The 51,318-nt window shown below is 47.6% G+C and carries 73 protein-coding genes; 10 read left to right on the top strand and 63 right to left on the bottom strand.

Annotation, left to right across the window (positions count from 1 at the left end):
• The 17 genes from G6Q48_RS19800 to G6Q48_RS23010 all read right to left on the bottom strand — a co-directional run.
• A partial coding sequence (locus G6Q48_RS19800) for a transposase (RefSeq protein WP_166268111.1) occupies positions 1-199 on the bottom strand: 199 nt, incomplete at its 3' end.
• 42 nt (positions 200-241) lie between these two features.
• Positions 242-1,570 carry an NERD domain-containing protein kinase family protein gene (locus G6Q48_RS23030; RefSeq protein WP_204162592.1) on the bottom strand — a complete coding sequence of 443 codons (1,329 nt, stop codon included), beginning with the start codon at positions 1,568-1,570 and terminating at the stop codon, positions 242-244.
• A 605-nt stretch (positions 1,571-2,175) separates the two neighbouring features.
• Positions 2,176-2,565, bottom strand: a complete 390-nt coding sequence (locus G6Q48_RS19790) for a hypothetical protein (RefSeq protein ID WP_042847106.1) — start codon at positions 2,563-2,565, stop codon at positions 2,176-2,178.
• A gap of 40 nt (positions 2,566-2,605) precedes the next feature.
• The gene (locus G6Q48_RS19785; protein WP_042847108.1) at positions 2,606-2,887 is read right to left on the bottom strand and encodes a hypothetical protein; all 282 of its coding nucleotides are present in this window, start codon (positions 2,885-2,887) and stop codon (positions 2,606-2,608) included.
• 87 nt (positions 2,888-2,974) lie between these two features.
• Complete coding sequence (locus G6Q48_RS19780; protein WP_042847109.1) at positions 2,975-3,487, bottom strand: GNAT family N-acetyltransferase; 513 nt, start codon at positions 3,485-3,487, stop codon at positions 2,975-2,977.
• Positions 3,484-3,771, bottom strand: coding sequence for a type II toxin-antitoxin system TacA family antitoxin (locus tag G6Q48_RS19775; RefSeq protein WP_042847112.1), 288 nt, complete (start codon positions 3,769-3,771; stop codon positions 3,484-3,486). Before G6Q48_RS19775 ends, G6Q48_RS19780 begins: the two co-directional genes overlap by 4 nt.
• Positions 3,772-3,916: 145 nt before the next feature.
• On the bottom strand, positions 3,917-5,203 hold the full coding sequence (locus tag G6Q48_RS19770) for a sel1 repeat family protein (protein WP_042847114.1): 1,287 nt from the start codon (positions 5,201-5,203) through the stop codon (positions 3,917-3,919).
• Between the two features lie 95 nt (positions 5,204-5,298).
• Complete coding sequence (locus G6Q48_RS19765; protein ID WP_042847118.1) at positions 5,299-6,213, bottom strand: tetratricopeptide repeat protein; 915 nt, start codon at positions 6,211-6,213, stop codon at positions 5,299-5,301.
• A 279-nt stretch (positions 6,214-6,492) separates the two neighbouring features.
• Entirely contained in the window at positions 6,493-7,125 is a 633-nt protein-coding gene (locus G6Q48_RS19760) for a hypothetical protein (RefSeq protein ID WP_052219367.1), read from the bottom strand.
• Entirely contained in the window at positions 7,122-7,682 is a 561-nt protein-coding gene (locus G6Q48_RS23025) for a hypothetical protein (protein ID WP_052219368.1), read from the bottom strand. Before G6Q48_RS23025 ends, G6Q48_RS19760 begins: the two co-directional genes overlap by 4 nt.
• 59 nt (positions 7,683-7,741) lie before the next feature.
• Complete coding sequence (locus G6Q48_RS19750) at positions 7,742-7,918, bottom strand: hypothetical protein (protein ID WP_162762197.1); 177 nt, start codon at positions 7,916-7,918, stop codon at positions 7,742-7,744.
• A 106-nt stretch (positions 7,919-8,024) separates the two neighbouring features.
• Positions 8,025-8,513: a hypothetical protein gene (locus G6Q48_RS19745; protein ID WP_166268109.1), complete on the bottom strand. Its 489-nt coding sequence runs from the start codon at positions 8,511-8,513 to the stop codon at positions 8,025-8,027.
• Positions 8,514-8,848: 335 nt separating this feature from the next.
• The gene (locus G6Q48_RS19740) at positions 8,849-9,280 is read right to left on the bottom strand and encodes a hypothetical protein (RefSeq protein WP_042847127.1); all 432 of its coding nucleotides are present in this window, start codon (positions 9,278-9,280) and stop codon (positions 8,849-8,851) included.
• Between the two features lie 6 nt (positions 9,281-9,286).
• Positions 9,287-9,541: a hypothetical protein gene (locus tag G6Q48_RS23020; RefSeq protein WP_042847130.1), complete on the bottom strand. Its 255-nt coding sequence runs from the start codon at positions 9,539-9,541 to the stop codon at positions 9,287-9,289.
• Positions 9,538-10,095 carry a hypothetical protein gene (locus tag G6Q48_RS19730; protein ID WP_042847132.1) on the bottom strand — a complete coding sequence of 186 codons (558 nt, stop codon included), beginning with the start codon at positions 10,093-10,095 and terminating at the stop codon, positions 9,538-9,540. Before G6Q48_RS19730 ends, G6Q48_RS23020 begins: the two co-directional genes overlap by 4 nt.
• Positions 10,092-10,556, bottom strand: a complete 465-nt coding sequence (locus tag G6Q48_RS23015; protein ID WP_052219369.1) for an ASCH domain-containing protein — start codon at positions 10,554-10,556, stop codon at positions 10,092-10,094. The genes G6Q48_RS19730 and G6Q48_RS23015 overlap by 4 nt, the downstream gene beginning before the upstream one ends.
• Positions 10,553-10,855, bottom strand: coding sequence for a hypothetical protein (locus G6Q48_RS23010; protein ID WP_042847133.1), 303 nt, complete (start codon positions 10,853-10,855; stop codon positions 10,553-10,555). The genes G6Q48_RS23015 and G6Q48_RS23010 overlap by 4 nt, the downstream gene beginning before the upstream one ends.
• A gap of 326 nt (positions 10,856-11,181) precedes the next feature.
• On the opposite strand from G6Q48_RS23010, the gene G6Q48_RS19715 reads away from it, so the two are divergent.
• Together G6Q48_RS19715 and G6Q48_RS19710 are read left to right on the top strand one after the other, a co-directional pair.
• On the top strand, positions 11,182-12,231 hold the full coding sequence (locus G6Q48_RS19715; protein ID WP_052219370.1) for an HNH endonuclease: 1,050 nt from the start codon (positions 11,182-11,184) through the stop codon (positions 12,229-12,231).
• 151 nt (positions 12,232-12,382) lie between these two features.
• Positions 12,383-13,468, top strand: coding sequence for a hypothetical protein (locus tag G6Q48_RS19710; RefSeq protein ID WP_042847135.1), 1,086 nt, complete (start codon positions 12,383-12,385; stop codon positions 13,466-13,468).
• A gap of 17 nt (positions 13,469-13,485) precedes the next feature.
• Here G6Q48_RS19710 and G6Q48_RS23005 read toward each other — a convergent pair whose 3' ends face one another.
• The 39 genes from G6Q48_RS23005 to mobI form a co-directional block, all read right to left on the bottom strand.
• The gene (locus G6Q48_RS23005; protein ID WP_042847137.1) at positions 13,486-13,815 is read right to left on the bottom strand and encodes a hypothetical protein; all 330 of its coding nucleotides are present in this window, start codon (positions 13,813-13,815) and stop codon (positions 13,486-13,488) included.
• Positions 13,812-14,585, bottom strand: coding sequence for a hypothetical protein (locus G6Q48_RS19700; protein WP_166268107.1), 774 nt, complete (start codon positions 14,583-14,585; stop codon positions 13,812-13,814). Before G6Q48_RS19700 ends, G6Q48_RS23005 begins: the two co-directional genes overlap by 4 nt.
• Positions 14,572-15,150 (bottom strand): hypothetical protein, encoded by a 579-nt coding sequence (locus G6Q48_RS23000; protein WP_042847139.1) that lies wholly within the window; start codon positions 15,148-15,150, stop codon positions 14,572-14,574. Before G6Q48_RS23000 ends, G6Q48_RS19700 begins: the two co-directional genes overlap by 14 nt.
• Before the next feature lie 108 nt (positions 15,151-15,258).
• Positions 15,259-15,783, bottom strand: a complete 525-nt coding sequence (locus G6Q48_RS19690; protein WP_042847142.1) for a hypothetical protein — start codon at positions 15,781-15,783, stop codon at positions 15,259-15,261.
• On the bottom strand, positions 15,783-16,157 hold the full coding sequence (locus G6Q48_RS19685) for a hypothetical protein (RefSeq protein WP_042847144.1): 375 nt from the start codon (positions 16,155-16,157) through the stop codon (positions 15,783-15,785). Before G6Q48_RS19685 ends, G6Q48_RS19690 begins: the two co-directional genes overlap by 1 nt.
• Before the next feature lie 14 nt (positions 16,158-16,171).
• Entirely contained in the window at positions 16,172-17,077 is a 906-nt protein-coding gene (locus G6Q48_RS19680; RefSeq protein ID WP_080750912.1) for a DNA cytosine methyltransferase, read from the bottom strand.
• A 10-nt stretch (positions 17,078-17,087) separates the two neighbouring features.
• Complete coding sequence (locus G6Q48_RS22995; RefSeq protein ID WP_166268105.1) at positions 17,088-17,309, bottom strand: hypothetical protein; 222 nt, start codon at positions 17,307-17,309, stop codon at positions 17,088-17,090.
• A gap of 22 nt (positions 17,310-17,331) precedes the next feature.
• Positions 17,332-17,520: a hypothetical protein gene (locus tag G6Q48_RS19670; protein ID WP_042847147.1), complete on the bottom strand. Its 189-nt coding sequence runs from the start codon at positions 17,518-17,520 to the stop codon at positions 17,332-17,334.
• Between the two features lie 11 nt (positions 17,521-17,531).
• On the bottom strand, positions 17,532-17,936 hold the full coding sequence (locus G6Q48_RS19665; RefSeq protein WP_166268103.1) for a hypothetical protein: 405 nt from the start codon (positions 17,934-17,936) through the stop codon (positions 17,532-17,534).
• 13 nt (positions 17,937-17,949) lie between these two features.
• Positions 17,950-18,279 carry a glutaredoxin domain-containing protein gene (locus G6Q48_RS19660; RefSeq protein ID WP_052219372.1) on the bottom strand — a complete coding sequence of 110 codons (330 nt, stop codon included), beginning with the start codon at positions 18,277-18,279 and terminating at the stop codon, positions 17,950-17,952.
• A gap of 177 nt (positions 18,280-18,456) precedes the next feature.
• Positions 18,457-18,768: a hypothetical protein gene (locus G6Q48_RS19655; RefSeq protein WP_042847150.1), complete on the bottom strand. Its 312-nt coding sequence runs from the start codon at positions 18,766-18,768 to the stop codon at positions 18,457-18,459.
• 57 nt (positions 18,769-18,825) lie between these two features.
• Positions 18,826-19,200 carry a hypothetical protein gene (locus tag G6Q48_RS19650; protein WP_042847151.1) on the bottom strand — a complete coding sequence of 125 codons (375 nt, stop codon included), beginning with the start codon at positions 19,198-19,200 and terminating at the stop codon, positions 18,826-18,828.
• A 78-nt stretch (positions 19,201-19,278) separates the two neighbouring features.
• Complete coding sequence (locus G6Q48_RS19645) at positions 19,279-19,959, bottom strand: hypothetical protein (protein WP_052219373.1); 681 nt, start codon at positions 19,957-19,959, stop codon at positions 19,279-19,281.
• Between the two features lie 40 nt (positions 19,960-19,999).
• Positions 20,000-22,060: an ATP-dependent DNA helicase DinG gene (gene dinG / locus G6Q48_RS19640; RefSeq protein ID WP_072035186.1), complete on the bottom strand. Its 2,061-nt coding sequence runs from the start codon at positions 22,058-22,060 to the stop codon at positions 20,000-20,002.
• Positions 22,061-22,166: 106 nt separating this feature from the next.
• Entirely contained in the window at positions 22,167-22,475 is a 309-nt protein-coding gene (locus tag G6Q48_RS19635; protein ID WP_042847153.1) for a hypothetical protein, read from the bottom strand.
• Positions 22,476-22,492: 17 nt separating this feature from the next.
• On the bottom strand, positions 22,493-22,771 hold the full coding sequence (locus G6Q48_RS22990; RefSeq protein ID WP_166268101.1) for a hypothetical protein: 279 nt from the start codon (positions 22,769-22,771) through the stop codon (positions 22,493-22,495).
• A gap of 276 nt (positions 22,772-23,047) precedes the next feature.
• Positions 23,048-24,067 carry a ParB family protein gene (locus G6Q48_RS19625; RefSeq protein WP_042847158.1) on the bottom strand — a complete coding sequence of 340 codons (1,020 nt, stop codon included), beginning with the start codon at positions 24,065-24,067 and terminating at the stop codon, positions 23,048-23,050.
• A gap of 2 nt (positions 24,068-24,069) precedes the next feature.
• Positions 24,070-25,317 carry a ParA family protein gene (locus tag G6Q48_RS19620; protein WP_042847160.1) on the bottom strand — a complete coding sequence of 416 codons (1,248 nt, stop codon included), beginning with the start codon at positions 25,315-25,317 and terminating at the stop codon, positions 24,070-24,072.
• 215 nt (positions 25,318-25,532) lie between these two features.
• Positions 25,533-25,811 carry a hypothetical protein gene (locus tag G6Q48_RS19615; protein ID WP_042847162.1) on the bottom strand — a complete coding sequence of 93 codons (279 nt, stop codon included), beginning with the start codon at positions 25,809-25,811 and terminating at the stop codon, positions 25,533-25,535.
• A 56-nt stretch (positions 25,812-25,867) separates the two neighbouring features.
• Entirely contained in the window at positions 25,868-26,212 is a 345-nt protein-coding gene (locus tag G6Q48_RS19610; RefSeq protein WP_042847164.1) for a hypothetical protein, read from the bottom strand.
• Positions 26,213-26,317: 105 nt separating this feature from the next.
• The gene (locus G6Q48_RS19605; RefSeq protein ID WP_042847166.1) at positions 26,318-26,578 is read right to left on the bottom strand and encodes a hypothetical protein; all 261 of its coding nucleotides are present in this window, start codon (positions 26,576-26,578) and stop codon (positions 26,318-26,320) included.
• Positions 26,579-26,608: 30 nt separating this feature from the next.
• A complete protein-coding gene (locus G6Q48_RS22985) occupies positions 26,609-26,845 on the bottom strand; it encodes a hypothetical protein (RefSeq protein ID WP_042847168.1) in 237 nt (78 codons plus the stop codon).
• Positions 26,842-27,111: a hypothetical protein gene (locus G6Q48_RS22980; RefSeq protein ID WP_042847169.1), complete on the bottom strand. Its 270-nt coding sequence runs from the start codon at positions 27,109-27,111 to the stop codon at positions 26,842-26,844. Before G6Q48_RS22980 ends, G6Q48_RS22985 begins: the two co-directional genes overlap by 4 nt.
• Positions 27,112-27,161: 50 nt before the next feature.
• Complete coding sequence (locus tag G6Q48_RS19590) at positions 27,162-27,365, bottom strand: hypothetical protein (RefSeq protein ID WP_166268099.1); 204 nt, start codon at positions 27,363-27,365, stop codon at positions 27,162-27,164.
• A 63-nt stretch (positions 27,366-27,428) separates the two neighbouring features.
• On the bottom strand, positions 27,429-27,869 hold the full coding sequence (locus G6Q48_RS19585) for a hypothetical protein (RefSeq protein ID WP_042847174.1): 441 nt from the start codon (positions 27,867-27,869) through the stop codon (positions 27,429-27,431).
• 208 nt (positions 27,870-28,077) lie between these two features.
• Complete coding sequence (locus tag G6Q48_RS22975) at positions 28,078-28,260, bottom strand: hypothetical protein (RefSeq protein WP_162762199.1); 183 nt, start codon at positions 28,258-28,260, stop codon at positions 28,078-28,080.
• Between the two features lie 30 nt (positions 28,261-28,290).
• Complete coding sequence (locus G6Q48_RS19575; protein WP_162762190.1) at positions 28,291-28,596, bottom strand: hypothetical protein; 306 nt, start codon at positions 28,594-28,596, stop codon at positions 28,291-28,293.
• A 75-nt stretch (positions 28,597-28,671) separates the two neighbouring features.
• Positions 28,672-28,899, bottom strand: coding sequence for a hypothetical protein (locus G6Q48_RS22970; RefSeq protein WP_042847181.1), 228 nt, complete (start codon positions 28,897-28,899; stop codon positions 28,672-28,674).
• 24 nt (positions 28,900-28,923) lie between these two features.
• Complete coding sequence (locus G6Q48_RS22965; RefSeq protein WP_162762200.1) at positions 28,924-29,157, bottom strand: hypothetical protein; 234 nt, start codon at positions 29,155-29,157, stop codon at positions 28,924-28,926.
• A 164-nt stretch (positions 29,158-29,321) separates the two neighbouring features.
• Positions 29,322-29,840, bottom strand: coding sequence for a hypothetical protein (locus G6Q48_RS19560; RefSeq protein ID WP_042847185.1), 519 nt, complete (start codon positions 29,838-29,840; stop codon positions 29,322-29,324).
• Between the two features lie 170 nt (positions 29,841-30,010).
• Positions 30,011-30,310 (bottom strand): hypothetical protein, encoded by a 300-nt coding sequence (locus G6Q48_RS19555; protein WP_042847189.1) that lies wholly within the window; start codon positions 30,308-30,310, stop codon positions 30,011-30,013.
• A 75-nt stretch (positions 30,311-30,385) separates the two neighbouring features.
• Positions 30,386-30,943 carry a hypothetical protein gene (locus tag G6Q48_RS19550; RefSeq protein WP_052219409.1) on the bottom strand — a complete coding sequence of 186 codons (558 nt, stop codon included), beginning with the start codon at positions 30,941-30,943 and terminating at the stop codon, positions 30,386-30,388.
• Between the two features lie 177 nt (positions 30,944-31,120).
• Complete coding sequence (locus G6Q48_RS19545) at positions 31,121-31,498, bottom strand: hypothetical protein (protein WP_042847192.1); 378 nt, start codon at positions 31,496-31,498, stop codon at positions 31,121-31,123.
• A gap of 205 nt (positions 31,499-31,703) precedes the next feature.
• The gene (gene yfaE, locus G6Q48_RS19540) at positions 31,704-31,961 is read right to left on the bottom strand and encodes a class I ribonucleotide reductase maintenance protein YfaE (RefSeq protein ID WP_080750913.1); all 258 of its coding nucleotides are present in this window, start codon (positions 31,959-31,961) and stop codon (positions 31,704-31,706) included.
• A 181-nt stretch (positions 31,962-32,142) separates the two neighbouring features.
• Positions 32,143-32,439, bottom strand: coding sequence for a hypothetical protein (locus tag G6Q48_RS19535; RefSeq protein WP_042847195.1), 297 nt, complete (start codon positions 32,437-32,439; stop codon positions 32,143-32,145).
• 202 nt (positions 32,440-32,641) lie between these two features.
• Positions 32,642-33,061 carry a hypothetical protein gene (locus tag G6Q48_RS19530; protein ID WP_144139060.1) on the bottom strand — a complete coding sequence of 140 codons (420 nt, stop codon included), beginning with the start codon at positions 33,059-33,061 and terminating at the stop codon, positions 32,642-32,644.
• A 116-nt stretch (positions 33,062-33,177) separates the two neighbouring features.
• Positions 33,178-33,360: a hypothetical protein gene (locus tag G6Q48_RS22960; protein WP_162762201.1), complete on the bottom strand. Its 183-nt coding sequence runs from the start codon at positions 33,358-33,360 to the stop codon at positions 33,178-33,180.
• 883 nt (positions 33,361-34,243) lie between these two features.
• The gene (locus tag G6Q48_RS19520; protein ID WP_042847204.1) at positions 34,244-34,732 is read right to left on the bottom strand and encodes a hypothetical protein; all 489 of its coding nucleotides are present in this window, start codon (positions 34,730-34,732) and stop codon (positions 34,244-34,246) included.
• Between the two features lie 68 nt (positions 34,733-34,800).
• Positions 34,801-35,232, bottom strand: a complete 432-nt coding sequence (mobI, locus tag G6Q48_RS19515) for a conjugative transfer protein MobI(A/C) (protein ID WP_042847206.1) — start codon at positions 35,230-35,232, stop codon at positions 34,801-34,803.
• 1,013 nt (positions 35,233-36,245) lie between these two features.
• Here mobI and G6Q48_RS19510 point away from each other — a divergent pair.
• The 7 genes from G6Q48_RS19510 (at position 36,246) to G6Q48_RS19480 (ending at position 40,759) form a co-directional block, all read left to right on the top strand.
• Positions 36,246-37,271: a ParM/StbA family protein gene (locus G6Q48_RS19510; RefSeq protein WP_042847207.1), complete on the top strand. Its 1,026-nt coding sequence runs from the start codon at positions 36,246-36,248 to the stop codon at positions 37,269-37,271.
• A 16-nt stretch (positions 37,272-37,287) separates the two neighbouring features.
• Complete coding sequence (locus G6Q48_RS19505; RefSeq protein ID WP_042847210.1) at positions 37,288-37,818, top strand: hypothetical protein; 531 nt, start codon at positions 37,288-37,290, stop codon at positions 37,816-37,818.
• 29 nt (positions 37,819-37,847) lie between these two features.
• A complete protein-coding gene (locus G6Q48_RS19500) occupies positions 37,848-38,411 on the top strand; it encodes a transglycosylase SLT domain-containing protein (protein WP_042847212.1) in 564 nt (187 codons plus the stop codon).
• Complete coding sequence (locus G6Q48_RS19495; RefSeq protein ID WP_042847215.1) at positions 38,404-38,937, top strand: hypothetical protein; 534 nt, start codon at positions 38,404-38,406, stop codon at positions 38,935-38,937. Before G6Q48_RS19500 ends, G6Q48_RS19495 begins: the two co-directional genes overlap by 8 nt.
• Complete coding sequence (locus tag G6Q48_RS19490) at positions 38,934-39,449, top strand: FlhC family transcriptional regulator (protein WP_042847218.1); 516 nt, start codon at positions 38,934-38,936, stop codon at positions 39,447-39,449. Before G6Q48_RS19495 ends, G6Q48_RS19490 begins: the two co-directional genes overlap by 4 nt.
• Positions 39,449-39,868, top strand: coding sequence for a hypothetical protein (locus G6Q48_RS19485; RefSeq protein WP_042847219.1), 420 nt, complete (start codon positions 39,449-39,451; stop codon positions 39,866-39,868). Before G6Q48_RS19490 ends, G6Q48_RS19485 begins: the two co-directional genes overlap by 1 nt.
• A gap of 144 nt (positions 39,869-40,012) precedes the next feature.
• Entirely contained in the window at positions 40,013-40,759 is a 747-nt protein-coding gene (locus G6Q48_RS19480) for a hypothetical protein (RefSeq protein ID WP_042847220.1), read from the top strand.
• A gap of 52 nt (positions 40,760-40,811) precedes the next feature.
• Here the strand turns inward: G6Q48_RS19480 and traN are convergent, their stop codons facing one another.
• From traN to G6Q48_RS22955, 5 genes are all read right to left on the bottom strand, one after another.
• Complete coding sequence (gene traN / locus G6Q48_RS19475) at positions 40,812-43,526, bottom strand: conjugal transfer mating pair stabilization protein TraN (protein WP_166268097.1); 2,715 nt, start codon at positions 43,524-43,526, stop codon at positions 40,812-40,814.
• A 421-nt stretch (positions 43,527-43,947) separates the two neighbouring features.
• Positions 43,948-47,106, bottom strand: a complete 3,159-nt coding sequence (locus tag G6Q48_RS19470; protein ID WP_052219375.1) for a conjugal transfer protein TraG N-terminal domain-containing protein — start codon at positions 47,104-47,106, stop codon at positions 43,948-43,950.
• Between the two features lie 14 nt (positions 47,107-47,120).
• The gene (locus G6Q48_RS19465) at positions 47,121-48,557 is read right to left on the bottom strand and encodes a conjugal transfer protein TraH (protein WP_042847221.1); all 1,437 of its coding nucleotides are present in this window, start codon (positions 48,555-48,557) and stop codon (positions 47,121-47,123) included.
• Between the two features lie 21 nt (positions 48,558-48,578).
• Entirely contained in the window at positions 48,579-49,640 is a 1,062-nt protein-coding gene (gene traF / locus G6Q48_RS19460; protein WP_042847222.1) for a conjugal transfer protein TraF, read from the bottom strand.
• The gene (locus G6Q48_RS22955; protein WP_166268095.1) at positions 49,618-49,956 is read right to left on the bottom strand and encodes a hypothetical protein; all 339 of its coding nucleotides are present in this window, start codon (positions 49,954-49,956) and stop codon (positions 49,618-49,620) included. Before G6Q48_RS22955 ends, traF begins: the two co-directional genes overlap by 23 nt.
• Before the next feature lie 36 nt (positions 49,957-49,992).
• On the opposite strand from G6Q48_RS22955, the gene G6Q48_RS22950 reads away from it, so the two are divergent.
• Positions 49,993-50,394, top strand: coding sequence for a hypothetical protein (locus G6Q48_RS22950; RefSeq protein ID WP_042847223.1), 402 nt, complete (start codon positions 49,993-49,995; stop codon positions 50,392-50,394).
• Between the two features lie 51 nt (positions 50,395-50,445).
• Here the strand turns inward: G6Q48_RS22950 and G6Q48_RS19445 are convergent, their stop codons facing one another.
• A complete protein-coding gene (locus tag G6Q48_RS19445; protein ID WP_166268093.1) occupies positions 50,446-50,658 on the bottom strand; it encodes a hypothetical protein in 213 nt (70 codons plus the stop codon).
• Between the two features lie 42 nt (positions 50,659-50,700).
• Complete coding sequence (locus G6Q48_RS19440; RefSeq protein WP_042847225.1) at positions 50,701-51,210, bottom strand: hypothetical protein; 510 nt, start codon at positions 51,208-51,210, stop codon at positions 50,701-50,703.
• Between the last annotated feature and the right edge of the window lie 108 nt (positions 51,211-51,318).

The raw sequence follows: 51,318 nt of genomic DNA, 5'->3' as shown, positions 1-51,318 counted from the left end.
TCTCAATTTGTTCCGGCGTGATAGGGGATGCTTTCGGTGTTTTGCCTGCCCGTTCGTCCCGTAATTGCTTTACCCACCGCGTCAAGGTGGAAAGCCCGATATTCATGGCTTTCGCGGCATCTGCAACTGTATAGTTCTGATCCACAACCAGCTGGGCTGATTCACGTCTGAATTCTGCACTGAAATTTCGTTTTTTCATTAAGGCACCTGTGTTGTTCTGAGGTGAGCATATCACCTCTGTTCAGGTGGCCAAATTTATTAAACCACTACATAGGTAAATACCATCCATTTTTATAGGAGGCTTACCAAATGCTATATAGTGGCATGCAGCAGTAGCTAAATATACATCTCGAGTAAAATGTGTGCCGTCTGAATCTTCGTATAACTCTTCAGGTGTAGCAATCTGATTGTGCTGAAGAATTTTACGAATATTAGAGACTGTTTTATTTTGCGGATCTGGATACGTTGCGGTCAGGAAATTAGACAATACTACCTTACTAGGGAGGGACACCCAGATACTGTGATTACCAATATCACGGTGAGCCACATCTATATCATGAAGATTCGCAAGACGACTAACAAGAGCTTGAATTAAGTTAATTCTATTTTCTTCAGTAAGTTTTAAACTATTCTTTCTAATAAATGTATCAAGACGCTCTTTTTTGTTTGGCCACTCATACAATTCAACAAAGTCAGAAGATAACTCACTAGGTAAATATTCTAATCGCAAATATGTATCCCTAAGATCTTCATCCTGACTTGCTATATAACCGAGTACATCACTTTCTCTGTGGGCAATTAGCGACCTCTGTTCAGGTGTTCTGGCATGCTCAATGATACAAGGAGAAGTAAAGTCCCAGCGCCGCATTAGTGCTTTATAATTATGATTATCAGAACGTTGACTCAGGTACTCTGCATAAAGTCCATCACGATGCCGGAATTGAGGTTTACCTTGAAGAACATAATTATTGATAGAAAAGTCTTTGGCTTTAAAATCAGCACTATTATTAGAGAAAATCCTATCCCACTGTTTCAGGTTCTTATTAGGCGCATCTTCCTTACGCTTAATCATCCACGACTTATCTTTGAAGTATTGTTTATAAATCTTATCATCACCAATTTTTGAAAATTCTTCTAACGAGAAAACGTACTCTTGTTCGTCAGGAGGAAGATCATCTTTGGTTGCGGTTCCACATAGAACCACACAAAAATCAACCCAAGGTATAAACTTATTGCCCAACCTTTCTTTTAATTTGGTTGAGAGTATCTTTGCAGATCTACGAGACTGATTAACTCCATGTTTTCGATGTTCTTCATTACCATTAGGAAACTGAACTACCCATTGACCGTCCTTCGAAAAAACTCTTCCTGACCACTTTTTAAACTCAACATTTATTATTCTATCGTGAGTGATAATAATTAAGTCACCTTCAAATTCTCCACTTTGTCTACCTCGCATTTCCAAGGATGAATAACCTTTCCAGTTTTGAGGTAGACTAGCTTCAAGTTTTTCATTAGCTTCTCGTTCATAACTGTTAATTCCTAAAGGGTCCAAGCATTTTATTTTCATTATTTTTATTCCTAACTAACCTAAAACATATTGGTTATTGACGTACATAAATCCTGATTTATGATTTTAATTTCTTTGTAAATATGTTATTTCTATTTTCGACCTACGCGTTCTGACTTTCTACAGCCATTGCATTCTCTTTACAAATAATATCAAATAACTATATTGCTGTTTTAATGCTCGGTTGTGACCGATTTCCATCATTTCATCAGGTTTTTATCTTTAAAGTTGTTCCAACGCACATTGCTTTCATTTTATCTAAACATTGACTGGGCACTGGTTTGTCCCATAGTTCAGCGTGTTCAGTATTTTTTAGCTCATTTTAATGTCAGATGAGTAAAAAGTAAGAACTACAAAAATGGGATTGCAATACCACCTGTTCAAAATTTCCCTAAATTTCATCTAGTTGATTGAGTACTTCCCTGTTAACATGGAGTTTCCCATCAATATGATCAGCCAACTAATTTACTTATATTGGATTCATTTTACTGAATAAGCGCTACTTTAGCATTTTGTTTTCCTAGTTATAGGACCATTATCCCGGCTTTTGACTGCTGGCAAAGAAAAGCCCGGACATTGCCGGGCTCAGTTCGCACTCGCTGATCTTACTTCTTGAACAAACGTGAGATTAACTTAATCCCGAATTTATCCAGGCCGTCAAGTTGCTTATTGATGACTTGTGACAGCGTATGGATTGACAACAGACTCATGCCAATGAACACACAGATGAACAGCAATGTGATGCATCCCGCCCCACCAGCAACGAGGTATCCCCAAAACGTTGTTGGGGCATCAATGATGGTCAGACAACCGGGCTCAGGTTGCCATTGCCAAGAAAACCCTCGGAGCGCATAAGGGAAAGCATCAAGCCCGTTCATAACGGTGGTGATCAGCCATCCCGTCCCGAAGAGCAATGCCACTCCAGAAGAGAACAGCAAGAACATAAAGGTAATGCCCGCCCCTCTGGGCAATTCGCGGCTTTGTTTAAAAGTCATTACGGCCTCTCGATTTTGACAGCAACACTCTGCTATTGGTTTATGGCTTAGCCTTTGTGTTGACTGCTTCGGAGAATTGCAGCCCAGCTCTTCTCAGCCAGAAGGCCACCGCCTTTTCAACGGCATCTTTGGCTGCGGCCATATCAGGGAAATGTCCCAGATCGCCTTTGAGGCCTGGCAGGCTGCAACGGGTAGCATAAGCCTCCTGCCCACGCGTATGCGTCGCATCGTAGTAAGCTGAACCGATCTTAAATTGACCCAAATAAAGTTGCTCGCCTTGGTTCCAACGGCTTTCGCTCGGTTTCCAGTTAAGAGTTGTCATTGCGGTGTCTCGATCGTGAAAAAGGTGCTTTCATTATGCGAGCAGTAAGGCGGGTGACGAAAAAAAAGCCCTGCATTCCGGGCTTGATCAGTTTGGATGAATACCCATTGCGAGTTGCAGATCGGCGAGTGTTATCATTAGCATCATAGGGTCAAGTGGTGAAGGGACGAAACCAATGTGTTCATAGAAGCGTTTAGCATCATCAGTTAGAGCGTGGACCACTATTCCTCGTATGCCCACCAGCCCAGAGGCCTGAATAACACGATGACAGGCATCTTTGACCAATCCCCTTCCAACTCCAAGCCCTTTAGCTCTTGTATCCACTGCCAGTCTACCGAGAAGGATGACTGGTATGTCAGAAGGCATATTGCGGCGGAATCGGCCAACAGCTTGATTGGTGCTCACAATCCCGGAAGACAAGGCATAATACCCCATCACTTGGTTATCAGAAGTGGTTACAAATGTTCGTGAAGCTCCTGAGTTTTGATTACTCATGGCCCGATTTTTTAGCCAGAGATCTAAAGCCTCTTCACCAGATGAAAAGCCTTCCAGCAAATGGCCTGTTTTGAGGGGTTCGGGTGCTGTCAGCTTCAATGTCATTTCTCCCAAGGGGATTTAGACATCAATGTTTTTCGTAATGCCTCATTGTTCCTTGGTGCGGCATCAAGCTGATTAATAAACTCCTGGTATACCTCGGGGCTGACGTTAATAACCCGCAGGTCCGCCAGTGTCTCTTCAGCAGCTCGTCGAGCGGCTTCCAGAACGAACTCAGTTCGATTTTTGCCTACCGCATTTGCGGCGCGGTCGATCAGGATTTTGTCTTCCGGTTTAATTCTCAGGTTCAGAGATGAGCGTGTTACCGCTACATCATTTTGAGTTGCCATATATGCCTCCCAATTAATTGCTTATTCTGCTAAGTATATAAGAGTGTAATGTCGTTGTCATTACAATTATAAATAGGCTACTGCACAAGAAACCTAGCAAAAACTAACAATTTACAGCGCTAGGTATCTAAGAGAGATGGAAGAGTTAATCTAAGTGTTTGTTAAAGATATGATTGAATAGATTTTTAACTAGATTGCACCTTAACTTGATTATATCGCTAAAGTCCTCCGTTTTTCTAAGAGGTATGGTGACATGATCAAAAATGTCACTAAAAAGCGATGCGTTAGGGGTCAGCTCCTCCCCTCCATTTCGATAGAACTCACTGTTGGGTGATATTTCATGGACATATTGCTGCGCTAATTCATTACCTATAGATGCACAATCGAGCTCATATCTTATCCAGCTAACAATATCACCTTCGCTTAAGCTATTAATTAAGAAGAAATAAAAGAAGTATAAAACAGTTCCGTCATGTAAGTGACTTGCTTCATTTAATACCAGAGGGTAGTTGGATAGGTCGGCAGACAGTTCCTTAGCTTTTACCAGTTCTTTTATGTGCCTCAGAGCCCCTTGATGTCCTTCATCTTGTGATTTTATGAACAATTGCATGGAATCTTCATAGCTATAATCACATCCATTTCCATTTTTATACATTAGTGCCAAATTGAATGTAGCTGAAGTATGTCCATATTTAGATGCAATCTTAAAATTATTAAAGGCCATTTTAAAATCAGCTATTTTTAGATATTCAACACCTTGTTCATATATTTTATTTGCTGATTCGTTATCGCTTTTAATGCAACTTGAAGACACAGAGTATTCAGTATTGGTTTTAGGGTAACAGTACACCTGTGCTTCAGGTTCACTATGTGTAGTTTGTTTGGTATGCCAAAATTTTTCCTTCAGCAAATCCCCTTCCCCTTGCTCGAAAGTATCTTCACTAATTAAATAACCAAAGGTTTGGTTGGCGTTAATCAGAAAATTTGTACTGTTTTTATTATATAATTTATATGTGTACTCATACTGAACTGAATATCCTTCCCACGAAAACACACCATTAATACGATTGCTGGAAAAGAATCGCATCAAAGATTGCCCAACAAATTCAAATCTATCTTGTAAGTTAGCTTGTAGAGTGAACATTATATAGGCGTCATTTTCATCAAAGCCAATAAAGACTTGCACTTCATCCTTTGTTGTTTCACCTAAGTATTTGTAGTTCACTACGCGACCTTTGAAAAGGCGGTCACCACCACGATCGACCTCAAAGAGGTTTTCTATTTCATGGTTTACATACAAAACATCGCCATTCTTAATTATAAAGAGGATATCCACTTCGGCATCGTTTAATCGCGCTCCGTTACTCAAAATTTTCTTATCTACCAGAGGTTTACGGTTTGGTCTGGAAAATATCTTATTGAAGAATCCCATTTTAAATTCCCTATTACTAGTGAGATGTTATAAACCTAATTAAACCTGTTAAATCATGCGCTTAAATACTCTTTTTTAATGGGGTAACTATATTGTTATTCCTCTAATCTATCGCAGGCCTTGTTACTTCCAAGCGAACATGACTTCTTAAATAGTTTGTTAGCTTTTGATTTATCCTTTTCAACTCCGTTACCTGTTAAATACAGCAAGCCGAGAAAGTAATTTGCATCTGCATTTCCTTGCGCTGCTGATTTCTCAAACCAGTATTTTGATTTTTTATAATCTTCTTTGACATACCCATTTGAGTCACCATACATAAATCCCAATTGCAATTGAGCATAGGCATTCCCTTGCTTGGCCGATAATTCAAACCATTTAAAAGCTTCCTCATAATTATGGCTGTTATAATAGTGTGAGCCAAGGCCATATTGAGCTTGGTCATTTCCTTGTTCAGCCTCCCTTTTAAGTATTTTTAATGGTTTATCATCCATTATTCCAACTGTACTTTTACCATTTTCAGTTTGATTATTTAACCTTGCCAGTACATCAGCAGCCTCTTTAACTCCTCTGCTCGAGGCTGACTGAAGGTATTTAATACCTAAGACTTCATTTTGCTTCACCCCCTCACCGACCATGTACATAGAGCCCAAAACTACGTCAGCTTGGCCAGAACCGTTCTCAGACGCTCTCTTTAGCCAATACAAAGCTTTTGAGTAGTCTCGTTTCCCGTCATAGCCCATATAGTAAAAAAATCCAGCCTGAGCTTGAGCTTCAGGGTTATTTTGTTCTGCTGATTTCATATACCATTTAATCGCCTCTTCGGGGTTTCTTTCGACTAGCCGCCCCTCTAGGTATACATTGCCTAAAGCTTGTTGAGAAAGAGCATCGCCATTGTTTGCCAGGGTTGTTAGTTTAGATATCAAGGATTGCTCACTTTTGACAGGCAAATTATTAGCAGTAGCACTGAGGCTTAATATCAATGTTAGCGATATAAAAAAAATCCGTTTCATATGTAAACCCTTTAATTGCTTATAAATACTTGGTGATTTTTGATAATTATACGTATCAACCTAAGATTGGCTGATCAAGCTGAAAAGTCTAAGAAATAGTATTTTTAATACCTTTAATTAAAGACAATAAAATAACGTATTTTTTCAGTATACATAAGGGGAATTTTGATATCCTCACGTACAGGTCATCAGCTGTTAATGATTAAAAAAAGCCCGACATAATGGGGTCACTTCATAAGCAGGACTTTCTGGGGGAAGTAGGAAAAAGAAGGAGAGGTGTTATTTTTGTACTTTGACCGCTTCAGCCTTCATGGCTGCATCAATTTGTTCTCGCAGCTTAGTGGCGTGATGATCATCCTCTTCATCGGTTATGGTTTGGGCTGTGAACATAGCCTCACTTCCATAGCGAAGCGGTTTTCTAACCGCAACATGATGCGCCACCAGCCAATTCATGCGCCGGGCATCGTCTGCTAACGTGTAACAGCTACTTACAGGCTGAGCAAGCAATGCGGTGCGGTAGGCGTTCCAGCCTTTGCACTCAGCAATAGCTTCGATAACCTCTCTATCTTGGCTGGTAGTGTCGAGATCTGAATAATCGACAGCATCTGGCACTGCTGGCGCTGGTGGAACGGCGACATTGCATAGAGCAGCACGTAGACCGACCTTGATTTCTTCTAGTTCGTCGTTGCCGATACTGCCATCAGTCAGGGCGTGATGAAAGTCGAGCGCCATCCGTTCTGTTACTTGAACTGCCTGAGCCTCTCGGCTCGCCCGCCCTTTCCACCCTTCCCACATGGCCGCAGCCATCATAAACCAGACGTTGCCACAGCTGTCTTTTTTGTTGTCGAAGAACCAATTCACAAAGTCCATCGACATGGCGTTATCTTTGGCAAACTGCTCACGTTCGGTCATGCTATCGTTTCCTCTGACTGCCCGGCCAAAGCCAGGTGCTGTTGCAGTGCAGCCCGAACGATGTCAAACATGCTATTCAGGCGGATAAAGACTGGGTTCGGCACCGTCGGCCACGGCAGGTACCACGGTTCAGTGCTGAAGTATGGCACCTCACTGATCACTGAAGAATAGGCACAGACTGTGCTTTTGATATCGTCAGATCCGTCGATTTCCTCCCAGCACACACGGGCTTGGTCTTTGGATAACTCCCCTTCCCGGCGCAGGCGCAGCACTTCACTGAACATGAAACGCATATTCGCCTCATTGTCATTGTCGATTTCGCTGCTCACGTTACCGGCCATGCAATTGACCAGGTAATCATTGCCGCAGTCACAGAAAAACTGCTCAACGGAGCGGTCGCTCATTGCGAACCAGGAGCCTGTCCACGCCTTGCCCTCACACGTTATCGTGATTCGGCCACGCCCAGGCCCGTAGTTTTCAGTCACCACGCGGATCGGGTCAAAGTCCCGAAGCTCGCTGATCTCAAGGCTCATCACCTTGGTTTCAGTTACTTTCATCGTCATTACCTTTTGTATAAGTTGACTTTCATCAGCGCGCGGGTGGCTTAAGCCAACATCTACTGATCGGTTAGTTTTACCAGCAAATTCCACATCACAACTTCTTCATCAGTGGCCGGACAGCACCCACCGCCAGACTTCCATTGTTTGACCCAAATACCCGAACGGTCTTCAATGAAAAAATCCAGATCCTGGAGAATTGGATTTTCCGCTGGCTTCTCTTTTGCAATTGGCATGATTAACAACCCCAATAATTTTCAGAAAGATAGAACACGGTACTTTAACGCTTGAATTTTTGAGTCTAACACCGGGTTCACCTTCCGGGAATTACTGACATTGCTTTTAACTCTGCTTGATTTCAGTAGGCAGATCCGCCTCAGGTGAAGCACACATCGCCGCAGCATACTGACGGGTAGCGACATCAATGTCGTCTTCAGTCTTTTTCGCTGACTTCGGCCCGTTGTCTGGGTGGCGAAGGTGTTCACGGTAGATCGCAGGCCACTGCACTGCGAGCATCGCCCGCAGCTGTTCGTCGGTCGGTTTTTTCGGTACCAGCATAAACCCGACAGGAATATGCAGCGCTGGTGGAGCGGCAAACACCGGCACCGGGTTTGTAATGCGATCGGCACGGTCAACCGGATAAATGAAGCCTTTGCCGTTTTCGGCATAACCCAATGGAGGCGCTTCCTTCAGTTCGGCCAGCTCTTCCAAAGCATCAGCATTATCCCGCAGCCGTTTCGTTTGCTCGGAATAGCCCATGTCTTCCCAGCGCAACGCCTCCAGACGAAATGCCGCAGCGCGCGTTTTTAACTGCTCTACTGTCATTGCCATTACGATTTCCTGTTTTGCTACGTCAATTAGAGGGTATGTGGCTTTTCAAACAGCTCACGGAACTGGTATGAACCATCGGTATGAATAGCCCGCATACGTTGGTACAGCGATTCGTTAGGGATGGAGTGCCGGCGCTCCACATACTGCGATCGGAAGAACTATACCGGTATTGATACTCCGCCACCGGCATAGGCGCTGTTGCCCTGTATAGTTCCGCCTCCACAGAGGCCTTTTCACGGCGCGCAGTGTCCAGGTCTGTCTGAAGCTGAATAACCCAGCGCGCGAGCTCACCGGTTTCATTCCGGAGGCGGCTCAGGTCTTGAATCTGGTATTTGTCAATTTTGCCCATTAGCAGGGAATCCCTTTTCAGTGAAGAAAGCCAGCCCTTCGGAGTACATCTGCTTCAGTTCAGCAGAACCCGGCTCAGCAGCGCACTCCGGCGACCATTTCGCCATGTCGGCCAGACCGACAACCAGCTTTTTAACGATCACACGCTGAATGTATTCCCGTCGCTCTTCCAACAACCAGGCAGAAGCTTCAGTCATGTAGAAATGCAGGGTCTTGGCGAAGCCCACTCGCTCTGTCGTTTCAGCCCGGCCAGCCAGATAGTCGCAGCGTGCGATCGCAATGCTCAGACCATCTTCAGTGAGTGCATAAGCACTATCCCCCTCGGAGTGGGTTACACCGGACTTCATCACGCAGTAAGCATCTTTATCGCGCAACACCCAAAATTTTCCATTCTCGTGAACGATGTCTTTTTCCTGCATGGGGTATTACTCCTGCTTTACAGCCGAATCGAAGTCAGTTGCCCGGAACGAACGGCAGGTATTGAAGATTGCCCAGCAATTGGGACAGTTAACTTTTGCGCCACGAGGTGCGGGTTTGGTTTCCATCGCCGTGTCGCTCAGGCCACCATCAAGGCCGCACAGAGTCGTATAGCCGCCACCCGTGCCCAAATCCCCCACGGGCAAGTGAACATGCTCTTCCCCGCCGTCTTCCAGCAAAGTCACAACAACCAGGCGGCTCATCGGGCATCTTCCACGACTTTGAAGTCGATCACCCAAACCATCGGATTGGCCTCCCAGCAGTCAACGCCGTGGATAACCGACCACTTACGGGCGAACACATCGGCCAGGCAGTCACCGCTGCGGGTATCCCTGATAGAACAGCCTTCCCTCAGCGCATCGGCATCACTGATGTCGCGAAGGGGCTCAATACGAACCGCCGTAATCTCCAGCGTAATTCGCGACTCAAACTGCGTCATTTGCTGCGCCGGAAACCAGCGTTTAACTTTATTGGCTGAGCCATCTTCAAGGTCTGCACGATAGACCAGTCGCACACCGCAATCGCCATAGGTTTCACGGACCCACAACCGATCGCCTACATGCCCGAAACGACAGAAAAACGTCGGCCCAAACTTGGGGGGCAAAACCTTATCCACCAGCGCGCGCTGGCGTTTGGTCAGGGATTCCGGGAAGGTATCGAGGCAGATTTCTTTGATCAGTTGGCGGGTTTGCACCTTCTGGCCGCTGTGGATTGCCCGTACCTGTTCGTCGGTGAAATTGATAGGAAACAGTTTCATGCCCTTTCCCCCTGCAAACATGCTGCTTTGGTTTCGGTATCATCCGTATGCTCATTAGGTACGAGCAAGCTGAATACCGCATGTGGACGAAGGCCAGTCTCGAAAAAGCTCAGTCGGCCGCGAATAGACACTGGCTTCAGCGTCTTGGCATCCGCCAGCGTGAAGCCTTTCGGCCCGAAGAACCACGGAGATTCGCTCTCTTCGACACAGCCTGTGATTGTGGCTACGCCGACAATCGCGCCGTAAGATAAATACTTTCTTTCAGGCAGCATCAGGGAATCGCCATATTTGGCGCGCAGGATCTCCCGCGCCTTTTCCATGTCGGCTTTGGATGCCAGTTGCGCACTGGCGTGAATGAGCACCGGTCCGCGCTGGTGGGTGTTCCAGCTGCGGTTTTCGATGTCCTTGTGGCCGTGAGTGATAAGCCATGCCCACGGCTGTCGGATAGATAATGCTTTCATGCTTTGGCATCCTTCGCTTCGGAGCGCTTAGCTGCACTCAAAATGGCTTCCACCACGGATTGTGCGATAACGGAGCTACCCAGACCGCCGACATATTTCACGATCTGTTCACGGAACGCCACAGCACCCGGAGCGCTGATCGTTTGGCTTATTTCAGCGCGCTGCGCCGCATCAATCACTTCATTAGCCCAATCGCGGTCGAACCCTGGCATTGCAGGCAAACGTGACACAACATCAGACGGCAGCGCGTCGATGTAATCGCGCATTGCAATGACAACTTCCAGCAGTTCGTTTTTCATGTCAGATCCTTATCGCGCTGATGGCGCATAAATTATTTATGGATTGTGTGGCGGTGTTGCTTGCCGTGAAACCAGTATTACCCCACCCGTTCAGCTGACGAAGTTATTGAAGGCGCCTATTTTATTGCTTACCGATCTGATTTTTGGCATGAGGCATGAGTGATGTATAGAATGGATATTTTGTGTTGGAAGGTTTGGCACTCACAACCTTCCATACACTTTAATTTGATAGTTGTCATTCGCTACAGTTGCGTTAATGAATTATAGTGAACGTCGTAACGGAATCTGTTATTACTCAGCTCAATTCATTTTTGCTAGAGGGGCTTATGGAATTAAATAAAAATGGCTATCCAACTGGCTTGCTAGTGCGGGCGGTTTGGGACTGTTGTGATGATCTTTATGAAAAACTTGGCCGCGCTCCTAGCCGTCAGGAATTTAACAATGAAATACGAAAACGTGAGCCCCATCGAACTGGTATTAGCACTCATTCTCGGCAATGGGGAGAATGGATTCGTTTTCATAACTTTTCAACTTATGTAGCAGACATTCCGGGGATTATTCCTGAAGAAATGCTTCATCCTCAATATCTTCGTGTTTGGTATGCTGTCACTCAGCTTAGTTCTGCTTCAGCAGTGGATATTGTCAAATGGATTCTTAATAGCAATGCTCCGTTAAAGGAATCTGAAGTTCGTATTCAATTAGATGCATTAACAGTTAACAGCAAGGCCAGATATAGATATCTTGGTAGCCGCAAAAATGCACGTTCTGATCAGGGCAGCCCATATGACTTATTATTCCGTACAGGAAAATTGAGAAATACAAGATATGAGCTATATGTTCAGGAGCTTCATGGAGTTTGGGATATTAGTGATGATGGCAAAACGCCAAAGCGCATTATTTCCCCTAGGCAATGTGATCGCTTAGTTGTGGAAGCTAGGGATGAATTATTTGCTGATTTATCTGAAGAAGAAGTTGATTCCCGATTAAAAGCTTTACGTGAAGTTGTTATTCGACAAGGCCAGCCAGCGTTCAGAAGAAAGCTGATTGAAGCTTATGAGGGTAAGTGCGCTGTGACAGGGTGTTCTATCCAAGTGTTATTAGAGGCTGCTCATATAATTCCCTATGAAGGCCTCTGGCACACCCAAGTCCAGCATGGATTGTTACTTAAAACAGACATTCATACTCTTTTTGACCGAGGCTTGCTTTGGATTGATTCCAAAATGTTAATTAGGTTATCTGATTTGTTAGCTGGAACAGAATATGCAGAACTTGATGGGCAAAAACTAAGATTACCAAGTGATAAACGACATTGGCCATTAGAAATTCACTTGGAAGAACATCGTCAATATTGTAATGAAGAATTAAATGAAAATTAATATCTTTTTTATTCCTTATTTACTGGAACTCCAATCAACCCCCGATGTTCTGTTATGAGGAAAGCAGAGCTATCGTACTATCTTTGGCAGCCTTATCGTGCCAAGTATGGCATATTCAAGAGGGGGAAACCTCTGAAAGGAGATATAACCAATGTTTCGTGTTGATGTAGAAAATAAGTCATTAATCAAACTAAAACCAACAAGCTTTTCGGAGCTTGGGCTAAAGGAACGCTTTGATATTCAGGAGTGGATCGAAAAAAGTCCAACTATTTTAGGCCAGGAACTCCTTGTTATTGGAAAAGAGGTCACCCTTACTTCCAACAAGCGTCTTGATTTGCTTTGCGTGAATAAATCGGCAGCACTTGTTATTGTAGAACTAAAAAGGGATGATTCAGGCTCGTCCGTTGAATGGCAGGCAATAAAATATGCATCGTATTGCTCAAGCCTTTTACCCAGTGAGATTTTTAAGCAATACGCGTCGTATTTAGGTAAATCAGAATTTGATGCAACAAAAGAAATTGAGCAATTTATCGATGCTGATATCACGTCACTTAACACTAAACAGCATATTATCTTGGCCTCAAAGGAGTTCAATTCGGAAGTCATCTCAGCAGTATTATGGTTGCGAGAATATGGTGTAGACATTCAATGCACTCGCTTGGCTCCATATGTTGATTCCAATGGGGAGCTATTTATTAAGCCTGAAACGATTATTCCGTTACCGGAGGCTAAAGATTATATTGAACGAAAAGAAGTTAAGCAAAGAGTCATTGCTTCAAGTCAAGATGATTGGACTGGTAGTTGGTTCGTGAATGTAGGTGAATGCGAATATAGAACTTGGGATGATAATAGAAAATTTGGATTCATTGGCGCAGGTCAAGGGAAAGTGTATTCATCTGCGCTTAAGCGACTTGCAGTTGGTGACAAAATTTATGCTTACATGAAGGGATGTGGTTATGTCGGTTTTGGAGAAGTAACCAAATCAGCAGTTATGATTCGCGATTTCATTACTGATTCAAATGTTCCTCTTCTCTCTGCCGGATTAAAAGCGCAATACCCAGACGAAAACGCTGACAATGAAGAGCTTTCAGAATGGGTTGTTGGTGTTCGCTGGATCAAACAACTTCCGAAAGAGCAGGCGAAAACGTTTTCAGGCGTCTTCGCGAACCAAAATGTCGTTTGTAAATTACGGCATGAGCAGACATTAAAATTTGTACAATCCCAACTTGGTCAGTAAGAACTGCTAAGTTGGGACTATAACTGCCTACTTTCACCTTTCAGTTCGCTGATCATCTGCTCAGCCAATACCGCCGCAGAGCGCGCCTGGTTAATCAGCGCCGTGCTCATGCTGTCGTCCACTAGCTGATTAGCGCGCTGGTACATGCGAGCAACAAAGCGCTCCAACCCAGCGATTTCAGCCCCAGCCAGCAAAGGTGCAACGCCTTCAGTCAGCTGGTTAAGCGCTTCGTGCATACCGTCCACAAAGCCTTCGCAGTAGTCGCCGCTTTTACCTGTGCGATCGCTCACGCAGTCCATATCATCGCCATCCAACATCCGGCGCATCGTTGCCTTCAGGTTGTTCATTGGCCGTTCCCTACATGTTCCGCCAGCACAAGGAGGCGACGACCGACGGCCTTGACAACTTCCTGGCTAGTTTCACGCGTCATTTCCTGCGCAATGTTACCGGCATGGTTTGCCGCTGCGATGGTGGCATCCTTCTTGATTTTCCGCAGGCCGCGTTCAATCGCCGGGTAGTCCGTGTTGTGGAGAGCGTCGTTTGCGATCATAGCCGCAGTACCGGCCGCGCCTTTGTCCGTCACGTCGATGTGCTCAAGAATGGCCGCATGAGCATCTTTCAGCATTTTACCTTCAGCCATCAGCTGTTCCACTTCAGACGTCGGGATGTAACCTTTCGTCGGGCTGTTTTCCAGTGCAGGCATCAGTGCATAGCCACAAACCTGAGTGATGTGACGGCCCACGCTGTCTTCCGGCCCCACTTCGCGCAGGTCGGTCTGACTGGCGCGTTGCACGACGATACCCCAAACAACCTGGTCTGTTTCTTCAGGCCAGCCGTCACAGGCCTCTCCCCGGTAGTAGTCGATATGCTCTTCAGCGGCTTTTCGGGCTTTGTCGGCGCTGTCGTGCTCATCGTAACCGCCGTCGGTACTGTAGGAGAAAAACTCCAAACCGTCGGTCACGCGCTTGAGCTCTTCCACCAGATGGATGTTCTCAGCGCGCATCTGCTCGCCTTCAGTCAATTTGCGCGCCAGATAATTCACCAGCGGCTCGTTGACCTTCATGTCGCGAGGAATGCATTTGCCGTCCAGCAGACCTTGGATCTCAATTGGTGTCATCTTTCTTCTCCTGATATACCAGTTTGCCAGTCAAAATGGCGTCGCGGATGGTGTTGAACTCCTTCGCCCAATACTGCGAATCGACGAAAATTTCCAACTTGTTGTAGTCGTGCTTTTTGCGTTGAATGAAGGCCTGCGCGGCTTCGCGCGTGAAGTGTGCGTTGACGTATTCCCACTCCCAGACGTAGCCGGTTACGGTATGCTCTGGTAACTCGCCTAGCACATCCCATTGCTGATCGACGCGAATAGCCAGAAAATCAGCTTGGTATTCGGCCTGGCATTTTTGGTTGAGCTCGTTTCGCTCGTCCGTATCCAGGTCATCCCAGTATTCTTGGGGGCTAAACCAGCGAGCATCATCTACGGCCACCAGCCGGTCTTCGATGTAGTCCATATCCAGCCCCGTGATCAGGCGTTTCTTTTGAACGACGAACAACGGGTCTGCGGTACAGTGCTCATCAACGCCTTTGCCGACGCAGTGATATTTCAGGCGGGAGACAAAATCAGCCCAGGTTTCCGCGTTTAATGGCGCACCGGTCGCGAGCGAGGGTTTCTGTTCAGTAGTCATTGTTTCGTTTTTCCATCCAAAGGGCGCTTATATTCCACAACCAGTATCGCCCCGCCCTCTCAGCCAACGAAGCTATTGCAGGTACAAAAAAAGGGGCTTTCGCCCCTGTCATTTGCAACATGACCAGAAATGTTTGGCGTGCTCTCCTGGCAATGTATATTGCTTCAGCGGCGAGACGAACTCAGTCAGCAGCGGATCCCTCATCCAGACGTTGAACAGCGTCGTTAACGTGAGCACTTCATTTTTAAAGCACTCACCTTCAGCCAGATCGCGCGCGCGGATGCGGGCTTCAGGCGACAGTGTTTGCCCCGCAATCTTCTCCAGAAAATTCACCAGTTCTAAAGGGATCCGGCCTAGCGATGATGGTGCAGGTGGCTCATTTAACAGGTGAGTGATGATTTTGAGCCAATCATCATTGTTAACGACCACCAGGGGGATATTGCCAGGACGGAAATACTCAACCGATACAGCCCCGCCGTCATAGGCCTTAACCGTTGCACAATCGGATAAGACAGCCCTGTTTTTGCCTATCACATAATACCCCTGGTGATCGCTGTGCGTGCAGGTGTGAATTATCCGCAGCCCCGCTTCCAGTATCTGTTCGCTGGTGGTTTTAGCTGGTGAGTGGCTCATTACTGCATATCCTTTTTTTCCTGCCGACGGTATAGCGCTGTAACGATGAACACAATCAGCGCGGCCATAATGAGTGGGTTTTTAAACGGTGGTTCAAAGGGACCGAAACCGATCACGATCGGCCCGCCAAGGGCACACGCCCACAGCGATAACCAATAGATGGTTTCAGGGAAGTTCTCTCGGACAGAAGGCCTGGAAAAAATGAGAACATGAGAAACCAGCGCAATCGCGACTCCCATCCACAGTGAGTTGATATCCAACGCTCCCAGAATTCCCGCGACGCCTGCACCAAACAGTGCGTATGCCAAAGCGGCATACTGAACCAGCATGGCAAGTTCCCGACGGTCGGCTTTTTGCTCTTCCGTTAATTTCATCTTTTTCTCCAGGGTTAATGAATGAGGGAAAACTTATCGCTAACCTGCGCCATGTAGCGGATCATCTCAATCCCTACCCACTCGCCGACGTAGGTGCTGACACCGTTACCGATCTGCTTATACGCGGAGGTATCGCATACCGGGAATTCAAACCAGTCTGGAACCCCTTGCAAACGTGCATATTCACGCACTGAATACGGACGCGCTCCCAGAGGGAAACGTTTATCAACGACTAATCGTGTCGATTTATCCTTTGCATAGTGAGCTACACACGTCGGCGCGATATCGTCTTTGGCCGGGTCGCTAATGATGGGTAAATCGCGATATCCGCCCTGTAGGCGTGTTTCTACCGACTTAGGGATACGAACATCCGGGTTATCCTCTAAAATCGCGCTGAGGGGGATTGGGCGCGTATTTTCCGGCGGGCGGATATCGAACGGGCGTCGTGTGCCAATGATGATCAGGCGGTGCCGACGCTGCGGTACCCACAGCTCAGATTTCACGGGGCAGAATACCTGAATGAAATAGCCCGCCAGCTTGGTCATGGCTTCCATAACGACCGGGAAAGCCTGCATGCCCGGCACGTTTTCAATGACATAGAACTCAGGCCGGGCGACAGCCAGGTGGCGCAGTGCGTGAAGGAATAGCTCATCACCCGTTCGCGTGCCGTGGATGTCGCCGATCGTCGAATACTTCGTACAGGGATAGGTAAACGACATGCCGTGGCAGCTATCCTGCTCCAGCACCATTTCCTGTGTGATATCGCAGTGTTTGATATGGTCGCCCAGGTTGTGGCGATAGGTCTTAACGGCATCTTCGTCCAGTTCGAAAGACTGGGCGATCTGAATACCGGCATTCTTCAGGCCGATATCCATCAGCCCGGCACCGCAAAAATAACTGTTCATCAGAACTGGTGACATTCGACTTTCCTCAGAGATGGTCGATGATTTCTATGGCTATGCTCAGCCATATTGCACAGAGAGAAAGTGACAACATCACGCGGTAACGTTTAGGAATGTCATTCTCGCTGTTGAATTGAAAAAGGGCCCAACCGAATATCACACTCATCAGCCCAAGAAGAAAATAACCCAGGGTAGAGTGCCCTTCTGGTGTTTTACCGATAGCCGATAAAATCTGGTTTAAATGGCCCATTAATGACAAATCGCCTTAAGGTCTAAGCAAAGTTAATCCAAAGAATTGTGGCAATTGCACCCAGCCCAGCAATTCCGCCCGCCACCATCAGACCCAATGATGGGCGAGGGATACAGCACGCTACGACGAAAAAGAGGATGAAAAAGGCCAACATAACAATGGCAAAGGGTGAAATGCCACTCGCTCCTGATACAAAGTCGTGTACAGTCATTATCGATACTCTTAGTGATTGGTTTGACGTTCAGCGGCATACAGGCGAGCCAGAATGCCATCCAGCGCGCCATCCAGCGCTTTGTAAAACGAATCTGTGCCAGCCATTTCGTCACGCATATCCAGCAGCGCTTCCAGCTCGGCATCGTCGATCGGCTGCACGGCATTGCTGGTGGCCGACACTACTTCGCCCGGATCAACAGGAACCCCGGCTTTAAACAGTACGTCGATAGCGTCCTGTCGGTACATCACCGGACGGCCGGAAGGCGGCGTCCAGTTGATAGGCTCCAGCATCACTTTCATTTCGACTTTTGCATCCACCAGCGCTTGTGTCAGCTCGGCGAGCAAGACAACGTCAGCCCCGCTTGGTGGTTGAAGCCCTAAGGCTGGAGGGATTGCGACGGTTTGATAGCTCACGGCATTCACCTTCTTACTTGGCTTCGCCAGGAGCCGAAAACAGTTCAGGCTCGCGCATCTCGATCATGACACACATCCGGGTATAACCAGAGATAGCATCGCCTTCTGGCTTTCCGTCAATCAGCGCCTTGATACAATCGGGGCGATAACCCGACCAGGACACCGCTTCGCCTGCATCAGGCTCCACCAGCACAACCGGCGCAGACTTGAAGCCCATATTGCGGAACAGCTCGCGATGAATTTCGATGCTGCCTTCTACGAACTCAACACCGTTTGCGGCCAGGCGCTCTTTGGTCATACGGCAAGGCTGGCAATTTGGGAGGCTGAAGATAATGACTTTCATGGTGACCCCTGTTATCGGTTAGTTTGTTTACCTGCAACCAGTATCCCCTCCCCCCAACGGCTGACGAAGCATTTGACATAAAAAAAGCACCTCGAAAGATGCTTTTATTTTGGTATTTTAAAACGCCAGGCCCGCATGATGTTTGGTGGAAAAATGGGGGGCGCTGCAACCGTGCTTTTACTGATAATTGGAAAGTGGTTGACCGATCATCCCAGTGACCTTCAACAGTTCTCCAGCGGTGACTGTGCGCAGCATTTCGGAGCGCCCGAACTTAACGTAATCCTCACGGGACATGGTTTTGTAATCCGGATGTGGCCTGTCGTTACAAAGCTGCCAATTCTGGTCAGCGCTATCGCGGCGAAGCACGAAGACATCGACCGACATGTGCAGGCCAGCGCCAAACATTGCCGTAGCAACAATTTTTGCCTGCGAACCATCATTGCGCTGAATAAGCTGTTCCGCTTTGGTGACCAGTTCTTGTTCTTTCATTTTTCGTTCCTCAGCTGGTGGTTGTCATAAACAGGGGGAACCCCCCTGCCCTATTGGTTATGGACGGTCTTCCAGTGCCAGGATCTGTTTATCAATCGCCTGAAGCTGTGCAGCGAAACGCTTTTCGATTTCGTTACGCAGTGCCTGATAGGCAAGTAGCTTGGTCGAATACAGCGGCAAGCCACCGTAGAATTCAGTTGGGTTACCGGCCGCGCCGTGTGAGTTAGGTTTTGACCAGGCCGGATAAATAGCAATGGTTTCACCTTTGAACGAACCGATCTTGGCAGCGTCGTAGGTAAAGCCAGTAGTTTTACCTGAAGCCGGGATAGCAATATCAGGCTGAACCTGATCAGTAACACGCAGAGCAGCAAGAAGAGTTTTCATGATGATTCCCTTATGTTGTTTGTTTTGTTTACCTGCAATCAGTATCATCCCACTCCACCCGCTGACGAATAGCTAAAACAAAAAAAGCACCAAAAAAGGTGCTTTCTATGCATAGTGGGATTTGCCTTACAACGACAGTTCGTTAATCCTGCCCTCCGGCCGTTTACCCAAGGTCGTCATCTCGCCGAATTCAAAGAGGCCGCAAATCTCTTCCCCGATCGGAGCCACCAGCACGCGCCAGCGACCTGTACCATTCTCACCCCAAAGCTTAACACCAGCAGCGTCCAGCTCTTCTTCTGTGGCGAAGAACTTTGCTCCTTCCAGTTTATCGACAGCGATCAGTAACTGGCTATCTACCGTAAAGCATATCCCGTGCTGGTTCATGAAGAACAAACGACGTTGTGCATCACGGGTAGAGATAATAGTTTCCCCGTTTGGTAGCGGGGTGGCTGAAGTGGTTTTCACACTAATCAACCGCCCTGCTTTCTCCAGTCCACCGATCAGGATACCTACGGCATTGGTCAAATCGCTGTAAGGCGGTAAACCCACCAGCTTTTGGAAAGCCATACGTTCATCGTGTGTTTTCAGCTCCGTAGTGCGAGTATGAATTTTACCATCGTCGTGATCGGCTGCGCCCTGCTCTGCCAGAATTTTTTGCAGCATCAGGTTGCCTGCTGTCCCAGGGTCATTCCACAGTTTCTCGCCCTTCAGTAGGTTTTCGGCAAACAGGCTGCTTGTGGAAAAAGGTGCGGGCACTTTGCCTACAAACTGAAATACCACAGTGATGACACTTTCATACTTTTCCATTACACACCTATTCATTCGTTTTGTTTACCGAATGATACCACTATCTGATCACACGGCGAAACGGCGGAAGCGAGTCGAGAATGTTCTGGCCGTACCGTGTGTTCTTGATGCGAGAGTCCAGTATCGTCACTGCACCTGTATCGGTCTCGGTTCGGATGAGTCGCCCCACAGCCTGGATAAGTTTGATACACGCCTGAGGAACGGTTATTTCTTCAAAGGTGTTACGCCCCGCCTTCTCCATCCACTCAGTCATCGTCTGACTAACCGGATCGCTCGGTACGCTAAATGGCAGCTTGGCAATAATCACGTTATCGCAGTAATCCCCAGGCAGGTCCACGCCTTCACTGAAAGAGGCCATGCCGAAGATAATGCTTGGCTCGCCACGATCAATACGCAGCTTATGACGGGAAACGATTTCCGTTTTCGGCATCGTGGTCTGCATGAGGATGTGCTCTTTGATGTCCTCCGGCATACCCTCACACACCTCTGTCATTTGCTTGCGGGATGAAAACAGCACCAGACATCCTTTACGCCGTAACATCAGCTTAGGCATCAACTCGATCAGCTCATCGGTATGCGCCTCGGCATTCTTTGGGGTACTGCGCATCCTGGGTACGAACAGAACACCGTTGTTCTCGTAGTCGAACGGGCTTCTCGCCAGCAACGTTGGCGTGTCCATTTTCAAACCCGCTTCATTCAGGTAGGCATTGAAGTTGCCCATTGTCCGCAAAGTCGCTGAAGTAATGATCACCCCATAGGCTTCGTTCCACAGCTCTCTATCCAATTGCTCACCAGCATGCACTGGGCTGCTATGAATAATGACCTCGGATTTATTGTCACGCTTGATGTTTACCCAGCGCGCTACCGGTACTGCAAACTCACCTTTCTTCGCCGGGGCAGCAAAACGACTCATCGCTTCAAGCAAGTTTTCTACACGGTTCTTTAAATCACCGATAGCCATTTTGTGGCGGGCATTATCCTCAGCGACAATTTTATCGCCTGCCTCATCAATGATGATTATCATTTTCTCAACCAAACTCTGCATTTGGTTTGCCAGGTACAGCCCGTTTTTAAACAGTGCGCGCACATCATTGGGTACGTCACCTTCAGGGAACCGATAGACGTCAATGTTACCGTGGTCGTTCCGGAAGTTGAGTGAAGATAAAAGAGTTCCGCGAACTGTCATCATCTCGGCAGCCGTGTCCGATGCCAGCGCCACCAGCTTGTAAACGTGGTCATTCATCTTCTCACCGTAAGGGGTCTGCATGTCCATCACCATGTCACTGACGTCACCCAACCAGCGCGCCGTGTTATCCAACGAGGCATTTGCGGCAAAGTGCTCAATGGCCTTACTTGTAAGGTGATGGCCTTCGTCGAAAACGTAGATGGTTTCTTTCGGCGGTGGCAGGATGACACCACCACCCAAAGACAGATCGCTCAAAACGATATCGTGGTTAGCTATCACCACATCGACTTCTTCCAGTCGGCTACGCGCGGCAAAGAAGGGGCAGTTTTTGTAATGCGGGCATTTAATCTTAGGGCACTGGCTGGCGACCGCATTAACTTTGTTCCAGGATTTGTCGGCAAGCTCCAGCGGATATGTATCACGCTCACCATTCCAGTCACCACTTGCGAATTCGTTACCCAGACTCGTCATGTCGTCGCGAACGTAACCATACGCATTATGCTCGGCATCGACGTGCGCATCGTAGCGCAGTCGGCAGAAGTAACGGCCACGACCTTTCGCCATAGCGTATGAAAATTTAAGACCGCCCTGGCTTTGGATTTCCGGCAGGTCTTTAACGACAACTTGCTCCTGAAGCGCCACGGTTGCTGTAGACAGAACGAGAGTCTTTCCCTTTTCCATCGCCAACGGGATCAGCGGCAGGCAGTACCCCAGCGTTTTACCGGTGCCGGTACCGGCTTCAACTACACCGACAATAGGCTTGTCGTTATCTTCGGGAATGTTGGTAATGATGGATGAGCAAAAGCGGATCATGTCTTGTTGACCAGCACGCGGCTTCAGTCCCTTGGATTCCAGGAAGTTGCTGTATGCTTTTGCCGTTTGTTCTTCGGCGGTCAATTTGGTTTTGCTGCTCATCGTTCTATCCCATAGATTTATTATTTACTGATTTAATTTTATCGCACCACCAGCGCTGACAAAGTGACATCCAAAATTAAACCGCCACAAAGGCGGTTTAGTTCACTTACTCCACAAACCAGAGCGAGGCAAGATAGGCGCACCCGGCAATCTTTTGTTCGTGCTTCGGGTCGAAGCTTTTCAGGATAACCACGATATGCGCCAGCGCCCATTTCAGTTCGACACCTTCCTTGGCTGCTGGTGGGCATTCAAGCCCGTGGTAAAACCAACGCTCAATGAATGCAATCCAGGGGTTCTTTCCCTGTTTGAATTCGTCAGGGATGAGATCCCATTTTGGCAGAAACTTTTCAATGTCCGGAGGCCCAAATGCCAGAATGACCTGTGTGATGTTCTCGTTCGGCGTCCACGTCTTCATGATTTTCCTTTCCAGCGTCAGGATTTGGTTTTCAGTGATTCGGCAATTTTGGTGAGCACCGCACGCAGCTGAGTTTCATCGGCGATGATAGCCGGGATGGCGTTCAGGCATTCCTGGGGCAGGTAGATATTACCGAAGAATACCAGCTGATCTTGAGTTGGTTGGAAGCTGCAAATCCACTCCCAATCGTTATTGGTTTCCCAAATACACAGCAACTCGGTACCGTCGTTGTTTTCGGTCGTCAGTTCCAAACCGCGACGCTCGGCAAAGCTATGGGTTGTCTTTGAGATCTGCATTTTTAATCCACGAGTAAGGGCGGTATTGAGTTCTATTATCCAGCAGTTCTACAGTTGACGAAGGGGGATGGAGGTGTTTTTTGTTTTGGCGAACAAGGGGGTGGTTTTTATTGGTTTTTCTTCTTCTTTAGTTGATATTCTATCGTAACACGCTGTTTATTAAGCGATTTTAAACTTTGGTTTTTTTGGCGAAAAAAATGGTTTTTGCTACAGGAAATGAGGGGAGGGGAGGGCTGTAAAGAAAAAGCCACCGGGGTAGGTGGCTTAGAAAAGAACTTACTCACTGTCTTCCTGAAGACTTTTTGTTAGCTTCAGACGTATCAGACGCTCTATGTCTTCGACGACTTTTTGATTGAGCCTGTTAAACTCAAAGCGGACTTTCCGGCCGTTACCACTGTAACTGATTCGTGCATACTGATCCTTGTTCTCGAATGCGACAATATCAGATGTTTTCCATGCAGCGGCGGGCTTCGCTTTATCAGCCATGATTTCCAACATAGTGGCTACTTCTTCCAGGATATCTTTCTGCGTCTCCTGAATATTCTCAACAGGCTTGTCCTTACGGTTGTCTTGGACTTCCTGGCACAGCTCACCAATGTCGATCATTTCCTTCTTCGCCGAACCCTGCACCTTCGCTAAACGGCTATAGAAAGTATTCGGGATACCTTCGCAATCTGGGAACAGAGCGATCAGGCGAGGGTCGATTTGGGCAGCTTGAATCCGCTTACGGACAGACTCGGTACTAATGCCGATATGCTGCGCAAGTTCCTCATTGGTCGTGAAACCATTCTCTTCCATCAGTTTCAAATACTGCATACCAACTTCGCGATACGAGAATTTGCGAGAGCTTTGTGCGGCGCTGATGATAGAGAAGATATCTTCGTTTGAGATATCGTTTGGTAATACCCACAGCGGTAAATCAGCTGATAGCTTTTCACAGCAGTAGCGGCGTCGGCTACCTTCAATGAGTTGATAGATTCCATCTACGCGGACAGCGATACCTTCGGTATCCACCCCTCTTTCCCTGATCTGCTCAAGGATGTCACGCATGGAGTTCTCGTCGAGCGCTTCCTGGTTGCGTGGGTTGAGGGCGTGAACCACTGTTTGCTCAGATACTTTACTGCCAGGAACGACAACATGCTCGGCATCGACTTTACGGCCATCTTTTAAGGTGAATGTTCTCTTAGGTGCGCCTGCACCCCGCAGTGGTGGTAATCCGCTTTTTTGCTCAAAGCCGGTTCGCTTGCCTGCACCCAGATACATATCCTTGCTTGTGCCTCTTTCTACGTCGGTCATTTTTATTTCTCACTTTTCGCCGAAAAACTTTTGATTTCATTAATAAATTGCTGATACACAGAAGTGACTGACATTTCTGCCATGTCAAATTGTTTTGCAGGGCACAGGTCTTCTGACTTCTTGATATCCAAGACGGTGCGGCCTCGTTCGGCCGCAGCAACAAACGCTTCAGAGTGTTTGATGTTCGTAGTCATAAACTTGTCCTGCACAGTTCGCACCAGCTTATTCAGAGTGCGAACTTCGTGCTGGCTTTTATCATCGACATTAACAGCCAGCACCTTCATCCATTTGATGTTTTCACCCCTGGATGGAAGTTGTTGCAGACGAGCGCCGATCGTCAACATGTAGTTCGTCGTGGATGCAAAGTCATATTCACGCGGAGTGATAGGAACGAGAAGGGCGTCGGCGGCTTCGTTCGTAGACCAGATAATTGGTGAGTCCTGCGGTGGGGTGTCGATGAAGATTAGGTCGTAATGCTGTTTCAGCACAGGGATAACAACATCTCTAAAGCGCGTTAAAAGCGTATTGCGCTCTTCCTTGTTCAACCGCCAATAGGTATCAGTAAAACGGTCATCAGTAGGGAAGGCCGTGATGACGTCCATATTTGGCAGGTGAGTGCTAAACGGAATGTTGGCAATGATGTCCGCTTCTGAGTAACCGGCGTTGATGTACTGTGAGAAATCACCCTCAGGCTCGTATTCGGCTAACAGCACATCAGTGATAGTCAGATAGATATCATCTTCGCTGGTGGAGCGGATCAGGTTGTTACCGATAGACCCTTGGGGGTCAAGGTCAATGATGCAGCAACGCGCGTTCAGATTTAAATCCAAAGCTGACGCCAAGGCGATCGTCGCGGTCGTGGTACTTTTGCCTGTACCACCTTTGTGGTTTTCAACGACGATAACCCGAGACTCATACATGTCGGAGTAACGGGGCGCGCCCAACTCATTCATGATGGCCTGCACGTCAAATCGTGTGTAAAGGTGGTTTTTGTTTTGGAAGATAGGCTCACCAATAATTTTCTGATCTTGTAACTCGGTCAGAATTTTAGTGAACGTATTACGTGACTTGCCGAAGAAATCAGCGAGCATCGTTTTGTTCAGGCAATGGTTATAAATGAGTCTATCTAAGCCATCTACCTGCTCATCAGTGACCTTGATGGTATTGGCTTCGGTGATGGATTCTTTCAGAGAAATTTGCTCGGCTTTCATTCGCTGGCCGATGACCAGGATTTGATCAAGAATTGACATAAATAGCCCTCTAATTGTTTTTCATTATTATTAATGCAAATTGAGCGCAAGACAAGGTAAAAGTGCATTGTAATGCATAATTATTAAATATTCGCATCGTGAATGTCAGGGTGGGGGTTGGCGAACAAGGGGGTTGTTTTCACATTTAAAAGATAGGTCACCCCCTCCAATGCACTGGCATTACTGTGTTTGAGAGGGAATGTACGTTTGACGAATTATTGAGTCTGTAACGCAGCGACTTCCGCTCTTGTGGCAAGGCGCTGACTACCAAACAACCCCTTGATCAGAACAGGTTTCTCTTTTTTCCATCCCTTGATGGAGTTCAAGCCAAACGGCTTCGGCTTGTTGTGATTCCAGCTTGCGATAACACTGGTCTCATTGACCTCGACGATCAGGACAGGGTGTACAGACACGGTGGGAATATTCGTGCTCCCCAGTTTGTGGCGAGTGATAGACCATACGGTATCGCCCACCTTCAGTTTGCTAATGACCATAGCAGAGTTCCCGGCAGATAAAATGAAGCCGCCCGCAGGCGGCTGGTGGATGGACGTTAGGAGTTAACCCAGCTGGTGGTTTGCTCCAGCGCGAACTTAACGATGTCACATTGGTAAACGTGCCCCTCGTTAGCATCGTTCGCGATCTTAGCGCCGATAACTTCAGCCACTTCGTAATACCAGATGCCCGGCCCTTCTTTCCCGGTGAAGGTCTCATCGCACTCTTCAACGATGTCGATAGCCAGTTCACGGATCCAATCGGCACATTCGATTTCACCACCACCAGCAACGTTGAAGTCGATACGTTCCTGCGCGGTGTCATCATTCACGATGAGTGGGACGCGGGTTTCGTTGAAGCTGCTGAAGATGAACATCGCGACCAGAGTTGGGTTCAGAGACATGGTGTATCCTCGTTTGTGTTATCAGTTGTTGGACTTCCAGTATCCACCAGCACCAACCGGTGACGAAGGCAAAAGGATGAAAAAAACATATTTATTACCGCTGCATCACTTGAGGGTTACCGCAGTTCCGATATACAGCATGCCGCCGTTCAGGAGTGGTGTTGCTTTAACACCGTACACGGCATTCGCCTCGCCATTTGACGCCTCGGATGCAGCCGCACTTAATTCCTCCAATGCGACGCGAGCTTGCCTTGACGGTATCACTCCCCGCCTATTGGCTTCAAAATTAGCGATGACTTGAACCATCCCATGAATTTTTTGTATGGCATAAATATCAGGAATGAGATCGGTTGTAAGTATCAGCATTGTTCTACCTCACGCGACTTGATTCACTCGCTACGCAGCGGGTGGAACTTCTTTAACGACCAAGATCTCAACTTCAGCGCCCTGTTCCTTTTGCGTTAACTCGACACAGCGCAACGCCGCAGATTTTGCAGAGCACCACGAGTGCGCATACCAGTCACGCTCTCCAGTTCGGCAGGCAACAGCATGGGTAGCTTTCCACGTCAGTTCCGCTTCTTGCACTTTGCCATTTGGCAGTGTGCAGTAAAATTTGCGCAGCCCCTTTTTCATTTGTCACCGTCCTGTTGGGCAATACCCAGAGCTGCGATCTCTTTGCGAATATGGTCAAAGCCAGCCCCAGTATTCACATCATAATCACTGACTACCGCATTCAGCACCTGTACCTGTTCGGCTGGAGTAAGGGCGCGTTCCAGGGAAAGGTCAGAAGCAACATCCGCGACGTTTTCGAGCGTCAGTGTATCGATGGCAATCATCTGGCCTTCTTTGAAATTGCTCATCAGATAATTGATCAGGTACTCACGAGTGCCGAAATTCATACAAATTCCTCAGATTGGGAAATTAGCCCCCGTAACCGGAGGCGATACAATTACGCTCGACGGCAATATGCCTGTCTGAGTTTAAAGGCTTCTTCAGCAAGATTGAATGCCACGTTAGCCGCTTCGCTATCCCTCGGCCCCGATGGACGGTTATTGTCCCAAAGGGTAGATGCCACACCCGTAAGCGCGCTTGCCAAGAGTGAATCGAAAACAGCTTGTACCTCGTCAGAGGTGATGATTATCTCATATCCCATTATTGCCTCGTTATTGGTATAGGGAAGGGGGAGTGACCGCCGGAGCGGTCAGTCGTCAGTCAATTAAGCTGCGAGGAACGTGATCTCATACGAACTCAGTTTATCGTCACGTTCCATGCCTTCAGTCAGCGCGATGATTTCTTGCCAGAGGGCTTTGGTCTTCTCACCGCCACCTTCAACCATGCCATCGACCTTCAGGTAGCGTTCTGGGTGGGTGACGGTCAATCTGCGCTTCACGGGATCCCAGCCACTGTAATGACTGATTTGAATATCGATATCCGCCAGCTTTTCCGGCGCGGTACGTTTGAGGTTAAGCACAGCATCGAAGGTAAAGACAATACGGTCGTTATTGTCTTCGGTGTCGTACCAGACCGTGTAACGAGGCTTCTGACGCACACCGCGACCGGAGCGACCCCAATTGGTCGTGTGCTGACGGATGGATAGCAGGGTACGTTTATGGGAAGTGATACCTGCGTAACGTAACAACTCAGCTAAAGTATGCATCGGTTTTCCTCGTATTATTTGTTTTGTTTACTCATTAAATTCTCACACGACCCGAACTGCTGACGAAGTGAATCACGATAAAAAATACGCGCCCTTTCATCCCATTCCCCAGGAAAACCAGAGCCAAACTCTTGGCCGCAAAATTGGCAAGCAGACATACCCCGCTCGACGCGCGTTCGGGCAGGGTATCGAGTTTTGAAATGGCTAATCAGTGTAGGGATTTCACCAATAGGCCGTTATCGCGGGCATGTATTAGCAAAGCATTGTGCCGTGACTGTACATCTGCCAAGTCACTTACGCTGCCGTTAGTGATCAGCCAACCATTGGTGCCTGGGGTGCTGTATTGCACCATGCGCTTGCCACCCGCCTGAGTGTAACGGTGTGCGCGCACCTCTATACCCTGAGGAAACATACCTACCCCCTAACTTCGCTCAATGAGGAATTGCATAGCATCATCGTTGCTACGCAGAACAACGTCTTTGTGCTCCACCCACTTGAAAGCACCGTTACTGCATTGGACAGGATCCCTGACAATCAGCGAACCATCAGCGCCAATGACATACTCATACCCAGCTTCTGCAATTGCTAAGCGATAATTGGAAGCCACCAGCATTAACAGTGTGTCGAATACTCCAGAGGCCAAGGCTTTTTTAGCGGCTTGAATGCGTGCCGATGTTCCGGCGTTTGGTTCCAACTGCTGAATACGCGTTGCATCTTCCAGGAGCATTACGATCAGGCCCTTCAGTTCGTCAATCATGGAGGTAACTCTCAATGCAGGGTGCCCCGAAGAGCACCGAGGGTTTTATTCAGGCTTGAAGTCCGAAGGGACGACAACGCGGAAAAAATCGAAGTCCTGCACGGTGGCCTTACGCATGTCATCCGATGGGGTGATCAGCTGCGGCTCCATAGACAGGCACGCACCTAACTGCGGCTTGCTTGCCAGAACGCCTAAGATGTTCGGTTGCTCAGGAAAGGTATAACCAAATGTGTGGCCGTTCTTGACCCAGTATGTACCGTTGATTGCGCTCATCGCTTTTGTCCTTACGCTGGTGGATCAGTGGGTCAGATAATGGTTGATGGCACGCTCAACGAACGAGACCGGCAGACCACTGCCATGCGCCAGGCGCTGAGTGTTAGAACGAACCAGCTCACGCTCATAACCAAAGCTGCTGCTGTAGTGGTACCACAACGTGCGACCTTTCTTGAACAGGTCGGACTCGTTTGCTATGCGCATGAACTGAGCCGGAGTCTGGCTCGGGCGTTTTGGTTTTTGGTTGATAGCGTTCATAGTAATGACCTCGATAACTGTTATTCGTTTTGTTTACTGCCTCTAAAAACAGTATCACCCACGGGTAACCGCTGACGAAGCAAATCGAAGGAAAAAAAGATATTTTTTTGAGAGGGGAGGGCAAAACAGAATGGGGGAGATCCCCCCATAGTTTAGATGGCGTATTACCGTTCGGTAATGCTGGTGGCATTTTGCATTCCGGAAAGTTTCACCCAGGCCATAACTTGTTCTTTGTCCAACTGGCCGCTCAGGGTGATGTAAGCCGGAGCGGCAACCAGGAGCGAATTACCGATAGAGAAATGGACGTTCACATCAACGCGGGACGCCCAAGGTATAGCAAACCAGAACACGGCATCGAATGGGGAGTGGATATTGATGCCATGTATCAGCTTCACTTCCCAGCGAACACCATATTCACCTCTGATGCCACGATAGAGGTGACCACGATCGCAGGCCCAGTCATCACCATCTACGTCACGCCAGATAAGCAGTTTATCATCTACAGCCTTAACGCTAGCCCCATAACGGGATAACAGATTCAGGATGGCCGCTGGTTCCTTAGCGAGGATGCTTTCAAGAACCACTCGCGAATCACCACGAACCTGTGTCACCGTCACAGTATCGTTTTCACCGAACCAAACTTGATGACCACTTTCTGCCAGGTGAGCAATCAGATTTAACATTGTAACTCCATGTGTTAATTATTTTTGTGTTAATAGTTAACCATGACCTTTACCGCTGACGAAGTTAAAAGGACGACAAATTTGGAAGGTGTTAAAACGGGGATTAATTGCAAAGAGATTGGCAAACCACATCATGCTTAGGTCTGCCGATATGAATGGCGCAGCAGATCTCAGTTTTTGCAGTCGAGCTTTTTGACGAGCCAGCGCTGAACCGGGAGGGTCTCTAACTCCATTTCAATGGTACATCTCTGGTCTGCAATGATGGCTTCATAGGTTAACGTGTCTTTAGAAACCGTACCCTGGGAAATGAAAATCTTTGCATTTGCTAAATAATCAAATGCAACCTTGCGAGCGATGTGCTCGTTCTCTTCGTTCAGATGCAGTTTTGGCAACTCACCCTCAGCCGTAGTAGCTTGAGCCAATGTAGGTAACGCAAGGGTCAGCGACAATAAAATAAGCAATCTTTTCATTGGATATTAACCTGTTGGGATTATAATCTGCCGAAGCATATCATTTCTGATATACCTCGGTTCTGTTTTTTTGGGTTATCCGCCAGGGTAAAGCAACTCGAAACGTTGAAGGAAAGCAACGCGGGCTTCCTCCGCCGGGAGAAGTCGTAACCCCATCAAATCCGCTGGTGGATATTTAGCGGGATCCGGAAACGCCTGAGCACCATGTCGGCCGAACATACTCATTTCAGTTGCGAGCATACGCAAATCAGCCACTTTCACCTCCGGCGACTCCACCAGCGGCAAACCATACTTTGCTCGAATAGCGCGATCGACACGACCTTCGATTTCACGGTAGTCCGGCAAGCGCGCTTTAAGAGGGCTGCTCACATCACCGCAGTATGCTTCACTGGCATCATGCATCAAGGCTTCGAACGCAAGATGCGGTTCAACCAAATGGCTGACCAGCACGCAATGCTGAGCCACGCTGTAATGCTGATCCAGGTGACCGGTAAAACGACAGATATTGGACAGAGCCGTCGCGATATCCTCAATATTAATCGCATCAGGGTTGATATCTTGGAACGAAAAACGTTTCCCGCTGTGGGTCAGTATCCAATCCGGGGCGGAGCCTTGTTTTACTTGTACGTGCATAGCTGCCAACAACTGCGCCACCAGCGACCGCTCCAACACAGTCAAATTACCAGACGTATCTGCCTGAAGGAATTCAAGCTGCTGTTTAGTGTACTTCGGCAAAGTCATCTTCTCTCCGATTTCATAAACGCTTTAACGCGCAGATTTTAAAGCCAACTTGTAACGGGTCTTTACTGCTTACTGACTGATTTTGCTCTTCTGAATTTGTTGCCAGGCCTCAATCTCTCTTTGAGAATCAGCATCCATGTCACCGGCCTGCAATGTGATTTGTTCCTCCAGAATGGAATCGAGATAGAGGTGATAGCGAGCACGCCGCTGTATACGCATAACAAAGAGAGCAAATACCAATACCCCACTACCGATCAGCGAGAAGGAAATGGCTGGGAGTGATGTCATCGGCATAGAGGAACTGCCGTCGTTAATCCACATAGACAGCTTTACCACCAGCACCGCAATGACCAATAGAACTACTGGGCGCATGATTGGGCGAATGGTACTGAAGCGGTCATCCCGGATGGAAAGGAGAACACCTTGAGAGGGGTCGTAGAGTGCCATCGTAAATACTCCGGTTGTTAATCTTAAAACAAAGCTAGCACGGTGCATTTGGCTGACGAATAGCGAGCGGCCACAGTAGAACGTCTTTTTTGGGTAAGTGAGAGCGCTTGATTACGTATGAGAGATACCAGAAAAAAACGCCACTGTTGCTGGTGGCGCTTAATCATATCGTGTATGAATTATCGAACGGAACAGACGGAAGCGATTAGATATCCAGCTCAACGTCAGTTCGGGGACGACAACAACAAGGCAACACTTCGCCTGGATTCACAAAGGCCAGGGGCTTAGTCACATACTCCACCGTACCGGCCAGTAAAGACACTCGGCACGAACCGCAGTAACCTTCCCGGCACTGATACTCAACCACAATGCCTACTGACTCCAGTCGTTCGAGGATGGTACTCACGTCGCTGGTGGCTTCAATCCGCTTTTTGCTATGTACTGCATGGATACACCCAGACATAATTCCACCCTATGTAGTGATACTGAACCAAGGGATCTTAAAATGTGCTAAAAACGCCTCAGCGGCTCCCAGAGGCGTTTCTTTGTTTCCAGTGCAATCGTATGTGGATTTAAATCAAAAAGTCGCCCTGAGACGTTTTCATGGCGAATGAGAAGGGATCCCGATCCTTCTCCGATCTACTTTACGACGCCGTGGAGCGACTCACGGCGTCGATAAAACGTTTTTCCCCAACACCAAACAAGAACGAGTCCAGCGCTTTACGGCCCGCTAACTCAGCCCCTTCCAATGCCGTTGCCAGGAAGTCGATCGGGCACACCATGCGGCCAGACAGCTTATGGGTGACCACCAGGTGATGGTCATTCATGGAGCGGGTAACCAGAAACTCTACTTGTTCACCATGTACCGATCGGCTGAAGCTCGCTTCCACTGAAACATGCGCATAACCATTTGCCGTTTTTACCTTGCCTGCCAACTCCATACGCTTCTCCTGTGTCGTTTTCTTGTCTGTGGTCAATCCTACCACCAAGCACCCTCCGACAAAGCGGGATTAACACAACTTGCCAGCGATTCTCTCGGCCAACCCCTCACAGGAGAACAACAAGTTATTTTCCTGTTCACGGTTCCCAAAATGAAAAAACCGCCCAAGTGAAGGCGGTTTCAAATCCAGCATATTGCTCGCGTTATTCCTCGGTCAGAGGCTTCAACGAGAAACGCCCAATCCGGGTATAGCGACCCAGATAGAACCCGACGAACGAGCTCAACACCACACACATGGTTCCAGTAAACCCAATTGGTTCATGCAGTACATGCTGCTGAATGTTCATGATCGCCCACATGCAACCGGCGTAACACAGAAAACCAGGAACGGATACCAAACGTTGCTCTCCGTTTGTCAATGGCCTTAGCCACCCATACACCGCGCAACCAAATAAAGCGAAACAGATAAACAGGCTCGGAAACGCTCCATCAGCCAGGGCATTCATCCCCGCCACAACCAGAAACAGTAACGATACGTTAAACCAGTACAGAGATCCCGGTGCCGGTATTTTAGTGCCAAACAATCCAGACTCACTCGGTGCCTTTGCCGCTTCGATGCTCATGCTTACCCCTCGTTGATTGTTAGTTCGTGATCGGCCAATCCAATCACTTGAGCCCTCGACATCCCCCACGGATAACGAGAGCAAAACTCAGAACTTTAAAACCCTGCCCAGCCTCATCACCAAATCGCGATAAAGCCACTTTCTTCGCCCCCGACAGAGTGACCCACCTTGTGACACAACATCACCAGATGAATATTAAGACCCATACGCTCCGTGACGAAATTGCTTAACGAAGCCAATGATGAGTATCCAATTTCGTCACTGAATGCCTTGCCCGCGAAATCACAAAGTAACTTCACCAAACCTATCTCATCCACCAGCGCCAGGCTCAACGTCAACGCAACTACCTCTGTGCGCTCTCCCACCCCAGATGCTCGTTGCGCCGATCGCTCTGTGGCAATTCCGCCGCATCCGACAAGCTCGGCTCCACACTTTTCAACAGCGTGAACTATGGGGACCCCCAAAACTCTCCCTCAGGGCTTCCTTCTCAAATAACCGGGTGGAAAGCTGAACCCTCTTTCACACCCGAGAAACGACTCAAAGAGTACGGGAGCCAAAAAAATCAGGCAAAGGTTATCGGCCTCGTTTTGCGCCCGTTTTGGGACGGACTCAAAACCAAATCCGTTAACACCCCCAGTGGAATAAACCGTAAAAAACCCCAAAACCCCCGGAGGAAACTCACTCCAAAAATCCAAAATGCATTCACACCCCTCAACAACCCCCGGAGGAAAATCATTCGAGGCATCCTGCTCATCTAAACCTCATACTGAACCCGCCATCCGCGACCCGCGAAGTGCTCTAACTCAACACCCTAAACAATCCCACCCATATCATTGCCCGCAATCCCTGAGAAAAAACAAAGCGCCATTTCCGTACCTCATTCTCACTTTGTTTACCCGAATTACATTCACATCGAGAACAAAACAAAAACAAAATCGCTCCTTCTTGTTTCGTTTACCTTCCCACCTTTCCCGATCGCAAATAGTCACCGCAAAAAAAACAAACCCGGCCATCCCGAATTCATTCTTGATACCCCAGCGCCCGTTGAAAGCCCGAGAGTCGCCTAAAGGCTCACTAACTGATCGCCTGAAGGCTCACTTTACAGAGGGAGACGTGTTTAAAATTAGGCGTAAAAAACCGGGACGGTGCCCGGCTTCAGATGTGCTATGGCGATGCGTTAAGTTAGCTCATAGAGGCAAGCTCATGGATTGGCGCGCTCATATTGAGAGACCAGCGGGAGACCTTGTTCTCAGCATCAACTTGATAGCTGACCAGGAACATGTAAATCCCGAAGCACAAGCGTGAAGGCTCAGTGAAGCCCAGCATGCATTTCGATTCCCTCGCCCCGAACAATGCCATCACCTTCAAGAGAACGTCCTGATCCCATTCATCAGCATGATGGATATACACCAGAGTGTTGCGTTGCAGACCCTTCGCAAATACTTCAAGTGCAGCCAGATCACTATTGGTATCAGCCAACACCTTAACGGCCGCGATCTTTTTGTGATTCGCCATTGTCATTACCGTTTCGACAGTACCGTCCAAAACTTCATGGGTCGCCTTTAGTCCCCAAAGTAACTCTTCGTGTTTTGTACCCAGGTTGCGGGTGAAATTTGCGCACACTTCACTGATTGCAATTGTTGCGTGTCTGTTAACGTTTTCGTGAGACATTCTCAACATTCCTCTTGAGTTGATTTTAACCATACCGGTCGTTTTGTTTACGCAGCTATAACCCCACGCTAAAGCTGCTTCCTACTCTCTGTTATCCGCCGGGATAACAGCTGGCGAATTGCCCGGTTCTTTTTCATCTCAGAACGGATCAAACTCAGCTGCGGTTCGTAAGTAACAATGAGCGTCAATTCACGGGGTGTAGCATCCGTGAAAACTTTCGCTGGATAGCTTTCCCCTTTGTTCACTTTCAAATACTTCGGAACCACCCTTGCAATTTCCCCTCCCGCCTTTCGCAATGGAGTCATCCTCGCCCAGCGGATCCGAACGGATGGACCCTGCTTAACAACGTTGAATGAGTAATGCGCTTTTTCACCACCGGCCGTTGCCAGCTTCCAAAAATCTTCTCTCAGCGTCGTTGCTTCGGCAGTCAAAACATCAGCCGATCTGTCCAAGGCTTTGACGCTTTCCTCCAGATGCTTGATGTAGCTTTCCACATCCATAGAGTTACCCTCACTTTAAAAATTCAAAAAGACCAAAAAAACGGAACCCCTATTATTACCCCACATGAGATCTCTTCCGGCTAAAGCAAAAACACCCTAAATAGGTTCAAAAACTCAGCCCCCCCAAAAAAAGCGGTAATATTATTACGCCGCCTTAGTGATCTCATGGACTGTTTCTCTTCTTTTGCACTCTCATGGCGAAAAGAAAGGCATCAGAGTTGTTGGGTGAACACATGAAAATACCTTTTTGAGCAAGACTGCGATTTTGGGGGGCAAAGAGGCTAAATCACTGCCTTTTAACTAACCCCGTATATAATATGGCAGCAGAGTGATCTTGTGGCATTTCCCTTGATTAACACTCTTATGGCGAAAAGAAAGGCATAAGAGTTCAATAGTCGTTACGTAATCCAGTCACCAGGCACACTAAGCACTAAAACAGCACATCAACTCAAGGTTTTTCGTCCCCGAAACGAGGCGCTTTTCCGGCTTGCGATCGAAATCGTCCCATCAAAATCTATCCTGGTAACAGCCGAAACATCGTGGAAAAGAGATGAAGATTAGCAGGTGTTGCCACTCAAAATAATTTGGTTCAATCGGTGAGTTTCTGACCTGTATTTGGGTTAGTTAATTTCGTCAGCGGTTATCCCCATGATAAAACGAGAGGGGTAATCCGTACCAAAAACAAGAATTATTTTTAAGTCGATAGCCCTGATTTACGGCCATATCTAGCCGTAAATCAGGGATAAAAAAGGCCATGAATGAAGGCTAAATCTGGCCTTAAAAATTGGCTAAATATAGCCGTAAATCATGTCCTTTTTCGTCCTCGTTTTGTCGATGAAAAAGGATGTTTTGTGATTTTCGAATGGCTATGATGTGCTCCGATTGTCTCGGGGCGAACGAATTTTTCGGGGTGATATCTCGACTGTCTCACTTTGTTAGCAGCATGAAGTGGCAAGGATGGGGGGGACGGAAGGGTATCACAAGCTGTAATTGTGTTAATAAAAGGTTAACAAATGAGTAAGAAAAACGCGATCGTATGTGGTGTGGACATTGGTTATAGCAACGTCAAAATTGCGACTGGCGATGCTTTTGCTTCTGTACCAGACGTCTCAATCTTCCCAGCGTATGCCACCACGGAAGAAGAAGAGGATGTAAATCTGGTGAAGCGCAATCGTGACCACGAAGTCACCGTCTACCCGAACGGAAACATGTGGCGAGCATTTACTGATCGTCCAGATGGGCGTGAACTACATGACAGTTATCACACCACGGAAATGTACTTGGCGCTGTACTTTGGCTCGTTGGCAAAAATTGCCGAGAAGGTCGGTAGCACCATTGACCTGTTGGTAACTGGTTTGCCTGTAAGGCTCGCCAGTGATGATAACGAGCGCTCCAAGTTGGTCGCCAGGTTGACAGGTACATTCACGATTAATCCGTCCACAAAAGTGACGGTCAAGCAAGTGATGGTAATCCCGCAAGGTGTTGGTGTTATCAACGATGTCGCGAACCGCGAAGGCTTTATCAGTGAAGATGAACTGTCAGAATCTAATATTCTGGTCATCGACCCTGGTTTTTTCTCGATGGACTATGTGGCCTTCAGTAATGGTAGCCGCGTGATGGGCTCCAGCGGCTCTTCACTGAAAGCCACCAGCACGATCATTGAAGGAATTGTTCGCACTCTCAATGAAGAAAACCCGCATGAGCGGCGTGATGATCTTCCTGAAATGGTCGAAATTGCGTTACGCAAAGATGCGGCTTCGTTCTTCAATGGTGCCCGCCACATTGAAGTAAAACCGCTGCTAAGCAAAGTTATTCCGCAAATCGCTGGTGGCGTAGTAAAAGAATTGCGCAAAAATGTCCGTGCGTTAGGGGCTATTCACATCATTGTGACCGCTGGTGGTGGAGCTCCTTATTATGAGCAGGCCGTGCGCGAAGCGTTCCAGAATGCCCGTATTGTAACGAGCCCAAATCCGGTCGCAAGCAACGCAATTGGCTTCTGGAACTACGGCGTTGACACCGTCATCTACGGTGACGAATAACGGATAAGGATACGTAATGCAGTTACGGGTGACGATTAATGACATTCTTTGTCCCGAGCTCGCTGCGTACCTTGAGTCCTGTCCACCAGGCAAAAGAAGTAGCGCACTGGTTGCCCTGGCGAACAGGGCTTATCTTGAAGGGTTAGGGCGTGAGGCAACGCCCAACATCTACAAGAAAGGAAAGGTAAGCGAGAAGCCGCGCTCACAAAAATTGGCAAAAGGAGGAAAAACAGGGCAGAATATTTCGTCGCCGGTGGGGACCGGTCTACAATCGTCTTATTCTGAAAACCAACCTGAGTTAGCAAAGCAGCAAGTAGCTCAGCCGTTGGCATCAAAAGCAGTAGAAGCAGTATCCGTTATACCAGGAAGCAATATTGAGTCTTCGGAGCCGCGTGGGGCGGTGTTGATGAAGAGCGAGGCAGGAAGCGAAAATACATTGTCGGTATCAGTAGATACTCAATCTACTGAGAGGGATACCGATGTTAACGCTGAAAAATCGATCCATACAGAGACCGCGTTGCCGCGTAAGCGGTTCCGCTTAGGCTAAGCCACTCTGTTGGGTTAGGGGTAAACAAAATGGGTAAATTACTGTTAAGCGCCAGTGTGGCAGCAGTAATCCTCTCATCTCAAATACTCCCGGCACAAGCTGGGGTGGTTGATTTGAAAGGAACGGCATGGGAAAAACATGCCAAGAATGAATGCGGTCTGGACCCGCATCTCTTATACGCCGTTGCTTTGTGGGAAAGCAAACAGCGTGCCGGTGGCGGCGGTTATGTCGCCCCAAGCCCTTGGGCACTGAATAATGCAGTTTACGGTGCCTACTATCCAAAAAACTACGAAGATGCGAAGCGCGCGCTTAAGCGCTACATAGCCGCATCTAAAGTAACCGATATCGGTATCGCCCAGGTCAACTATCGCTGGAACGGGAAGTATGTCAGCAAGCCAGAGGATCTTCTGGATGTAGACACTAACATTCGGGTTGGCGCGAAAGTGTTATGTAACGCTATCAAAAACTCCCCAGATGACATCGTTTTAGCAATAGGTAGTTATCACACTCCGAACCCGGAACTGCGTGACAAAGCGCGTTGGTACGGTACGAATGTGCTCAGAATCTGGAAGAGGCTGATTGAAAATGGTTAATGAAAACATATCGCTATTGAGCTGCGCTGCTTCACTGGAAACACGCGCGCAATCTTTTTTCCGCAGTCCGTTTGTTCTGTCTGAAGATGATCGCTTAGTGTTAAAAGACAAAGACCTTCTAGCGCAGCTGACAAAATCTGTTAAATCATACAACGTACCTGTTTTTATAGTTGACTACATGCCTGGACGCAAACTTACAGAAGTGGATAACTTCGTCCGGCATGACTCCTATATTCTTCGGCTTGCACTTCTCGTGTACAGCATCAGGGTGAAAATTCTCAACGGCACGCTGGCCGAGTCATTTTACTGGTTGGGCTCCGATGAAGCGTTGAATTTCATTGAGCGGCTTGACGATAGTCAAACCATTGACGCCATCATCAAGGGCGAACTGTATATCAAACCGGTTCGTTCGCTGCGGGAGCTCGCTTCTGGGGAGTGGAGCTCTGTTTTTGGCAGTGATAACCCGCACATGACTTTGCCAGCTTATTTGCAATTACGTTTTGAACATTGGAGCACAGATCTATGAAAGCCGCACTCGTAAAAGATGAAGACATTTTTGCTTTGGCACAGCGGATGGTCAAACTGGGCTTCCGTCGTCGTATCATTACCACGTCGCTTAATGCAAGTGACCGACTCATTGACCATTTGAAAAAACAGTTCGGTCAGGAAGAAGTGGCAATCGGACGCTTGAAACTGTCGGAAACCTTCTTGGCTTCGCAGCCAAAAAAGATGGAGGCAACCAACTTTATGAGCATCTATCTACGTCGCGCGAAGGACCCTAGCAATCAGGATGACATCAGTGAAGTGGTCGATTCGTTTGAAGTGTATCGCGAGTTAAATATGCGATTCAGACCGACTATTGCGGCGGATGTTATGCTTCATCCGAACGAAGCCTGGACACTGGCGCGTGACTTCCGTTCTGATGAGATCCGAATGGTGAAATGCGTACATTGTAAAATGTCCTTTATCACTCCCTTTGATGGTGATCGTTCGAATAAAAAGCATAAGTGCCCGTTCTGCGAAGATAAGGCTCATTAATGCAAACGCGAACTTTGATTGGAATATTCACAGCGTTAGCTTTGCAGGGATGCACTTTTCATACGTTGCCTGGCAGCCAGTTGGTTGCTCCCGGTTATATGCGCGTGAATCTGTGCCAAAAGCTGGACTCGCCCGAGCTTTGCAAGTCGAAGTTTGGCGAGTTCAAGAAACGGCTGATCGTGAAAGACATTTCCTCCACGGCGGGGTATATCATTCCAGATTCTGTTGGTTGGGGATGGGTGGTAAACAAAGTGAATGCACCTTTTGTTTTCTACGACCCGGAACTGAAGACAGAAATCCCCCCTCTGGAAGGGGAATTTATTCCGGGAAATTTCGAACCAGCCCTTAAAGTACCTTGCACGAAAGATGCGACATGCAGCCACCAGCAAGTGCTAACCGCTTGGAAAGATTCAATTTAAATCAAATTCACAGTGTTAGATCCCTTATTTAAACAATAGGGGATTTTTTTTAGCCAGATTTCTTCGTCAGCTGTCATGGCGGGGTTACTATGCTCTCAACACGAAAAACTACTTACCTGCAACTCTACGAATAAGGTACCGAACATGAAAAAGATTCTGACCGCTTCTTTGATTACTCTGGCAATGGCAATGACGGGCTGTGCTTCTAAACCTGTTCCGATGCCGGTGGATACCAATCCGTCGGAGGCTTTACAGTTTGCCCGTGCAATGGAGATGCGCCAAATTACAGATGCAGGTGATAATTATGTCATCTATAACAAGCTGGTTGACGGCGGGCGTATTCTCCCACTTGAGAATCCAGTAAGAGCAGGAGAGGTTGCCAAAACTCAACGGTCAGGTGCCGGTACGGCAGATGTTGTTGGTGGGTTGGCTATTAAAGATCCATTCATTGCTTTAACAGGTTTTTTAACCGCGAAAAGACCTCAGCCTTATACTGATGGGGTTGTTTTATTCGGTTCCTGGGCAGGGGGAGACCGGGAAGTAGATCAGTCTCAAATGTTTGAAGCCTTTAAAACCTTCGCCCCTAAAATGGCAGGTTTTAATGAATATGAACTATGCGGGCAGGACAAGAGCTGGAGTTGGTTCTCGTTAAGTAAAGCTAAAGAAACCGGGCACCTACCAAAACCGCCTGTTTTAGTCAGCCCTGAAGAGTATCGCTCTGGGTACGCATCGGCCTGTTTCTTCTATCTTGCGGCGAAAAAAGAAAACATGCCATTGATGAAGGAACTATCTGTGGCCCTTGGTGCAAAACGAGCTCTGTTTGTGCCAGCCTCCCAAGAGCATGCTCCGTATGTGTTTTACAACGGTAAGGTTCTTGAATTCAAAAACTAATATTACAGACGAAAGTAGAAACCCCGCCAAAACTGAGCGGGGTTTTTTATGATTAACGCACTTGTATTGAAGCGCCTGCTTTATCCTTCAGGTCATTTATATCAACGCTATCAACGCCATCCTTGAAACGGTCGAGGCTGTTTTTACGTTTACCGTCAACGTTGAGAATGCTGCCTGAACCGGTAATGCTGTCGAGATTGACTGATTCGGGCGTTGGCAGTAAATCGGCTGAGTAAAGTGAACCAATCCATTCCGACAGATCGACTTTTTGGAAGTCAATTCGACCAAACTCTTCCAACGTTAAGCCACGGCAATCCGGATTCTTGTTATCATCCCAACCAATGCCCAACTGGGCGCGCCCTTGTTCTTGGAAAATTCGCCCAATCTGTGAGTTGAACGTGCAGTAACTTGACCGTTTTTCAATGCACTGCCCTAACACTTTGGATTGGCACCAGCTATCGATGAAGGTCGCAAGTTTGGTTTCTTTTTTCACAGCAAGCTTAAATTCATCTGCTGTACAAGCCCAGATGATGTTTACCAAGATGTTTGCAACCTGATATGCCATGTAGGCATAACCGACAACGGAAATAGCGGAAGTAAGGGTGGAAGACAGCTCTACAGAACTGGCTAATGCGCCGTCGGACCCGACCGCAGCAACCGATTCTGACCCAGCAGCTGTGCCCCCGGCCTGGAATAACGCATTTGTTACGCTCGAACCAAAGGTGTCCAAAGTCCATTGAGCAACTTGTTTAGTTAAAGTGCCCACCGCCTGATCCATCATTTCTCCGATACCGAGATCTGCAATTTTATCTGCAACCGCTGACCCTGCATTACCAGTTAAGCTATCCAGTGCAGACATTGCAGGTTTAGTGATTGCATCAATAGCACTGTTAGCCAATTCAGAACCCATGTCGAACATGCCTTTACCTTGCTCGAACATGCCCGCTTTAACGGCCAGCGCATCTGAAACTTTCAGGGTGTAGTAGGTTAGCTGAAGATACTCAATCCAGCTGACATCAACAGGCTGGTTGCAGCAATCGACCCAGCCACCCAGTGCTGATTTACAAGTAGCAGCTTCACCTTTGAATAAGGTGCAAGTGCGATTGACGTTGATAGTTTCATCACCGCAGGTCATTTCGTTAACCGCGTAAGTCGCCGCTTGAAGCATTGCGACTGCCGTTTGGAAGTCTCCACTAGGTTCCGATTCTGGCGTTAAACAGGTACCGTTGATGCACTGCACCGCTCCAGCACACTGGTAAGTCTCGGTTTGTGTAGTGCTTGGCACTGTAACATCTTGACCGCAGTCCCAGGTCTCAGAAGCTTGCCAACAACCGCTTTGCCCACCAGCTGCGCCTGTGATGCAGGAAGACTTAATAAATTTGCAGGCATTGTTATTATCAAAGTCTTTGCATGAGTTATTCACTCCGGCATCAGTACCACAGTTAGATACAACGGTTGCACTACGGCAGAATGGGGAAAGCCCGCCGATCGGTGGTGTTTTAAGATCCTTTTCGCACACAGTAACCCCATTGATATAAGCGCAGCCATTCGCGTCAGGTGTGACTGTTTCATTGCAGGTGACCGAATAGTTTTGGCAATAACCCTGATTGACTGCATCCAGAAAAGTATTGAACCCTTCTTGGTTGTCGGCAATCCATTCATCTTTGCTAACGGCCTTAGATGGGTCGTAGCGAACTTCCAATTTCGCATAGCCTTCACCATTGCCATAAACTGAAACGCGTGTTTTGAAAATCAGTTCATCGCCGTCTTGTACTTCCTGGAAGTTCTGAGTCACGTCAGCCTGTGGATCAACACGCCAACTGGTATCCAACTCGCAAGGCCCTTCGGTTTCTGGTGGGAATAACTCACCTTTGCTGTAGTTCCAAGGTCGGTATTTCCCATCAGTACCTGCATCCTTCATTCCTGCAACAGGGCCCGCAAATACTTTTTTCTCACCAAGGTAGATCTGCATATAATCATCCCAGGTTGCGTAAGTCAGTTTTGCACTGGAAATGGCTTGCGGGTTGTAAACGCGAACACCTGTATATTCTTCATATATTTTACAACGACCATCCCAGTAGTTATCGCCGACTCTACCCACCCAAAGAGTTACGCAGGCTTCACCGCAACCTTCAATGTTGGCAGAACCGGAGCTATGGCTCAGGAAGCCTGCCACGTAAGGGTGGGTTAAACGATAGGTGCCACTGACGCTGGTGGTGCGAGTGCACTCTTTATAATCAGGAATGTGTTGCTTAACACCGTCCGTATTCAGTTCGGAGGTCATTGAGCAGTCATCCAGATCCTGCATGTATTTATCCTGGTTCGCCAAGAAATCTTTGTGTTTGTCAAAGATAGAATCCGTGGCTTTCAGTTTTGCAGTCGTTTTCGTTGAGCCTGAAACGGCGCGATAGGCTTCGCCTCGCAATGACGATTCAGAGGCAAGTGCAGAACCAGTATCAAAGCCTAACTTTTGGGTTTCACCATCATTACCATACACGGATTTCAGCTGATCCAGGGAGGTGGATGACGCCTCGCCAGGATACACGTTATTTAAGTTAACGGCCTCACCATCCCCATACTGAACAGTGCCGTTACTATTTGCAGAAAGACCGGGTAGAGACTTATAGAATTCAACCGCTGACTGAGCATTTGCTGCCGAGTTTGCCGAGTAAGCGTAGGGGGCATACATCGCTACACCCAAGTGGCTCATCGTGAACAACGTGCAGACCGTTTTTGAAAACCAATTTTTCCTAAAAAGGGTTATCATTCGTAATCACCTTGTAGATTGCAGGCATTGATGGCTAGGCGTATCACAGAAAATTTCGTCACCTGAAAGAACTGTGAGAGAATCAATGCATAGAGACGCCATTGAGCAAGCATAAATCAATGACGTATACGGGCAACAAAGAAGGGCAGCAAAACGAGGTGCTTTTCTTTTACTGATATTTGGGAGTAAAACATGAGTACATTTGGCGCACACGGCGTAGCCTATCTACCCCCCATTGTGGTTCACAGAGTTCCAATAAGCACGAAAAAGTCACCACCCAAACCACCGGGGATCCAAAGAGACATTGCGCTTTGCATGTTTTGGCTGGTACTCAGCGTTCCCGCTGCTTATATGCTCTATATCGGTTGAGTTTTTTAGGCCAAAAAAAAGCCTCCGACTGGAGGCTTTTGTATGTTAAGGGTTATTTCTTCTCGTTATCAGACATCAGCGCCTCGACAGATTCTTTTACGACATGAGCATCAGTACGATGCATGTTGCTCTTCGTGGATTCTACCTTGCCAATAATCGCCATTGCTAGCTGCTGATCGCCGCCTTCAAGCCTACCGTTCACATATTCACCGCCGGTTGCGAGGGTGACAGCGTGGAAGGCCTGAATACGAGCGTGTTCCATTTGCTCTGGCGTATTGTCTTTGTCTTTGACGGTACCGTACAAGTGTGAGATGGCATTTTTAGCGTATTCGCCTCTTTCACCTCCAACACCAGTTACTTGAGAAGCCATTTCCTGTCCCTGACCGTAACCTTCCTGATAAGAGAACCCCCCCGGCTTAATGCCGTTTGAAACCTTGTCTAAGGCGCTTTGAACCTTAGGCATCGCATCCCCCGTCATTCCATAATTTGATTTGTTCACCAGTTCATATCGTGCAGCATTGCCTCTCATAGTGTTGAGTTCTTGGGTTGAACGGGATTCATGATTCTCAACCTGTCCTTTATTATCGAAATGCTGATCAATAACGTGCCCCTGGGCTGTGCCTGGTGCTGATTGGGCATAATTACCAGCTATGCCTGCTGCTGCCTGACCCTGGGTAGAACTTGAACCATTATTAACACCACCAGCAATACTATCGATATGCGCTTCGGCTTGCTCTGCGTTAGCTGCGATCCCTTGGTTTGCCCTGGCAGCATCAGCGCTGACCTCTGGTTGTTGCGAACCTCCACTAACGAAACCTGACAGTTTAGCTACTTCGCCAGCTTGACCTATTGAAGCCGCTGCGCTGAACTGAGCGAATGTATGCGCATCTTCCTGTGTCATCCCTAGTGAAGAGAGGCGTGCTGTATCTTCGTTGATCCGCTGAGATAAGTCTTCGCGACCAGCCAATACCTGAGTTAGTGCGGCTTGAGCTTCGTTGCTACCTCCAATGGATTGCGCAATCTGTGCTGAGTTCATGTTTTGGCCCAGAGAGCTACTCATCGAATACTGTTGTGCTTCAGAATAGGATTTTTGAGCCGACTCCTGTTTTTTATAAGCTTCACCGTATTGTTGGGTTGCCGCAGTGCTTTGTCCTGCTGCCTGCATGCTGCTGTAATAAGCCATTGAAGACTGTGACCTGATTTGACTGAGTTGCGAGCTTAGCGCGTCACTGTTTGAAGCGTTATCACTGCTTGAGTAGCTCGCGTCCGCCGTGTGAGTTTTACCTTTTGAAGCTGACTCATTACGCTGTAAGGATGCCGACCCAGAAACTGAGGCACCAGACCCTCCAATTTTCAAACCAGCAGATGCCTCAGCGCTACCTTGAACAGAGCCCATATTCAAAGCTGTCAATGCTTCAGCTTCGGAAGTCCCGTTACGCGAAGCGACATCTTGAACAAACGAACGCTGGGAAGAGGTTAGAGAACCCAAAGCAGCTTGCATGGCATCCTGGCTTTGTTGAGACTGGGTTCCATTTCGCATGTTGGAAGCAACCTCTTGGAACATTTTCCCTTCTGATGCAGAGCGTTCAACCGAGGCTGACTCGACGTTCTGTTTAGCGCTGGCGAGGTTAGTAGAAGCAGATTGCTTCATATCAAATTTAGGCAATGCGGAAGATGCACCACCCATGACAGACCCACTGGAGCGATCGAAGTTCACATCAGCGCTTCGGTTGTTCATGGCTGGCGCGTTCGATACATCAGGAGCCATCTGCTTGGTATCAGCTGCGTGAGGCGCAGCGGCGGAGTTTGCCAGTGAGTTAAAGGCGACCGAACTACCCCATACGATAAAGCCACCCAATGCAGGGATCATCGCATATAAATTCCCAGCAAGGCCGATGCTTTTTTGAGTTTCAAATAGCATCAGATATAGCTTATCGAATGAAATCGGATCTATACCATTGAAAATGGCAGACAAGTTAGTTTGAGTGTGAACAAGCACGTACATGTTTACAACTGCTGCCAGTGGCATCCAAGTCTGAGTCCAGATAATGACCAGAAAATATTTCATAACCAAGCGAACACCCATAATGCCCAGACCGAATAAAAAGGCCATGAATGGCGTAAGAGCATAGATTAGCCCTTGGAAAATTGGCATAAACGCCGCCATCCAAGACAGGAAAGACGCGCCGGAGGATGCCCACTGGAAGGCTTGTTGGGTTTGCGTTTGAGTTCGGGTGATAGCAGCGGCACCTCGGAAGGAGGCTTCATATCCATACTTAGGCACATCACGAAGGTAGGGGTACATGATCATCGTCATTTGGAAATCACGCATCGTTGTACCGCTTAGGTTGTAAAAATTCATGATCTCCTGAACTTTTCTGCTCGTATTACAGACGTCACCATCGCCCTGACAAGTCCGGCCCAAAGCGGCATAAGAACGCTGGTAGGCTTTACGGAACATGTCAGAAGAGGATGCATGTTGCATGATCAATTTATCAAAAGCATCTGCACAAGAATATTGTGAAGATACACCTTTCATATCTTCCATTCCTGGAGCCCAGCCCACCATATTGCCATCATAAAGCACGACGTGCTGGAAGCGGTCATCAGATCTCAGCCCTTGCACGCCTTGAGTGCCTCTATAAAGAGTTGAGTAGGTTTTCGCCCCCCGAATAACATCTTTAGTCACGCAGGTTTTCATATAACTTTCCACGCTTCTGGCGAAATCTACACGCGGTTTTTCGTTGGCTAAAAACCAGCGCATTGGGTTTTTTAATGTGTCATAAAGAGACGTCATTGCCACCAATGGATCCAATGCACCATACTCAGTCATTGAAGGAGTGGAGAATGCTTGCTCCATTTTTTCTGTAATTGAATACCCGACAGTGGATATGATGGAGGCCGATGCTGCAAGGCCTGCCGGAACGTTATCAACTGCACGGAAACGTCCGCTAGTAACATCTTCGATGTTGACACGAGCCGAAACCTGGAAGAACACCATATACATGACAATACAGACGGCCATGTTTTGGAAGGAGACGGTTTTACCTGCTGAAATAGCCGATGAAATAACAATCCCGATCACCCCTAACAATGCAGCAATGCGAAATAGATCTGAGAACATCCCACTATTCATTAGCATTGCAACTGCGTTGAAAACATTATGCATAAATTCAATGTCACCAACGGTATATACGTTCCACTGAGTCATTTACTCATATCCTCTTAGAGTGCGCCGTCTACCGACCCTTCACCTTGATATTCAGTTAAAGGCAGGGATTGCATGTAGGACTGGAAGGTTTCCTGGATCTTCTCTTCACCGCCGTATCTGGCCGCTAATGTGCTATAGGAAATTGCCAAATTACGTCGCGCATCTTCTATCAACTTATACATCTCTTCGTAGTAAGCTGAAGCAGAATCATCGTTAGACTGCGCCATACGGGCCCCTGTTGCTGCGGCCGTTAGTAGATCACTGAGGTATTGATTCGCAGCCGAGTAGGATAGGACAGGTGAGATGGCTCGAATATACGAATGACTGGCGTTCAGGTCATGCCTTGCCAAAATGATAGCTTTATTACCAGCGCCACCAACGTTGTAATACCCAGCCTGTTCATGCCGCTCTCTAGATACTTCACCACCCGATTTTGCCGAAACCAGATACCCATCATCAATGAAGAATTTATTAATGGTGTTAGCAACGCCATTCAAGCCAATTTGCTGTTGCACTGGGTTTTCGCACGTTTCGGTTTGGTTTACGCAACTCCACATATGGAAGGCGGGGTCACCATGAATAATAGAATCCAACACGGAGCTAGTTGCCAGAGGGCCAAGTCGAACAACGCTTTTTTTAATGGATCCGTCTTTGTCTGTACTGATATCTTTTCCAACAATAATCGTACCAGTGAGAGACATAACCAATTCTTTCTGTTGTTGCTCAGAGCCTTCGAATTGAGATGAGAACTGTCCATTTTGCAGCAAGCACCACATGAGGTTGCCATAGTCGCCACAAGGCTTACGTTTCCCTGTATCACCTTTGACTTTCTCTGGGGCTTCACCACCACCTGAGTTACCCCACATTGCCTTGAACTGGTCAACAACACCATCAGACGAGAGTTGGGATGACACGGACATTTTGGCATTTTCACCAAATGCGGAAGCTGTATCTACCAGTAATCCTTTTGCTAATTGGCAGGAGTTAACGGTCAGATCGTTCATTTGCTGAACAACAGCCTGCATTTTTGAAATGGCATTATCCAGAACTGCATCCATTGCGTTAAGTGCCAGCTGAAAAGCCAGACCAGCCGCGTTAGCGGCGATGTTACGTAGCATCTGAACAAACTGCTCGGCATTGATAAATGAGAAAGACCCACCAAAAAGGTCGATCCCTCCACAGCCGCCCGACGCGGCAGGAAGATCGATTGTGACTGGCGTAAGAGTTCTTAGTTTATTTCGGAGAACAAAGCCCCCACCAGTGTACCCATCACGAGTAATGCTGTGATAATCTCCCGCGCCAGTTACATTGGACATTGAACCGAACATACTATCGAGCTGGGTACTGATATCCGCAGCATTGGAAGAAGACGTGAACACACCCGACAGAGCAATCGATATTGCTAAGATAGTGCGTTTGAGCCCTTTAGATTTTTGATGTTGTAAAACCATTTTTTGTTACTCCCGCTACTGTTATTTCGCCTTTGTAGATGCTGCGTAACCAGATTTCTTCTGAATGTATTTGATAAAGTCGTCCGAGTTCTCCAGGTACTCTTCCGGCATATCTTTCAGGATGCTCGAATCGATATACCCATTGTCGTTATATGGAAGCGTGCTTTTGTACTGCTCGTTGGTGATGAGCCCCGAGTCATGTGCAATCATGATTGTGCGGGATATCAACTGATCGGCACTGAGAGGCCCGAATGAAAGAATCCGCGTTGCCTCTGGAGGAATAGCCAGTGCGAGCGCAGGAGTGTTGGTGATCTGCAATTTTGCTGCTTGACCAGTATCTGCACGCCAGTTCTCCATGATGTTTCCAGGCATTGGTTTACCATCAATCGAAATTGGAATAACTTTCATACCGGTCATGTAAGTGAACGTATTCATGATCGCCGCTTGTTTCACACAGATTGAGCAATCTTCGCCACGGAAGAAAAAGAAAACCCCAGCGCGTGTGGCAATGTCTTTTATAACAAGCCGTGAGTTTTTTTCAGCCTCCGCAGACTGGTCCATAGCGCCGAAGGTAGACGTAGAGCGACGACTGCTTTCATCAATCAATGGATCTGTAGATGTCACTAAGCGCGCCATATCAGTAAACCGGCTCGCCTTGTCCAACATAATGCGCTGCGCAAGGTAATAGGCCCGGACGTTTTCCTGGGTTGGCTCGTCAATTGCGCGGTCACGTAATTTCTGTACGTTTTCACGGTACCAGGCCACGGTAAAGGCTTCAGGCCCCTCTTCAGGAGTAACCGCAACGGAAGGTTCAGGGACAGGCATTTGCTTGTCCTGCTCTTCGGTTTTGTCCGCTTTAGCAACAGTAGTCTCAGGTTCGATTTCTTTCGGCGGTTCAGGAGGCATTTTTTTCCAGAACCAGCCTTCTTCTTTTCCATCCAGAAACGAGGTACCTCCAGCGGTAACCTGCCCGTTGGAAGCCTTTGGTTTATTATCTTTGCCACCCTCTGCTACCGCATGAGCAGAGAGCACCCCAAATACCAGGGTAGCGATGACTGTTTTATTGAAACTTTGGAATTTCATCTTCATTACCTTTGGTAAGAATTGCCGCTATCCTGTCAGTCCAAAAAAAGGAGTTTTTCCCCTTAAAAACCCTGGCTTTTTCAAGCTGTTGGCACAGTTGATAGTGTCTATATCTTTGTTGCCCGATCTTCTTAATGATGCTTTCGGGTTTTATACCAATTTCCTTACAGGCCTCATCGAGGGTCATGCGTCCGCCGTACTTACGTTCAAGTTCACGCTGCAAGCTGAGACGGTTAGAGTCAGTGCAGAGTATGGCTGGCAGCTTAAAAACAGGCATGAGCATCGAACGGCTGTGAGCACATACGAGAAGTTTCATCAAATCCCTCATCTGATGAATCAATGAGCGGTCATTTTGTCATACACAGGCAAGGAAAACGGCAAAAAAGGCCAGCAAAATGAGGCCAAAAACCGGTGTTCTCAAAGGGTTGAAGGAATCGCATGTGCTTGCGTTTTGTTTACCATCCTTCCGTTGTCTGTGAATGCAGCTCCGGTTATGGCTGGTAAAAAAAAGCAAAAAAAAACCCTGTCCGAAGACAGGGTTTTGGGTGGTTACCCTAGGCTGGAATTACGATTTGCTCTTGTTGCGAGTAAACGCGATCGGCATCGAGACAATCAAAAGAACTTTGATGACAAAGTCCTCTGTCACCTTGATGCCAAAGTGACTACCGAAAACAATCACCATGACAGCAATTGCAACAGTAAAAACAAGAGAGAAGAAGCGAAGGGTATTAAGTTTCATTTTAGGGCTCACTGAGGGAAGTTAAGCACAACGAGGATGTTGTGCGGAGGGGAAGTTAAATCGAAGTTATAGAGAGTGACGCAGTTTCATAATTTTACCGTAGACATCCTGAAGGATGAGCACGATGAAATAAGCGGCCAATGCAACACAACCGGCAGCAATGACAGACATGACAACAATAACAACTACCATAGTCATGACATCAAAGCTGAAAAATACCGTTGCAGCTACAATGATTACCGCAGGAATCAGCGGCAGTAATTTAAATATGTTTTTCATACATCACCAGTGAAAGAGAGTTTGTGGACAGCAAAAAAGCAATTAGTGAAACAGGTGTGCTTTTAAACCGATGGTGTAACGAGAGTAGATACCACCAAAGAGAGAATCTTTGAAAACATCCGGTTCTTCATTATCAGACAAAACAGCCTCAGCCATCTCCACGATACTCACCAACATCTGCGCGCAGAATGAGTTTTTCTTAAACAAATCCCGGTACAAACTGGTATGAATCACCCCATTCAAGTCCATCGCCAAGTTAATCAATAATGCTTGATTAACAGACAGCGAAGGGCAGTCAGGGTCATTGAACGATTCCGTACCAACACCAATTCGGTTCATTGCAAGCAATGTCCGAACCTCGCCTTCCAAATCAGCAAAGCGATGATTGATGTCAATATAGGTTTCTTCATTAATCACCACACCGAGATCATCGCGTAAATCAGAACCGCGCGAGTAATCTTCTTCATCAACGGGCACAATTTCCAAAAGGATGTTGCGAACAGCGATAGGGAAAGTTGTGGTGTAGCTATTGTCAGAGGTAACGTAACGCATGAGAAATACGGCACTGTTGCAAAGTTAGCGATGAGGCAGCCTTTTGTCTTATTCAAAGGCCTTACATTTCAAAAACTCTGCTTACCAGGCGCATTTCGCCCAGGGGAT

Source organism: Providencia sp. M-27, from assembly GCF_011077905.1.
In the GTDB taxonomy this organism is placed as follows: Bacteria; Pseudomonadota; Gammaproteobacteria; order Enterobacterales; family Enterobacteriaceae; genus Providencia; species Providencia huaxiensis.
Note: the sequence above shows the minus strand (reverse complement) of the source record. Positions and strands in the feature narration are given on the sequence as shown.

Coding starts and splice junctions, on each gene's coding strand:
- G6Q48_RS19700 (WP_166268107.1), bottom strand. CDS start 14,585: ATGACACCAATTGAGATCCAAGGTCTGCTGGACGGCAAATGCATTCCT.
- G6Q48_RS22980 (WP_042847169.1), bottom strand. CDS start 27,111: ATGAATTTCGGCACTCGTGAGTACCTGATCAATTATCTGATGAGCAAT.
- G6Q48_RS19520 (WP_042847204.1), bottom strand. CDS start 34,732: ATGTCTCACGAAAACGTTAACAGACACGCAACAATTGCAATCAGTGAA.
- G6Q48_RS19790 (WP_042847106.1), bottom strand. CDS start 2,565: ATGACTTTTAAACAAAGCCGCGAATTGCCCAGAGGGGCGGGCATTACC.
- G6Q48_RS19740 (WP_042847127.1), bottom strand. CDS start 9,280: ATGCAGGAAAAAGACATCGTTCACGAGAATGGAAAATTTTGGGTGTTG.
- G6Q48_RS19690 (WP_042847142.1), bottom strand. CDS start 15,783: ATGAGCCACTCACCAGCTAAAACCACCAGCGAACAGATACTGGAAGCG.
- G6Q48_RS19560 (WP_042847185.1), bottom strand. CDS start 29,840: ATGTTAAATCTGATTGCTCACCTGGCAGAAAGTGGTCATCAAGTTTGG.
- dinG (WP_072035186.1), bottom strand. CDS start 22,060: ATGAGCAGCAAAACCAAATTGACCGCCGAAGAACAAACGGCAAAAGCA.
- G6Q48_RS19775 (WP_042847112.1), bottom strand. CDS start 3,771: ATGGCAACTCAAAATGATGTAGCGGTAACACGCTCATCTCTGAACCTG.
- G6Q48_RS23010 (WP_042847133.1), bottom strand. CDS start 10,855: ATGAAAAACGAACTGCTGGAAGTTGTCATTGCAATGCGCGATTACATC.
- G6Q48_RS19555 (WP_042847189.1), bottom strand. CDS start 30,310: ATGAAAAGATTGCTTATTTTATTGTCGCTGACCCTTGCGTTACCTACA.
- traF (WP_042847222.1), bottom strand. CDS start 49,640: ATGAAATTCCAAAGTTTCAATAAAACAGTCATCGCTACCCTGGTATTT.
- G6Q48_RS22965 (WP_162762200.1), bottom strand. CDS start 29,157: ATGAACGCTATCAACCAAAAACCAAAACGCCCGAGCCAGACTCCGGCT.
- G6Q48_RS22995 (WP_166268105.1), bottom strand. CDS start 17,309: ATGGGCCATTTAAACCAGATTTTATCGGCTATCGGTAAAACACCAGAA.
- G6Q48_RS19440 (WP_042847225.1), bottom strand. CDS start 51,210: ATGCGTTACGTTACCTCTGACAATAGCTACACCACAACTTTCCCTATC.
- G6Q48_RS19585 (WP_042847174.1), bottom strand. CDS start 27,869: ATGCATACTTTAGCTGAGTTGTTACGTTACGCAGGTATCACTTCCCAT.
- G6Q48_RS19535 (WP_042847195.1), bottom strand. CDS start 32,439: ATGGAGTTGGCAGGCAAGGTAAAAACGGCAAATGGTTATGCGCATGTT.
- G6Q48_RS22985 (WP_042847168.1), bottom strand. CDS start 26,845: ATGAAAAAGGGGCTGCGCAAATTTTACTGCACACTGCCAAATGGCAAA.
- G6Q48_RS23005 (WP_042847137.1), bottom strand. CDS start 13,815: ATGAACAACCTGAAGGCAACGATGCGCCGGATGTTGGATGGCGATGAT.
- G6Q48_RS19490 (WP_042847218.1), top strand. CDS start 38,934: ATGAAAGCCGCACTCGTAAAAGATGAAGACATTTTTGCTTTGGCACAG.
- G6Q48_RS22955 (WP_166268095.1), bottom strand. CDS start 49,956: ATGAAACTTCTCGTATGTGCTCACAGCCGTTCGATGCTCATGCCTGTT.
- G6Q48_RS19670 (WP_042847147.1), bottom strand. CDS start 17,520: ATGACTGTACACGACTTTGTATCAGGAGCGAGTGGCATTTCACCCTTT.
- G6Q48_RS19685 (WP_042847144.1), bottom strand. CDS start 16,157: ATGAAATTAACGGAAGAGCAAAAAGCCGACCGTCGGGAACTTGCCATG.
- G6Q48_RS19465 (WP_042847221.1), bottom strand. CDS start 48,557: ATGGTTTTACAACATCAAAAATCTAAAGGGCTCAAACGCACTATCTTA.
- G6Q48_RS22990 (WP_166268101.1), bottom strand. CDS start 22,771: ATGCAGATCTCAAAGACAACCCATAGCTTTGCCGAGCGTCGCGGTTTG.
- G6Q48_RS19505 (WP_042847210.1), top strand. CDS start 37,288: ATGCAGTTACGGGTGACGATTAATGACATTCTTTGTCCCGAGCTCGCT.
- G6Q48_RS23000 (WP_042847139.1), bottom strand. CDS start 15,150: ATGACTACTGAACAGAAACCCTCGCTCGCGACCGGTGCGCCATTAAAC.
- G6Q48_RS19495 (WP_042847215.1), top strand. CDS start 38,404: ATGGTTAATGAAAACATATCGCTATTGAGCTGCGCTGCTTCACTGGAA.
- G6Q48_RS19660 (WP_052219372.1), bottom strand. CDS start 18,279: ATGAAAGTCATTATCTTCAGCCTCCCAAATTGCCAGCCTTGCCGTATG.
- G6Q48_RS22970 (WP_042847181.1), bottom strand. CDS start 28,899: ATGAGCGCAATCAACGGTACATACTGGGTCAAGAACGGCCACACATTT.
- G6Q48_RS19530 (WP_144139060.1), bottom strand. CDS start 33,061: ATGAGCATCGAAGCGGCAAAGGCACCGAGTGAGTCTGGATTGTTTGGC.
- G6Q48_RS19500 (WP_042847212.1), top strand. CDS start 37,848: ATGGGTAAATTACTGTTAAGCGCCAGTGTGGCAGCAGTAATCCTCTCA.
- G6Q48_RS19710 (WP_042847135.1), top strand. CDS start 12,383: ATGTTTCGTGTTGATGTAGAAAATAAGTCATTAATCAAACTAAAACCA.
- G6Q48_RS19545 (WP_042847192.1), bottom strand. CDS start 31,498: ATGGCACTCTACGACCCCTCTCAAGGTGTTCTCCTTTCCATCCGGGAT.
- G6Q48_RS19480 (WP_042847220.1), top strand. CDS start 40,013: ATGAAAAAGATTCTGACCGCTTCTTTGATTACTCTGGCAATGGCAATG.
- G6Q48_RS19445 (WP_166268093.1), bottom strand. CDS start 50,658: ATGAAAAACATATTTAAATTACTGCCGCTGATTCCTGCGGTAATCATT.
- mobI (WP_042847206.1), bottom strand. CDS start 35,232: ATGGATGTGGAAAGCTACATCAAGCATCTGGAGGAAAGCGTCAAAGCC.
- G6Q48_RS23025 (WP_052219368.1), bottom strand. CDS start 7,682: ATGAAAGTAACTGAAACCAAGGTGATGAGCCTTGAGATCAGCGAGCTT.
- G6Q48_RS19730 (WP_042847132.1), bottom strand. CDS start 10,095: ATGAAACTGTTTCCTATCAATTTCACCGACGAACAGGTACGGGCAATC.
- G6Q48_RS19510 (WP_042847207.1), top strand. CDS start 36,246: ATGAGTAAGAAAAACGCGATCGTATGTGGTGTGGACATTGGTTATAGC.
- G6Q48_RS19645 (WP_052219373.1), bottom strand. CDS start 19,959: ATGGAAAAGTATGAAAGTGTCATCACTGTGGTATTTCAGTTTGTAGGC.
- G6Q48_RS23015 (WP_052219369.1), bottom strand. CDS start 10,556: ATGAAAGCATTATCTATCCGACAGCCGTGGGCATGGCTTATCACTCAC.
- G6Q48_RS19590 (WP_166268099.1), bottom strand. CDS start 27,365: ATGGGATATGAGATAATCATCACCTCTGACGAGGTACAAGCTGTTTTC.
- G6Q48_RS19655 (WP_042847150.1), bottom strand. CDS start 18,768: ATGAAAGAACAAGAACTGGTCACCAAAGCGGAACAGCTTATTCAGCGC.
- traN (WP_166268097.1), bottom strand. CDS start 43,526: ATGATAACCCTTTTTAGGAAAAATTGGTTTTCAAAAACGGTCTGCACG.
- yfaE (WP_080750913.1), bottom strand. CDS start 31,961: ATGTCTGGGTGTATCCATGCAGTACATAGCAAAAAGCGGATTGAAGCC.
- G6Q48_RS19615 (WP_042847162.1), bottom strand. CDS start 25,811: ATGGTCATTAGCAAACTGAAGGTGGGCGATACCGTATGGTCTATCACT.
- G6Q48_RS19745 (WP_166268109.1), bottom strand. CDS start 8,513: ATGGCAATGACAGTAGAGCAGTTAAAAACGCGCGCTGCGGCATTTCGT.
- G6Q48_RS19470 (WP_052219375.1), bottom strand. CDS start 47,106: ATGACTCAGTGGAACGTATATACCGTTGGTGACATTGAATTTATGCAT.
- G6Q48_RS19610 (WP_042847164.1), bottom strand. CDS start 26,212: ATGTCTCTGAACCCAACTCTGGTCGCGATGTTCATCTTCAGCAGCTTC.
- G6Q48_RS19770 (WP_042847114.1), bottom strand. CDS start 5,203: ATGGGATTCTTCAATAAGATATTTTCCAGACCAAACCGTAAACCTCTG.
- G6Q48_RS19785 (WP_042847108.1), bottom strand. CDS start 2,887: ATGACAACTCTTAACTGGAAACCGAGCGAAAGCCGTTGGAACCAAGGC.
- G6Q48_RS19620 (WP_042847160.1), bottom strand. CDS start 25,317: ATGTCAATTCTTGATCAAATCCTGGTCATCGGCCAGCGAATGAAAGCC.
- G6Q48_RS19780 (WP_042847109.1), bottom strand. CDS start 3,487: ATGACATTGAAGCTGACAGCACCCGAACCCCTCAAAACAGGCCATTTG.
- G6Q48_RS19650 (WP_042847151.1), bottom strand. CDS start 19,200: ATGATACTGATTGCAGGTAAACAAAACAAACAACATAAGGGAATCATC.
- G6Q48_RS19635 (WP_042847153.1), bottom strand. CDS start 22,475: ATGAAGACGTGGACGCCGAACGAGAACATCACACAGGTCATTCTGGCA.
- G6Q48_RS19680 (WP_080750912.1), bottom strand. CDS start 17,077: ATGTCACCAGTTCTGATGAACAGTTATTTTTGCGGTGCCGGGCTGATG.
- G6Q48_RS19485 (WP_042847219.1), top strand. CDS start 39,449: ATGCAAACGCGAACTTTGATTGGAATATTCACAGCGTTAGCTTTGCAG.
- G6Q48_RS19760 (WP_052219367.1), bottom strand. CDS start 7,125: ATGACCGAACGTGAGCAGTTTGCCAAAGATAACGCCATGTCGATGGAC.
- G6Q48_RS19625 (WP_042847158.1), bottom strand. CDS start 24,067: ATGACCGACGTAGAAAGAGGCACAAGCAAGGATATGTATCTGGGTGCA.
- G6Q48_RS19750 (WP_162762197.1), bottom strand. CDS start 7,918: ATGCCAATTGCAAAAGAGAAGCCAGCGGAAAATCCAATTCTCCAGGAT.
- G6Q48_RS19715 (WP_052219370.1), top strand. CDS start 11,182: ATGGAATTAAATAAAAATGGCTATCCAACTGGCTTGCTAGTGCGGGCG.
- G6Q48_RS19605 (WP_042847166.1), bottom strand. CDS start 26,578: ATGCTGATACTTACAACCGATCTCATTCCTGATATTTATGCCATACAA.
- G6Q48_RS23030 (WP_204162592.1), bottom strand. CDS start 1,570: ATGAAAATAAAATGCTTGGACCCTTTAGGAATTAACAGTTATGAACGA.
- G6Q48_RS23020 (WP_042847130.1), bottom strand. CDS start 9,541: ATGAGCCGCCTGGTTGTTGTGACTTTGCTGGAAGACGGCGGGGAAGAG.
- G6Q48_RS19550 (WP_052219409.1), bottom strand. CDS start 30,943: ATGCACGTACAAGTAAAACAAGGCTCCGCCCCGGATTGGATACTGACC.
- G6Q48_RS19765 (WP_042847118.1), bottom strand. CDS start 6,213: ATGAAACGGATTTTTTTTATATCGCTAACATTGATATTAAGCCTCAGT.
- G6Q48_RS19575 (WP_162762190.1), bottom strand. CDS start 28,596: ATGCTCCTGGAAGATGCAACGCGTATTCAGCAGTTGGAACCAAACGCC.